This window comes from Zobellia roscoffensis, assembly GCF_015330165.1.
Classification (GTDB): domain Bacteria; phylum Bacteroidota; class Bacteroidia; order Flavobacteriales; family Flavobacteriaceae; genus Zobellia; species Zobellia roscoffensis.
Genome location: NZ_JADDXT010000002.1, coordinates 4,267,697 through 4,325,367, shown reverse-complemented (window position 1 = coordinate 4,325,367; position 57,671 = coordinate 4,267,697). Strand labels below are relative to the sequence as shown.

The window sequence follows — 57,671 nt, the reverse complement described above, 5'->3', positions numbered from 1 at the left end:
AAAAAACTGACTCTTGCTGATAAAAGCAAAATTAAGAAAGTTGCAGTAAAAAGCCTTCAACGTTATTTGACCGCTGAAATAAAAAGAACTAATACTAAGACGTATGATTGGTATTTTTTTAAAGATGACGGTGAACTATTTCATATTGAAGCTTTTAGAAATAGCCTGAACCATAATCGATATTTTATAGTTGATCACGAACAGGTGATGATTGAATCAAAATTTTCACATGGTTCATCTTATGGACAACAACGCATACAGCAGTACGATATTTCAAGTAAAGAAATAGGCGATATCATATCTAGTTCTAAAAAATTATTTGCTGATATGATGAAGATTACCGTAAGTGAAAAAGAAGATGCTAAAATTTGGAGAGCGTTTGACAACGTAGATGAAAAAAAGATTATTTCGGTTACTATAGGATTGCCCTTGGCGATAATAGCAGCAGCAGAAACAGTGCCTCTTATGGTTATGGCGAGTAAGAGTAGTGCGGCTACTTCTTTAAGTTCATCGTTAGGTAAAGCTTTTGCGTTAAATTCAGGAAGAGTCGCCGCGGTTAATGGAGCTTCGGAGTTTGGTGATCAGTACATTAGCAATATTCTAATCAACGACGGGATTGATGCAAAATTTGGATTATCTCATTTAGATTGGGGAGATATTGGTATAGCTACAGTTTTATCCAAGCCTACGGCATCCGCTTTGGGTTCTGTCTTTGATTTTGATTTTGATAATGGTCTTAAAGTCAATTCGTTTGATGATTCTATGCTAAACTATGGTACAAGCAGATTGGGAGGATATACAGGCGAAAAGTTTGGTAACTTAGTTTCAACCCCGATTAAAAAATTCTCTAAACCCATAGGTACCGTGGTAGATAAAACTGGAAATATTCTTATTACTTTGGGTATACGCACTATAAGTTCTAATAATGAAGAGAAAGATAAATAAGAAATATATTCCCATTTTAATTGTTGTCTTATTTTTAATTGCAGCACAAGGCTATGTTAGTTATAAAAAGCATACCATTAATAAACAATTTAAAATTGTTGTTGGTAAAGTCAGCGGTGTCCAAAAATTGATTAAATCTTCTCCAAGTCTTTTTTACGATTATTATGTAGGAGGTAAGTTGTACAGCGGTAGTAAAAAATTCGAAGGTTCTTTTTCGAAATATAAAAACCGATTTTATTCTGTGAAATATTCTAAAGAAAATTCTGGTTGGAGTGAGATTTTATTAGAACAACCCGTTACTGATACCATCATAATTAAAAAAGCGGGATTTTCTTTGCCTAAAAAGAAAAAGAACAGGTTTCAGGAATACTAGGTAGTTCACATGAAACGGAAAAATCTTAAGATATCTTTGTGGTTAATTTCATTATTTCTTTTTACATCGCTTTGTTCGTCTCAAAAGAACCTTGTCAGCGATAAAACAGAAGGAGGTCTAACGTTAATTCCCGGTACGAGAATATACCTTGAACCCCCTTCAGGGTTTCAACTATCAAAAGATTTTATTGGTCTTGAAAACGGTGATAATGAGATTATCCGCTTTTATGATATGTATGGTACAGATTATTATGCGGATTCTAACAAATATTCCAAAAAAGCATATGAGAAAATAGGAGCAATTGTATATGACTTTGAAGAAACGATAATTGATGATTACTATGGAAAAGTGCTCGTTACCAATAGTGACTATGCAAACCGAGCGGTTACCTTAGTTTTTGGCGATGCTTTTTTTTCTGTATTAGCGGTTGCTGTTACGAACAATACTAATAACACTGAAGTTAGTCATATAATAAATTCATTTAAAAGCATAAAATATGACAAAGACCGAGAAATAGGCGCGATGGAAGCAGCATTTTTTTCCGTTGATGTAGAAAAAAGTGGCTTCGAACTATTTTTTCAGGCTAATGAAATATTTCACTTTACTGAAAACGGAGAATACCCTCACAACACAAGTTCTTCATATATTATAAACCAAATGCTCGTTGATCCTGCTAATCCCAATTTAAATTTTATAGTCGACAACGTCATAAACTCTAGTATTGAGAAAGGGTTTAAAGTTACTGGTAGAAAACAAACATCAAAAGATAACATAAATGGTTACCATTGTTTTCAAGAATTGGTTTATGGCGAATCTGAAGGTGTGGAAACCCAGATAGTATTTACTGTTATCCAAGATGGCAGAAGAGCCTTGGCTATAATGGGGAGTGCGAAAGAAAACTTTCAGGAGAATATTGAAAAATTCAATCAATTGACTTCTACGATAAAATTTAAGTAGATTGTTTCCTTCTATAGCGCTCGTTTGCAATGAATGCCTTACAAAGTAAGAACAGGTATGAAATCTATCTGAAATCTTTTGTATTATTAGGTAATAAGATGAAAATGGTAATGTGAGTAGCATAGTCGGCACTCAAGAGATGCGAGCGCTAGCGGGAAAAAAGGTATCTAGTTCATTTGTTTCCACAGTGGGAAAACCTATGGAGCAATTTCCAGGGACTTTGCGGGCCTTATATAATTACGGAGGTCAATTTACTATATAAACGTTGATTTCTACGGCTAAAAAAAATAATGCTAATAAAGATTCCAAAGAATAATAATTTATTTCGGGAATGATTTTGGATAAAAATAAAATTAGAGTTCTTATAGTGGTGGGCTTTTTATTATTGACAACTTATTTTGTTTCTAGGTATATTAAAAATGATATAAATTCAAATGCAGAATATACCATAGGTTTTGTTTATGACTATATGGAAGGTATTACATCAGGAGAATATATTTACTACCGCTATTATGTGTCGGGTCAGGTTTATGAAAATAGTAATTCTTATGATAATGCTCACAACGTAAAAGTCGGTGATTACTATACGGTAAAATACTCTACGAGTAATCCTGAACATTCTGAATTACTGCAAGGGCTTCTGATAACCGATACAATTCAAATAAAAGCTGCAGGGTTTAAATTGCCTAATAGTAAACAAAAATTATCAAGAAATTAAGTTGGTTTATCATAGTTTTTTGAAATGAGAAAACGGTAAAATAAAATGACCATTCACGTAAAGGCAGTGTATTGTTCTACAAATATCAGAATACATCCATATGGTCATAGGGAAGTATAAGATGTATAAAACTAAAATTTAGTTGGGAAAATAAATATTATAGATACAAATAATAATGAGGTACCTTATTGTTTTTATTATGTTGTTATCATTTGTTGCGTCAAGTCAAGAAAGTGAAGTGAATTTATACGGAACTTGGCATTATGAGCGCCGTTCAAAACCGGAAATAGGCTTTACCATGAGAATAGATGGTGAAGATGTTATCGAAGCATCGAATGATGAATCGGAAGACGGGGACGGCATGGATCATTTTTATTTGGTTTTTGAGAGTAAAGGACAATTAATCGAATATAAGGTAGGCATGGGGTTTCGCTCAAAATATAAAATCCTTGACAACACGGTCTACTCAAACGGAGACCCATTATATGAAATCGTGACATTTAGAGATAGTTTAATGGTCATAAAACAACCGAATGAAGTTGATACCGCCACGTATGAACGAGTTGAGGCTGATTTAAGTCATCTGGAAATAATTAATTGATATCTTTAAATAGAGAAGAAAAACAATATTTCCTAGAGCTATATGAATTTCAACAAATCTTATCGAGCAATATTTTTTTTACTTTTAATAAGCTGTCAAGCCCAAGATAAAGATGTTTTGGTTGAAAAACTTTCACAAAAATATTGCAAAGCCATTGAAAACATAGAAATGAATGGGAAATCTCACCAAGTTATTTTAGAAGATATGCTAGTGGCTGCTAAAACGATAAACAGTGAAAACACTGATTTAATTAAAACGGTTAGAAAAGGAATAGCTCAAGAAATAAAATCGACCGACGAAAAGAAAATAGGTTACGCTTTCGCAACAGATTTTGTTACGAATTTGATGGAGAAATGTCCATCTTATTTAAAAATAGCAAGAATTCAGGTTGCAATACCCAAAAAGACCAACGGTACGGTAGAGTATGTTTCTAAAAGGGTAAAAGGGTTTTTGGAGGAATGGAAAGATATGCCGTTGAACCAACTTTACAAACGAGCTAATGACTCCATTATAACTAATATTGACTACTCAAATTCCTATTTCTCAGACTATAAGTCGGAAGACCAGTGGACTAACATAAAACCGATTACTGATATTCACTTAAATCTCTTGAATACATCGGATACTTATTTTAAAGCATTTTTAGTAAATGAACAATCTCGGGCAATGGGTTTGCCAGCAGAAGATTTTCCCCAAGCAAGAGTTATAGAATGGGAATTTCAAGAAATTGATTGAACTAATCTTAAATAGACAGTATCCAAAATTCTGTTTACACAAAATTTTGGATACTGTCTTGAATTTGGCCGGTATTAAAAACTTTAACTTTATCCTCTTTCTCAAACTTAATTCCGTTGTTTAACTATATAGAACCACCTAAAACCAGCAAACTTCTCTGTTCATCGATTATTTGCATTGTTCTCCTGTTAATTCGTATTTTTGTATTTTTCGTTTTACATTCTTATGTAAGATACCTAAACATTGTTGAAAGAAATTAGACCTACTTATGAAGTCGTTCCCTACTTTGTTAATTCTTTTTCTAGGCAGTTTTTTGTTTAATTATTCTACGCTTTGGTCCCAGACTCCAATTGCTGTAAAAACTAATGATTTTGTAACGACCACGATTTTTTTTCCATCTAATATTAAAAAGGTTGTAGAGCCTGCGGCAAATTTTACATTTATTTATGAGAGCGGTTCTAATATAGGGTTGCTTAAAGGTAAGAATGGTAGGCCAAGTAATCTTTTGGTTATTACTGAAGAGGGCTATATTTATTCGTTTGCACTGAGTTATGCAGAGGAAGTACCGGAATTCAGTTTTATTTTAACAAAAGATCAAGCTATAAGTAGAACCATACCAAGTAACAACAATAGTTCGCAAAAACCTGAAGTTGCAGAAAAATCTCCTAATAGTCAGCATCAAATAAGTGATGCAACCTATGAAGAGTCATCACAAAATATTCCAGAAGAGAGCAAACTAGATGATGGAATTAGTCAAATACAGGTCACAGATGTTCCGATACAGCAGAATGGCAGTATGGCTCAAGAATCCAGGTTTGAAAGTAATGCTGAGAGTGGGGAAGAGGATTTATATGATGTAGATCGTGAAGAGTATTATCGTATTTATTGCGAAAATAACTATCTGCAGAAAACCGTTTTTAAAAGAAGTTTTAGACAGAATAAAAAAATTTCCGTGCGCCTTAATAATATTTTGGTGGATCGGAACGAAAAATATTTTGTAGTACAAATAGAGAACAACTCAAAAAAGAAATATGATATTGCAGGGCTAAGCTTCTTTAAAAAATCTAAGGTTGGACAACTTGAGAAAATTATGAATCCATTATATACTTTTAATCTTCAAGAAAGTATAGATCCTGAAGGCATCAATGAAGTTGTATATGTGTTTAAAAATTTTAATATTAGCGCCAGAGAAAAAATCTCTGTAGTTTTAGCCGATGCGAATAGCGATAACATGGTAATACTACCACTCGATTATTTACTAATTAATTCTCCCTCGAATTGAAACATATCACGGTTTTACTTTTATTGCTATGTTTTCCTATAGTAGTTTTTTCTCAAACGTATTCCAATACATTTTCGGTATCCGGTGGTTTATTTGGTGATGGCTATGGAGGAGAGATAACTTACAATACTAACCTGAGTGAAAATACCTACACCCAAATAGCACTAAATGGCACTTCTACAAATTATAAAAGTGGATCTGCAAGTATCCCATATACAAGTGTCACAGCGAGCTATTCTTACTTTCTTACAGTCTGGAACAGGAACAGGAAAATGCAGTCCCTTTCATTGGGTGGTGGAGCCTTAGCTGGTTATGAGTCGGTGAACAATGGTAATGTAGAATTAAATAATATTATTTCAGTTGACGGAGAGAGTAAATTTATTTTCGGAGCAGTAGTTACGGCCGATTTGGACATTATACTTACCGAACACCTTTCCTTATTGGTAAAGACCTCCGAATTTTACCATGTAAACAGCGATTTTGGAAATCTTACGAATTATAGCGGATTGGGAATCAGGTACTATTTTAATTGATTGCAGATTATGCAGTTAAAAAAGTCGTACATATTATTTCCTCTTATCCATAAATCATACGTTTCATCGATAGTTGGGTCCAAAATGGATGTAAGGGTGTATATAATTTAAACCGATTCCATATCTTGTAGGACTTTCTTGTCAAAAAGAGAGTTCTACCGTTTGCGGTGTTTAAAAAAAAGAATAGATAGTCCCTCGGAAAAATGAAGAAGTACCTTAAGGTTTCAGTCTGCTGTTTCAGTCTTTTTTTAATAGCGTTGGCGTGCACCAAGGAGGTGGGCCTTATCACCGAGGTGGAGTTCGAGCTTACCGANACGGTCACCGCAGAAAACGGCGATACCCAGGAGTGGACGGTCAATGTTACGGTATTGCCTCCTTCGGGTAGTGGGGCCAATGCTATAACGGGTTTTGCACTCCCTATCCAGAACAGTGCCGATATCGATACGGCGAACAATACGATAACGGTCAATGTACCGGACGGAACGGACCTTAACGTTGCACCACAACTTTTAGAGGTTTCCCTTGGGGCTACCTTTTCACCGGCAGTCGATGAACTACAGGATTTTGGTTCACAGGTAACCTATACCGTCACCGCGGAAAACGGGACGGAACAGGTATGGACCGTGAACGTGACCGTTTCCGCCCCTACGGGAAGCGACCTGAACGAAATAACCGCCTTTGAACTGAAAGGTCAGACCGATGTGGATATTGACGATACGACCAGTACGATAACGGTTACCGTTCCCGATGGCACCGACTTGAATACGGCCCCATCGGTATTGAATATTTCCCCCAATGCCACGGTGACTCCCGCGATAGGAGATATACAGGATTTTTCGAGCCCCGTTACTTATACCGTTACCGCTGAAAATACTGATGAAAGAGTTTGGACGGTCAACGTTACCGTTACTGAAAACCAAGCACCTATCGCCAATGATGATACAACCGCAGTAGAATTGGGAGAAACCGTACGCATCAATGTCATCGATAACGATTCAGATGTTGATAATCCAAATTCCGACCTGGTTATATCCGGTGTTCTTGGGGTACAACCTGAAAATGCAGGTTCGTTTACAATCGATGGTCAGGAAATCGTATTTACCAGTTCCGGTGATTATACCGGGGATGCCACGTTCGGCTATACCATTAACGACGGTAACCCGGGCAATGACGATTCTGCAACGGTTACTGTAACAATAGCCCCACAAGCGAACGTAGCTCCCGTAGCGGATGCCGGTCCGGACCAGGCCATTACCCTTCCCGCGAGTTCGGTAACGTTGGACGGATCTGGAAGCAGTGATACCGCCCCCGGAACGATCGCCTCGTACGCCTGGACACAGGTCAGCGGTCCAACAACGGCGACGATTGCCGCCCCGGGGAGCGTAAGTACCTCGGTAACAGGCTTGACGGAAGGAAGCTATACGTTCAGGCTGACGGTGACGGACGATGGAACCCCGTCCCTTAGTGATACGGACGATATTGTTATAACGGTGGGCGCCTTGCCCAACGTAGCTCCCGTAGCGGATGCCGGTCCGGACCAGGCCATTACCCTTCCCGCGAGTTCGGTAACGTTGGACGGATCTGGAAGCAGTGATACCGCCCCCGGTACGATCGCCTCGTACGCTTGGACACAGGTCAGCGGTCCCACAACGGCGACGATTGCTGCCCCGGGGAGCGTAAGTACCTCGGTAACAAGCTTGACGGAAGGAAGCTATACGTTCAGGCTGACGGTGACGGACGATGGAACCCCGGCACTCAGTGATACGGACGATATTGTTATAACGGTGGGCGCCTTGCCCAACGTAGCTCCCGTAGCGGATGCCGGTCCGGACCAGGCCATTACCCTTCCCGCGAGTTCGGTAACGTTGGACGGATCTGGAAGCAGTGATACCGCCCCCGGAACGATCGCCTCTTACGCTTGGACACAGGTCAGCGGTCCCACAACGGCGACGATTGCTGCCCCGGGGAGCGTAAGTACCTCGGTAACGGGCTTGACGGAAGGAAGCTATACGTTCAGGCTGACGGTGACGGACGATGGAACCCCGGCACTCAGCGATACGGACGATATTATTATAACGGTGGGCGCCTTGCCCAACGTAGCTCCCGTAGCGGATGCCGGTCCGGACCAGGCCATTACCCTTCCCGCGAGTTCGGTAACGTTGGACGGATCTGGAAGCAGTGATACCGCCCCCGGTACGATTGCTTCGTACGCTTGGACACAGGTCAGCGGTCCCACAACGGCGACGATTGCCGCCCCGGGGAGCGTAAGTACATCGGTAACGGGCTTAGGGGAAGGAAACTATACGTTCAGGCTGACCGTGACCGACGATGGGACCCCGGCACTCAGCGATACGGACGATATCGTTATAACGGTGGGGGCCTTGCCCAACGTAGCTCCCGTAGCGGATGCCGGTCCGGACCAGGCCATTACCCTTCCCGCGAGTTCGGTAACGTTGGCCGGTTCTGGAAGCAGTGATACCGCCCCCGGAACGATTGCCTCGTACGCTTGGACACAGGTCAGCGGTCCCACAACGGCGACGATTGCCGCCCCGGGGAGCGTAAGTACCTCGGTAACGGGCTTAGGGGAAGGAAACTATACGTTCAGGCTGACGGTGACGGACGATGGGACCCCGGCACTCAGTGATACGGACGATATTGTTATAATGGTGGGCGCCTTGCCCAACGTAGCTCCCGTAGCGGATGCCGGTCCCGAACAGTCCATCACCTTGCCTACGAGTTCGGTAACATTGAACGGTTCAGGAAGCAGTGATACCGCCCCCGGAACGATTGCCTCGTACGCTTGGACACAGGTCAGCGGTCCCACAACGGCGACGATTGCCGCCCCGGGGAGCGTAAGTACCTCGGTAACAGGCTTGACGGAAGGAAGCTATACGTTCAGGCTGACGGTGACGGACGATGGAACCCCGGCACTCAGCGATACGGACGATATTATTATAACGGTGGGCGCCTTGCCCAACGTAGCTCCCGTAGCGGATGCCGGTCCGGACCAGGCCATTACCCTTCCCGCGAGTTCGGTAACGTTGGACGGATCTGGAAGCAGTGATACCGCCCCCGGTACGATTGCTTCGTACGCTTGGACACAGGTCAGCGGTCCCACAACGGCGACGATTGCCGCCCCGGGGAGCGTAAGTACCTCGGTAACAAGCTTGACGGAAGGAAGCTATACGTTCAGGCTGACAGTGACGGACGATGGGACCCCGGCACTCAGCGATACGGACGATATCATCGTTACGGTGAACCCTGCACCGAACGACGCCCCTGTAGCAGTTGCAACATTTAGTCAAAGAACAGGTATTCTTGGGTATATTATAGAATTTACGGGTAGCAATTCTACAGATTCAAATTCTGATCCATTAACATATTCTTGGGTGTTCGGAGATGGAAATACTTCAAATATTGCTAATCCAAATCATACATACTCAAGTGCGGGAATTTACAATGCCTCTCTAACAGTTAGTGATGGGGAATTATCTGATACATTTACTTTTACTGTAAACCCTAGAAATTTCGTAATTATAGACCCTAGTTCTTCTGTCAGTTATCCAGGTTCTGCAGGAGGAAGTGAAGTCATGGGCACCATTACAATTACAGGAACTCCTGTAGTTTTTACACTTATAGTTGAATTAATAACCGGTATTGGGGCGAATGCATCTGGAACGCTAGTAATAGATGGAGATATATATAATTCAACAAGTAGTCAATCTGGTGTTCAGGGTATACGTAGCACGAGTTCATATACCTTTGGTGTTTATGACTATTCTTTGGAGGTCAATAACCCAACACAGAATAGTGGCGTAGTTTCGGCACGCGTGGTCACTGACTAATAATAATTGTATTATTTAATATATGTTATAAACTGCACTGTTTTATGCATCACTCACTTTCTTAAATATTGAGCCAAACCATAGGAAATAGTCAACTTATATAATTCCAAATATTTTTATATTTCATAAGTTGAGAATAAGCATGCCTAATGACTAGATTTTCTGGTTTTTCGAGTGCGGGGTCTTCTTTTAAAAGTTGGATAGCATGGTAACGGGCCGTTTTTAAAATATCGTTGTCTTTTACAATATCGGCAATCTTTAGGTTGAGTACGCCGCTCTGTTGTGTGCCCATAATATCTCCGGGTCCACGTAGTTTTAAATCTACTTCTGCTATTTCAAATCCGTCGTTGGTTTGCACCATGGTCTGGAGGCGAGTTTTAGCTTCCGTAGACAATTTGTGACTTGTCATTAATATGCAAAAACTTTGGTCGGCACCGCGACCTACACGACCGCGAAGCTGGTGCAACTGTGATAGTCCAAATCGCTCGGCACTCTCGATGATCATTACTGAAGCATTGGGAACGTTAACCCCAACTTCAATAACCGTTGTGGCAACCATAATTTGTGTTTCGCCTTTTACAAAGCGCTCCATTTCATAATCTTTGTCCGCTGGTTTCATTTTACCGTGGACAATCGAAATTTGATAATCTGGCATTGGAAAGTCACGTGCAATGCTTTCATAACCGTCCATTAAATCTTTATAATCCAGTGCTTCGGATTCTTGAATAAGAGGATATACGATGTAAACTTGGCGCCCTTTTTTTATTTCATCTCGAATAAATTGAAATACTTTTAATCGGTTGCTGTCATATCTATGTACCGTTTTTATGGGTTTTCTACCAGGCGGAAGCTCATCAATAGTCGAAACGTCTAAATCTCCATAAAGGCTCATGGCCAATGTTCGAGGTATAGGTGTAGCTGTCATTACTAAGATATGAGGTGGAATTTCATTTTTATGCCAGAGTTTAGAGCGCTGCGCCACACCAAAACGGTGTTGTTCATCCACTATGGCCAAACCTAAATTTTTAAATTTCACTTTATCCTCAAGGAGAGCATGGGTGCCGATAAGAATCTGTAGTTCTCCGCTTTCCAATTGTTCATGAATAGGGCGACGAGCCGATTTTTTAACGGAACCGGTTAAAAGGGCGCATGTAATACCGGTACCTTCCAGTAATTCCGAAATACCCGTATAATGTTGATTTGCCAAAATTTCTGTGGGTGCCATTAAACAGGCTTGGTAACCGTTATCTATGGCCAAGAGCATGGTCATTACCGCAACTATGGTCTTTCCTGAACCCACATCACCTTGTAGCAAACGGTTCATTTGCGCATTGCTTCCCAAGTCCCCTCTAATTTCTTTGATTACTCTTTTTTGAGCGCCTGTGAGTTCAAAAGGTAAATGGTTTTTGTAGAATTCATTAAAAATTGTCCCTACCTGATCAAAATTAAAGCCTTTTATTTTCTGCTTGTGAAGCATGTTTTTGGCAATCAACTGCATTTGAATATAAAAGAGTTCTTCAAACTTTAGTCGGAATTGTGCTTTGGCTAATAACTCTTGATTTTTTGGAAAATGGATGTTAAATAAAGATTCATTTTTCGGTAGAAGTTTCAGTTCAAATAACAATTTTTCGGAAAGTGTTTCTGTGAACCGACCTTTGGATTCAATAAATATTTGTTGAATAAGTTTACTGATCACTCGGTTGGAAATTCCTCTATTACTCAATTTTTCCGTGGAAGGGTAAACGGGTTGCATGGCTATTTTAAGACCTTGTTCGTGGTCTTTTTGAAGTTCCATTTCCGGATGCGGCATTGAAAATTTACCATTAAACCAGTTGCACTTCCCGAAAATCACATAAGGAGTGTTCAACTTTATGTTTTCCCGAATCCATTTTTGTCCTCTAAACCAGACCAGCTCCATTTCTCCCGTATCATCAACAAAACTGGCTACAAGGCGTTTGCCTTTTTTCTGCTCAACGGTTTTTATATGTACAATCTTACCAATAACCTGAACATCCGCATTGCTACGCTGTAGCTGGCCAATTTTATAATAATGGGTTTTATCAATATACCTATTTGGGAAAAGATTAAGTAAGTCCTGAAATGTATGTATGCCCAATTCAAACTGTAGGGTTTCGGCACGGTTTGGTCCAACACCTTTTAAGTATACAATGGGAGTCTGAAGGGAATTAGCGTTCATGGGACTAAATTAAGTGATAGGTACAATTGCAACAAACTAAAATGCTAAATTTGAGCTACTATTTATTTCTACAACTTCATGAGAAACCTTTTTGCACTTTTATTTTTCAGTTCGATATTTTTCTGTTTTGGTCAACATCAGGATAAAGTCGACTTTATAAAGGGTGATATATATGTTTCACCCGTTCCTTTGGCAAAGGAGATCAAAGGTGGTGTAGTGTATCGTTTTAATGTACTTCAAAATGTAGATTCCGTTTTTCTTGATGCCAAGAATATGACGTTCAGTAAAGTGGAGTTGGATGGCGAAAAAACCAATTTTATTCAAACGGAACATACCATTTCAATTCATAAAAAATTTAAAAAAGGCCAATCTCATAAGCTTGTTATTGAATATCTGGCCAAACCGAAACAGACTGTTTATTTCTTAGGTTGGGAAGATGATATAGATGGGAATGAACAGGTTTGGACGCAAGGTCAAGGTAAGTATACTAGTCATTGGCTGCCAAGCTTTGATGATATGAACGAAAAAGTGGTGTTTGATTTGGCTGTTCAGGCAAGTAAAAAATATAATGTAATGGCCAATGGTAAATTGGTTTTAATTCCGTTAGAATCTGATGATAATCCAGTGTGGCTTTTTAATATGGAAAAGCCTATGAGCAGCTATTTACTAGCTTTTGCCATTGGGAATTATAGTAAGCAAGAATTGGTTTCCTCTAGTGGTATTCCTATTGAGAATTATTATTACGCTCAAGACAGTACTAGGGTAGAACCAACATACCGATATACTAAACAGATTTTTGATTTTTTAGAGGAGGAAATAGGGGTTCCGTACCCATGGAAGAATTACAAGCAGATTCCCGTACGGGATTTTCTATACGCTGGAATGGAGAATACAGGGGCGACTATTTTTTCTGATGGGTACGTTATTGATTCCACTGCTTTTGTAGATAAGAATTATGTGAACGTTAATGCTCATGAGTTGGCACACCAATGGTTCGGGAATCTGGTTACTGAAAAAGACGGGAATCATCATTGGTTACATGAAGGTTTTGCCACGTATTATGCATATTTAGCTGAAAAGGAAATTTTTGGAGAGGACCATTTTTACTGGAAGTTGTTCAGTACGGCCAAAGATCTTTACAAAATATCTCAAGAAGGGCAGGGCCAAGCTTTGATTGACCCAAAGGCGAGTAGTGCTACTTTTTATGAAAAAGGAGCTTGGGCTTTAGTGTTGTTAAAAGAAGAAGTAGGGCAGAGGGCTTTTAAAAAAGGAGTATCGGCCTATTTGAACAAGCATCAATATAAAAACGTAACGATTAATGATTTTTTTACTGAGATTGAAGCGGCTTCTGGTCAGAAATTAGATGTTTTTAGGACAAAGTGGTTGTATTCAAAGGAGTTTCCAAGAGAAGATGTTGAAACCTTTTTAAAAACTAATAATCCCTCTATACGCAAGTTTTCTGAAATCAAGGATGATCAATTAGATTTGAAAAAATGGTTGAATGCAAAGTACCCCGTAGAGTTTAAGGGAGCATTAATAGATGAATTTGAAAAAGAGATACTAGCGCAAGGTTTAACGCCACTATTGATTAAAGATTCGAATTTAAAAATTCGCCAAAAGGGTATTCAACTTATAAATAAGGTAGCCATTACTGATCAGGAAATAGTAGAAAAACTGTTGTATGACGAAAGCTATATAACACAGGAATTGGTGTTGTATAAACTCTGGTCCTCTTTTCCTGAAAGTCAGAAAGCTTATTTAGATGCAACTAAAGGTGTTATTGGGCTTCCAAATAAAAATGTTCGTTTATTATGGTTGTTACTTGCTGTCGCCACTAACGGCTATGAAGGGCAAAACACTACAAAGTACTTTACTGAATTGAGCAGCTATACTTCTCCTGAATACGGTTGGGAAATTCGGATGTCTGCTTTTCAATACTTACGAGAAATAGGTTTTACAGATGAAGGGCTTAATAATCTTATTAGAGGAACAAACCATCATTCATGGCAGTTTAAGAAATTTTCAAGAAATTTAGCCGACCAACTTTTAGAAGATGAAGATTATAAAACTCGTATTCAAAAATTGGCCGAGAAACTAAATAAAGAGGATTCACGTTATATGAATACAAAACTTAAGTAATAATGAGGGCATTGGTTATATCGGGTGGAGGGAGTAAAGGCGCTTTTGCAGGCGGTGTTGCTCAGTACCTTATGGAAGAACTTCATCATGAATACGATTTTTTTCTTGGTACCTCTACAGGGAGTCTACTTATTTCTCACCTCGCACTGGCTAAAATAGAAAAGATAAAAGAGGTATACACGAATGTAAATCAGCATAGTATATTTAGTAACTGCCCTTTTACTATACAAAAAAAGCATGGCGTACATACTATAGGTATAGCCCATTGGAACGTGCTTAGGAATTTTTACAAAGGGAGAAAGACTTTTGGCGAAAGTAGAAACCTTCTTAAGCTTATTAAAAACACCTTAACCGTAGAGGAGTTTGAAAATTTAAAAAACGGACCCAAAGAAATAATAGCAACCGTTTCCAATCTATCCTTAAATCAAGTAGAGTATAAAAGTATTAATGATTGTACATACGAGGAATTTTGTGAGTGGATTTGGATTTCCTGTAACTACACGCCGTTTATGAGTTTAGTACGTAAAAACGGATGTGAATATGCAGACGGTGGCTTAGGGAATATGGTGCCTATAGAAGAGGCTATAAAAAGAGGGGCAACCGAAGTTGATGTAATTGTTTTACAAACAGAAGTAAGTCATTTAAACAGACTGCCTTCGCGTAATGCCTTTTCTCTATTAACGACTATGTTTGAATATATGTTGGATCGCATTGAACATCAGAATATTCGAATAGGTAAATACGTAGCAAAACATAACGATGCTATTATCAATTTTTATTACACACCAACTGTACTTACTACAAATTCTTTAATTTTTGACAAAGAGAAAATGACGGTCTGGTGGGAGAGTGGCTATAACTTCGCAAAGTTTAAAAATACAGAGCTCAATCAAATAGAACCTGAAAAAGGAGAAGTGCTTTAATATGAAAAACCGCACTAACACAAAGGTTGGAGCGGCTTTTTCTAAACTAGTTAGGTTTAATATATTCCAGAGAGTTCTGTTATTGCCAGAGATATCCTATTTCTTTTTTGATATATGATAATGCAGTTGCAGAAGGAGATTGTTTCTCCATAGTTTCTGTAAGTATGTCTTCGCGTAATTTGTCTGCAGAATCTGTTTCGCTCATAGCCGCTTTACGAATCATTTGTACGGTAGCACTTTTAGCAGCCTTAATTACATTCCAACATTCATCTGTCATATAGATTTGTTGAGAAAGATTGTGTTCAAACTCGTTCTCTACACTTTTTATTAAAAGACTTTCGTATGCATTTTTGTCCGTAGACTTTGGAGCAACTCTTACCACTAAACTGGGTATAGCAATGCGTTCAAGAAAAAGGGCCATACGTTCGTATGCTTGTAAACGAACTGGAATGGTGTTTTTCTGAGAATCTTTATGCAACAGAAAACGTCTACGACCGTCCTCATTTTTAGTATGTAATTTAAAAAAATAAAAGGCAACAACCCCTGTAACTACTGCAGGCAATAAAAAGCCGAACATTTGTAAAATTCCTTCTCCAGACATTTTTTTGGTATTTGGTTTATTTGCATAATAGAACGGGAGATTTTACCAAAAAGTATACAAAATTTGGTATAACTTTTAGTTCTTCATTTGCTCTCTGGTCATGAGGTAGAATTTGTTGAAGTCGGGATGTATATTGACCTGAATACCTTCTTTTAAGTTTCCGTCTCTTCCTAGGGCGTTAATTCTTTCGGGAGCTATTGTAAACTTGGTCTGTAGAAGGGTTGCTATAGCCATAGCCTGTTTTGCTGGCGTTTCAAGATCTCCGGTCATACTTAAACCCTCTATGGTTGCAGATGTACTGGGGTTCGCAATTAAGATATTGGCAATTTTCTCTGTCCAAGCTTCTGCAGCAGGTGTGAGCGTAGTTCCGGTATCACTCCCGTATAAGCTAGATAAATCAGAAGAAACAACAACAGCTCCTTCGGAAACACCTATTTTTGCATTCTCTCCCATAGTTTGCTTCACATTTGTCAAAACAACAATTGTGGTGGAGTCGTTTGTAGCAATTGCATTTTTTATTATTTTAATCTGATTTTCTTTCGCCTCAAGATTGGCCATTGCCGTAGTTACCATGCTGGAATTTTTGTTGGAAACTTCAGCAAAGCTGTTTAAGTTTTTCATTAAGGTATTGTTAGCATTTTGAAGCTCCGTTACCTGAACTTCATATGATTCTGCTTTAGCTGTGGCTACCTTTTCATTCTTTCTTGCGTCAAAAACCTCATCATTTACAGAGTCTAGCTGCATTTTTAATTGGGCTATTTCTTCTAAAAGGTCGCTTTTTCTTTGGGCTTGCATAGATAAACATGCAAAAACTAAAAGACTAAAAGTAAGTAGGAGGTGTTTCATAAATAACTCGGATTAAATTTTAATATATGATTTGGAAAAACTAAATAGCTCTAAACAAATGTATATTATTCTTTGGTGTTTTCACAATGCTTTCCTCCCAAGTGGATACAATCGTGTAATTTTTTCATATTTTCAAAAGGCACCTTTGTCTTGTTATAGCCGTAAGAGGACGCTAAACTTCGGTTTAGGTCATTATCATCAACATTAAGTTGAATATCATCCATAGTATACTGACAAGGATGTTCGTAACCAGAAGCATGGGTAATTTCTAAAAGCTCTTTTCTAAATGTCATAAAGTACTGTGCCAAGCGGTCAGATTTTAAAGGAACATCTATACCTTTTTGCAACCACTTATTTTGTGTAGCAACTCCGGCAGGGCAACGGTTGGTATGGCAAACTTGAGCTTGAATACAGCCTATGCTCATCATAGCTTCACGAGCTACGTTAATACAATCTACCCCCATTGCAAAAGCCATAGCGGCCTTAGCGGGGAAACCTAATTTACCACTTCCTATAAAGACTATACGTTCTGTAAGTTTTCTTTTTTGAAAAACTTTGTACAGGCTGGAAAAGCCATATACCCAAGGTAGTGAAACGTGATCGGCAAAAGATGGGGGAGCTGCGCCAGTACCGCCTTCACCACCGTCTACGGTAATAAAATCAGGACCTTTTCCTGTTTTTTCCATTATATCAGCTAGTTCCTCCCATTGGTCCAATTTGCCTATGGCTCCTTTAATTCCTACTGGCAATCCCGTTTCTTCGGCAATGTTTTCAATGAGTTCCAATAGTTCTGTTACATTGTTGAAAGCCTTATGTGTTGCAGGAGAGAGAACGTCTTTTCCTACTTCAACACCACGTATTTCGGCTAGTTCAGGTGTTATTTTTGCGCCGGGCAATACACCGCCTTTTCCTGGTTTGGCCCCTTGCGAGAGTTTAATTTCAATCGCTTTTATCATGGGGTTTTCTTCTGCTAGCTTTTTCATTTTTTCCATGGAAAAATTTCCGTCTGGGGAGCGAACACCGAAATAGCCTGTCCCAAAATGAAAAATAACATCGCCACCTTGCTTGTGGTAAGAAGATAGTCCGCCTTCACCTGTATTATGATAAGCTCCTGCTGTGGCAACCCCTTTATTCATAGCCTCTATGGCAGCAGCAGATAAAGAACCAAAACTCATTGCAGATACATTAATTATAGAGCTAGGACGAAATGGTTTTCGTCTATTATTGTGTAATCCCATAACCTTGGCACAGGGAACAAATGTTTTGTCTGTTGAATTGATATGGTCTTCCGGTACTTTATAAGCCATCATTTGGTTCTTTACGAATATATGTTGATGAGCATAAATATCACGGTCCGTACCAAAACCTTCATAGTTGTTTTCTTTTTTAGCCGAAGCATATATCCACCCTCGCTCAATTCGGTTAAAAGGAAGTTCTTCGCGATTGTTTGCTACAAAATATTGTCGCATTTCTGGACCTATGCTTTCCAACCAATATCTAAAATGACCAACTATGGGGAAGTTGTGTGAGATGGTATGCGAACGCTGAAAAAAGATATCACGAAGGGCAACTACTAAAAGGCCGATTACAACCCATATCCACCACGAAATATTTTGAAAAAACGAAATTATTGGTTCCATAAATATGCTAAAAAGTATTTAAACTAATTGTTAAGGTTATTTTTGTTAAACTCTTATTTATTAAGAAAATCAATACTCATTTCTGTCAATGCTTTAACTCCTAACAACAAACCACTGTCATCAATAATAAAATCTGGTGTATGATGTGGAAATGATTCGGTATTTCCTGGGGTCATTCCTCCTAAAAAGAAGAAGAAACCAGGTATTTCTCTTTGAAAATAAGAGAAATCTTCCGCTCCAGTAACGGCTTTTTGTGTTTGTACATTGTTTACTCCTGCAACTTTGTTTAAGGAGGGTATCATTTGCGTTACAAGGTCGGGGTCATTATAGGTAATATCAGTGGCATCTTTTATTTCAATTGTAGCTTCTCCTCCGTATGCTTTTGCAATAGTAGGCACCATTTCTTCCATTCGCTTATTAATTAGGGCTTTCATGTCGTAGTCTAAGGTGCGAATAGTGCCAATCATTTCTGCACTCTCCGGAATGATATTAAACCGAACACCACTAGTTATTTTTCCCACGGTAATAACAGCAGCTTCGTTGGTTAGTTCGGCTTCACGGCTTATGATTGTCTGCAGGCCATCTATTATTTTTGCACTAATCAAAATTGGGTCTACTCCGGACCAAGGTCGTGCCCCATGACTTTGCTTGCCTATTACATTGATTACGAATTTTTGTGCGGCAGCCATTGTGCCTCTAGATTTATAACGAATAACGTTGGTAGGGGTCTGAGAGTTGATATGTAGTCCAAAAATAGCATCTACATCCGGGTTTTTTAGCACTCCTTCTTTTACCATAAGCAACGCACCACCTTCTTCTCCTTCCGGAGGACCTTCTTCTGCTGGTTGAAAAATGAATTTTACGGTTCCTTTTATTTTGTCGGTATGATTTGAAAGTATTTCGGCCACACCCATAAGAATTGCGGTATGTGTATCATGTCCGCAAGCATGCATAACGGGTACTTCTTCCCCTTTAAAATTAGCCTTTACCGTAGACTTGTAGGGGAGGTCGTTTCTTTCTAGAACTGGTAAGGCATCAATATCGGCACGTAAGGCAATAACTTTACCCGGTTTTTTCCCTTTTAAAATGCCCACAACACCGGTATGGGCCACACCGGTTTGCACTTCTATTCCCAAAGCGGTAAGGTGATTCGCTATTTTTTCCGCAGTCTTGAATTCTCGGTTGGATAGTTCCGGATTTTGATGAATCTCCCTTCTCCATTCAATTACCCTGCTCTCTATGGCTTTGTAATCTTTTTCAAAATTTTGTGCGAGGACAGAAGCAAGATTTCCTGCTAAGAACAATAGGCATACAAGTAGTTTTTTCATTAGGAAAATTTTTTATGGCGTAAATGGGTCAAACTGAAATTGTTTACAACAGCTGTGTTTGTCTCAAAATAGTTTCAAGAATTACGAATTTTACCATTTTATGCTTAAAATGGCATTCAAAAAGGTCAAAATTTGATATTTGAGACGAATATATCAACAATATGAATAAAATCATTGTTAATTACTTTAACAGTTTGGTGTTTCATCTTTTTAATTGTCGTCTTATCTTTAGCGGTACTTTAGTTCCAAACCCCTGATTTATGTCCGATAATTCCAACTATACAGAAGATAACATACGTTCACTCGATTGGAAAGAACACATTCGACTGCGACCCGGTATGTATATCGGTAAGTTGGGTGATGGTTCTTCGGCAGATGACGGTATTTATATTCTACTTAAAGAAACCATAGACAACTGTATTGATGAGTTCGTAATGGGAGCGGGTAAAACCGTCGAAATTTCAATTCATGGCGATAAAGTAATCGTACGTGATTATGGTCGTGGTATTCCTTTGGGCAAAGTGGTAGACGTGGTTTCTAAAATGAATACGGGTGGTAAATATGATTCCCGTGCGTTTAAGAAATCTGTAGGCTTGAATGGGGTTGGTACAAAAGCAGTGAATGCACTTTCTAGTTATTTTCGCGTAGAAAGTACTAGAGACGGTAAATCTAAGTCTGCTGAATTTCAAATTGGGGAACTTCAGAATGAGGAACTTTTAGAAGAAACTACGCGTAGAAGAGGTACAAAAGTTAGTTTTATACCTGATGAAACTATTTTTAAAAAGTTCAAGTTCAGAAACGAGTATGTAGAACGCATGCTTAAGAACTATGTTTATCTGAATCCAGGTTTGACCATTGTTTTTAACGGGGAAAAGTTTTATTCGGAGAACGGATTAAAAGACTTATTGGAAGACAATAACAATACTGAAGATTTTCTTTATCCTGTTATTCATCTAAAGAGTGATGATATTGAAGTAGCTATCACGCACAGCAAGACCCAGTATAGTGAAGAGTATCATTCGTTTGTAAACGGACAGAACACTACACAGGGTGGAACGCACCAAACTGCTTTTCGAGAAGCTTTGGTGAAAACCATTCGTGAGTTCTATGGAAAAAATTATGAGTCTTCGGATATTAGGAAGTCTGTTATCTCAGCTATAGCAATTAAGGTGATGGAGCCAGTTTTTGAAAGTCAAACAAAAACAAAATTGGGTTCAACGGATATGGGTGGTGATTTGCCTACGGTAAGAACATATATTAACGACTTTGTAGGGAAGTATCTTGATAATTATTTACATAAAAATCCTGATACTAGAGAAGCCTTGCAGCGAAAAATATTGCAAGCCGAACGTGAGCGAAAAGAATTATCCGGTATTCGAAAATTGGCGAAAGACCGGGCTAAAAAAGCAAACCTTCACAATAAAAAACTACGTGATTGCCGTATTCACCTGGGCGACACAAAAAAAGATAGAAATTTAGAGAGTACCCTTTTTATTACCGAGGGAGATTCTGCTTCTGGGTCAATTACAAAATCTCGCGATGTAAATACCCAAGCAGTTTTTAGTCTGAAAGGGAAACCTTTGAACTCTTATGGGCTGTCCAAAAAAATAGTATACGAGAATGAAGAGTTCAATTTATTGCAAGCGGCATTGAATATTGAGGAGTCTATGGAGGACTTGCGTTACAATAATATTGTAATCGCGACAGATGCCGATGTTGATGGTATGCACATTCGCTTGTTGTTGATTACGTTCTTTCTCCAGTTTTTTCCTGAATTGATAAAAGAGAATCATTTATATATTTTACAGACTCCGTTATTCCGTGTGCGGAATAAGAAGGAAACTATTTATTGCTATAGTGAAGATGAAAGGAGAAATGCAATTGGCAAACTTTCTGGTAAACCAGAAATTACTCGCTTTAAAGGTTTGGGTGAGATTTCTCCAGATGAGTTTCAGCATTTCATTGGTGAAGATATAAGACTTGAACCGGTGATGCTTGATAAAGCAATGTCTATAGAGCAACTACTAAGTTTCTATATGGGCAAGAATACGCCTGACCGACAAAAATTTATTATAAACAACCTTAAAGTAGAGGTTGACCTTGTAGAATAAAATCAATTATAAACCAAAGAAATACGATTTTTTCTGAATGGAGGAAAATGACGAACTGAACGAAGCTGAAAATCAAAATTCACCAGAGGACCAATCTGGTCAATCTACCGAAGGACAAGAAGACCAAATTGATAATTCGGAAGCGGTAGGTGATGAAGAACAAGGGCAGGATGATGCCCTTACCCGTGTAACGGGTATGTATAAAGATTGGTTTTTGGATTATGCATCCTATGTAATCTTAGAGCGTGCGGTACCGGCAATAGAAGATGGTTTTAAACCAGTGCAACGCCGTATTATGCATTCGCTCAAAGACCTTGATGATGGTCGTTATAATAAAGTGGCCAACGTGGTTGGACACACCATGCAATATCACCCTCATGGCGATGCGAGTATTGCAGATGCCATGGTACAAATCGGTCAAAAAGATTTATTAATAGACACCCAAGGTAACTGGGGAAATATATTGACGGGTGACCGTGCAGCGGCTTCGAGATATATTGAAGCACGGCTTTCAAAATTTGCTCTTGAAGTAGTTTTTAGTCCAAAAATAACGGAGTGGCAGCAATCGTATGATGGCCGTAAGAAAGAGCCAGTAAACCTTCCTGTGAAGTTTCCATTGCTTTTGGCGCAAGGAGCAGAAGGTATTGCGGTAGGTCTTTCTACCAAGATAATGCCTCATAACTTTATAGAACTTATTGATGCATCTATTAAACATCTAAAAGGGCAGCGATTTAAGTTGTTTCCTGATTTTCCGACCTCGGGCATTATCGATGTTTCAAATTATAATGACGGGCTTCGTGGGGGTAAAATAAGAGTGCGAGCAAAAATAGCACAGCATTCAAAATCTACACTGATTATAAGTGAGATACCGTATGGTACTAACACCTCTTCTTTAATTGATTCTATCCTTAAAGCAAATGATAAAGGAAAGATAAAAATTAAAAAAATTGAAGATAATACCGCTGCAGATGTTGAAATTCTTGTGCATTTGCCAACGGGTATCTCTCCTGATAAAACTATTGATGCGTTATACGCATTTACAGCTTGCGAGTCTTCGATTTCGCCACTGGGTTGTATAATAGAAGATAATAAGCCGCTATTTATTGGGGTTACTGAAATGTTGAAACGTTCTACCGATGCTACAGTAGAATTATTGAAGCAGGAGTTGGAAATTCAACTTTCTGAACTTGAAGAGCAATGGCATTTTGCGTCTTTGGAGAGAATATTCATAGAAAATCGAATCTATCGAGATATTGAAGAAGAAGAAACCTGGGAAGGTGTAATTGCTGCCATTGATAAAGGTTTGACTCCTTTTACGAAACATTTGAGGCGTGCTGTAACAGAAGAAGATATCGTTCGTCTTACTGAAATTCGCATCAAACGTATATCAAAGTTTGATTTAGATAAAGCACAACAACACCTTGATAATCTGGAAGAAAGAATATCAGAGGTAAAGCATCATCTGGAGCATCTGGTGGATTATGCTATTGCTTATTTTCAGAAGTTAAAAGATACGTATGGAGAAGGGCGTGAGCGAAAATCCGAAATACGACTTTTTGATGATATAGAGGCCACCAAGGTGGTGATTAGAAATACGAAACTATATGTAAACCGCGAGGAAGGCTTTGTTGGAACATCGTTAAGACGAGATGAATACGTTACAGACTGTAGTGATATTGATGATATCATAGCTTTTACCCAAGACGGTAAAATGATGGTCTTTAAAGTAGATTCAAAAACTTTTGTTGGTAAAGGTATTATCTATGTAGCTGTCTTTAAGAAAAAAGACAAACGTACCGTTTATAACATGATTTATAGAGACGGTAAGGGTGGTGCAACATATATAAAACGATTCAATGTAACCAGTATTACCCGAGACAAACATTATGAGATGGGTGGTAGTGGAAAAGCGGGAACCTTTGTTCATTATTTCTCAGGAAATCCAAATGGGGAAGCGGAAGTTGTGACCGTGAACCTTCGTCATGTGGGAAGTATTAAAAAATTGAAGTGGGATATCGACTTTGCGAAGATCATGATCAAAGGGCGAGCTTCCAAAGGGAATATTGTTACTAAATATTCTGTAAAACGTATTGAATTAAAGGAGAAAGGATTATCTACGTTAAAACCTAGGAAATTATGGTTTGATGAGACGGTACAACGTTTAAATATTGACGATAGAGGTGAGTTTCTGGGTGAGTTTACCAGTGAAGACCGTCTGCTTATAGCAAACCAAACCGGACAGGTAAAAACGGTCATTCCCGAGCTTACACTTCATTTTGACGAAGATGTGGTGGTCCTTGAGAAGTGGAATCCTAAGAAACCACTTTCCGTGGTGTATTGGGAAGGTGAAAAAGAATTGTACTATGTTAAACGATTCTTGATCGACCATCCTGATAAAGAAGAAAATGTCCTTACCGATCATCCTAAGTCGCATCTTGAAATAATTAGTACGGATTACAGGCCTATCATAGAAATTGTTTTCGCCAAGAAAAGAGGGCAAGAACGAAAAGAGAATTTAGAGGTAAATCTTGAAGAGTTTATCTCTGTTAAGGGGATAGGGGCAATGGGTAATCAGTTAACTAAGGATAAGGTTTTGGAAATTAATATGTTGGAGCCATTACCTTATGAAGAACCTGAACCACAAAAAACAGAGGACGTAGAGATTGTTGATGAGGGAAATGTTGATAAAGGAGCTGGTTCTGGCGATACAGAAGTTAGGAAAACGACACAGGGAGATAGATCCGATAAGGGTGAAGATGGTGATGATGTCCAAACCTCTTTGTTCGAGTAAAGTACAAGGTCTGCTATGAAAAACTTTATACAAGAGTTTAAGAATTTTGCCATTAAGGGTAATATGATTGATATGGCTATCGGTATTATTATCGGTACGGCTTTTAACAACGTGATTAATACATTGGTCAAAAAAATTATTATGCCGCCATTGTCATTAATGACTGACGATGTTAATCTTAGTAGTAAAAAATACATTCTTCGAGAGGCAGTTGGTGAGGTGCAAGAGGTAGCTATCGGATATGGTGAAATGTTAGAAGTCTTAATTGATTTCTTGATAATTGCGTTAACCATATTTGTGGTAATAAAAGGGTTTCATCGCTTTAAATCAAAGGCAGAAGACCCTGATAATAAAACAGTTGAAACGCCAAAGAATATTGAGTTGTTAGCTAGTTTGGAGAAGTTAATGCAGGAGCAGAATGCATTACTCCGAAATAAGAAAAATTGATTTACCACAAAATTTAGCATGTGTATTGACTATGTTGCAATAGTCTTAAATAATGACCTTAATGAGGATTAGGTCTTATTAATGCTATCTTTGCAAAAAAAATTGTTTGAATATGGACTTGACGAACCCCCTAATTTATGGCGTACCCTGCTTTATAGCATTTATATTGCTGGAAATCTCTTATAGCCACACCCATGGAGATAAAGACCTTTATGTGTGGAAAGATTTCATGGCAAGTGGTGCAATGGGTATTGGTTCTGCAATATTAGGTCCGCTTATTAAAATCACGGTTTTGATCACGGTTTTTACGTATACCTATGAGTTTTTTAACCCTATTGTAGATGGTGTGAGAACAAATATTATGGGATACGAGTCTTTTGGTTATGCTTGGTATGTATTTGTGTTATGTCAATTGGCAGATGATTTTACATATTATTGGTTTCACAGGGCTAATCATGAAGTGAGGTTGCTTTGGGCAGCACATATTGTACATCATTCTTCGGATCATTTTAATTTGGGTACCGCTATACGTAACGGTTGGTTTACGCTTTTGTATAAGCCTTTCTTTTATATGTGGATGCCAGCAATAGGCTTTCCTGTGGAAGTGGTGATTTTTGCATTAGCTATTGAGTCTTTTTGGCAATTTCAGTTGCATTCACAGTATGTTCCTAAAATGGGATGGGTGGAGAAGATTTTTAACACCCATACGATGCACCAAGTTCACCATGCGCAGAATGTGGAGTATTTAGATAAGAACCACGGAGGTTTCTTGAATATTTTTGATAAGATATTTGGAACATGGAAAGAGCTAGATGATGATGTGGAGGTTAAGTTTGGGGTGATTCACGCTCCTAAATCCTATAATCCAATAGTTATATTAACGCACGAATTCAAGGATATTTGGGCCGATGTTAAAAAGGCTAAAAAGTTTTCACATAAGCTAATGTATATTTTTGGACCTCCAGGATGGAGTCCAGATGGTAGTACGCTAACTGTAAAGCAACAACAACGCCTTTCTAGAGAACACAAGGAAACGAGCCCTGAAGTTGCCTATAGTAGGCCTAATTAAGGATATTTGCATTTATAAAATTAGAACCGACTTCTTAAGTCGGTTTTTTTACGTCTTGTTATGTTGTTTAGCGGTATAAGGATTTATGTCGCTACTTATTTGGGGGATGGGATAGATGGTTGAAAGGATTGCTGCGACGTCTTAAAACGCTTGTAAGCCCTTGTTTTTTTTATTCTTTTGAACTCTTCCTTGTAAAAAAAATGTCGATTTTAAAATGTAAGGTAAGCGGAATAATCTGTTGAGGGTTTTGTGTTCTTATTCGGTCCTTGTTGCAGTTCCTCGGGAATGTTTACTTTCTCCTACGATATTGTATTGAAATATATAGGAGTCGTCAGTAGTGGAAAGGATTTTCATGTGTACGGACTGTTCTTCGGATTTGTTCTTGGGATTGAGTTTTTTTACGATATACTCGCAGTCATTTATCCATCTTACGGAAGCTGAATCCGCTTTTCCATCAAAATAATCGATTTCCAAATCTCCATTTCTATGGAAAATAGTGGTTTTTTCTTCACCATCTATTGTGGTGGTGAAAGCAAATTTTCCGTCTTTAAAATCAGTGCAGTTCCTATCCGGATTGTAGCAAGAGGTCATTAAAACTAAAGCGAGGACTATGGGGATTGTTTTCTGTATCATCTCCGCAAAAATAATGAATTTTAAGCCTACTAATTGGCATAAGATTCAAAACTTCCATCAGAATAAAAAATAATAATTTTCTCAATGTTTTTTCCAGGTTTGGAGCTGGCTTTGGCTGGTAAGTCTATTGTGGGTGTTTTTTGTTTCGTTGATGGAGTGGGCTGTAAAATTTCTTTTTTTGCTTCTGAAGGGAAAGACCCTTTCCCATTCAGAAGCCAATATAAATTAACCTCGGGAAAGACATTGATGACTTTAAGTACAAAGTCTAAACTTGGTTTGTTTCGTCCAGATAGAAGATGTGAAATGCTTGAGCGTTGCACGTTAACTTTATCTGCAAAACTAGAGGCGGAAAGGCTGTAATAGCGCAATAATTCATTAAGTCGGTCTATAAAATCCGTTGTGTTTACCATTGTAACTTATGTGTGTTCAAAAATAGTAAAATGAAATATTAAATGGTCTAAAATTAACGAAAATCATCAATGTTATTAAATTTATATGTTTATATAATTGTATTTAAATATCTGATTTATAACATGTTGAATATTGTTTTTATTGTCCGGAGAAAAAAGCTGGTTTTAAGAATTACAATTGTAACAACTAATGCTAATCTCATTACATTTTTAGTTTACAAATGTATATTTTTATGATTACAATTGTAAATTATTATGGAGTTACTTTTGTAACATCAAACAATTATAAAAATGAGTATTTCACAGGTTGAGTATTATTCTATTAAGGAAAAATCCGTCAGTGGTCGGTATGTTGTTAATGGTCAAGTTCTAGACTTTATGGAAAAAAACAGAGATTCATTGTCCATAAAAACTATCGGAAAATCTGTTCAAGGACGAGAAATAAAAAGCATACAATTAGGAAGTGGACCGTATAAAATTTTAATGTGGTCTCAAATGCATGGGAATGAATCTACAACTACCAAAGCGGTTTTAGATTTTGTGAATTTTTTACATGGAGGTTCATCCATGGCAAAACGTATTTTGCAAAGCTGTACACTTTTGATTATTCCTATGCTGAATCCGGATGGGGCAGAAGCTTACACCCGAATAAATGCAAATGAAATAGATTTGAATAGAGATGCTCAAAATAGAACTCAGCCAGAAAGTATGATTCTAAGAAATGTTTTTGACTCCTTTCAACCGGATTATTGCTTTAATCTTCATGATCAACGTACTATTTTTAATGTTGGTGAAACATCTAGGCCGGCAACAGTGTCATTTTTAGCACCTGCCCATGATGCGGAAAGGAGTATTTCTAAAACACGAGGAGTAAGTATGCAGTTGATTGTAGCTATGAATAATCTGTTGCAAGAGATGATTCCTGGTCAGGTTGGTAGGTATGATGATGCTTTTAATGCGAATTGTGTAGGTGATAGTTTTCAGATGCTTAATGTGCCTACTATATTATTTGAGTCTGGTCATTACCCGGAAGACTATGAAAGAGAGCGAACAAGAGAGTATATTTTTCATGCGATATTTAAGGCTGTAGTTACTATTGCTGAAAATAACATAGATACATTTGAGCAAGATAACTATTTTGAGATTCCTGAAAACGGAAAACTCTTTTTTGATGTATTGATAAAGAATGCTCAAATTATAGATTTAGAATTGACTAACGGAGATAGTATAGGTGTGTTGTACGCGGAAGTGTTGAAAGGTAATAAGGTAGCTTTTGAGCCAAGAATTGAGAAAAAGGGGAGTCTTGAGGGGTATTATGGTCATAAAACCTATAATTGTCTAAATGAAGATGATTTAAAAGAACTAAGGCAACAGTCTTTTTATCAGCTTGTTAAAGCCTAATTTTTTTGAGCATTATTTTTTAAAACCATTGAATCTTTACGTTTTTGTTAAAAAAATGCAAGTTTTAATGCGTATTATTCCTTAATTTTTTATTTTTGCCAAAAACACAACCATAATGGGAAAAGTAAAATTAGACGAAATTGATCACCAGATTCTGGATATGTTAATAGATAACACCAGAACTCCATTTACAGATATAGCTAAGAAGCTCTTGATTTCTGCCGGCACGGTTCACGTACGTGTTAAGAAAATGGAGGAAGCGGGTATTATAAAAGGGTCGTCTCTTACATTGGATTATGTAAAATTAGGCTATGCTTTTATTGCTTATGTTGGTATATTTTTAGAGAAAACACATCAGACAAAATTCGTTTTGGAGCGTTTAGAGCAAATTCCAAATGTTACGGTAGCACATATTACAACAGGAAAATTTAATATTTTCTGTAAAATAAGAGCTAAGGATACTAATCATGCTAAGAATATTATTTTTAGAATTGATGATATTGACGGTATCAGCCGTACAGAAACCATGATTTCTTTGGAAGAAAGTATAAATGACAAGAAGAGGTTAATGCATACAATTTTCAATGAATTGTAATTGCCTTTGGAAACAGTAATTGAAATTCCTGGGTGGTTCTGCTGCCTGGGAATTTTTATTTTATAAACATATGAGAACTTCAGAACTTAAAATTGCACCACCAATTCCTTTTTACAAGACTTATATAGATGTGCTAGGTGACGTAGATTTGTTGGAAATGTTAGAACGTCAGTTAAAGAATTTTCCAAAATTTATTGAGAATATCCCTGACGGTAAATTATCTTATGCCTATGGACCTGAAAAGTGGACTATAGCTCAAGTGCTTCTGCATATTATTGACTCTGAGCGTGTTTTTCAATACCGCTCACTTCGGTTCTCTCGAGGGGATAGTACCGCTTTACCTGGGTTTGAGCAAGATTTATACGCTCCTAATTCACGTGCTGAAACACGCTCTAAAGAAAGTCTTATAGAGGAATATATTGCGGTTAGGCAATCTACCATTACACTCTATAGAAGTTTTGATGCTAAAACCTTAAGTAAGCAAGGTGTTGCTAGTAATTTACCATGGAATGTGGCTACTTTAGGTTTTGTTATTTGTGGTCACCAAAAGTACCATCGCAATATATTGCGAGAGCGTTACCTAAGTTAAGTTTTCAGTTGTAGAATTAATCTACATCATCAGAGTCAAACTCAGCTTCATTATCCATTTCATAGTTAGAGGTTTCTGTTTCCTCTAGAATGGGTTGTGATTTACTGTTGTCAAGCTCCTTTTCAATATTTTCTTCAAAATTTGCGATGAAATTAGAAAGGCTCTTACTGATTTTTACAAGGTAAATTGTATCGTTAGTTTTTAATTCAACAGCTTCAATAGTTTCACCTTTTAGATTTTTGAAAACTATAATATCATCATCACCGTAACCATCGGAATAGGTTTCGATTAATAATGCGGCTAGTTCGTGGTCTAATTTTTTGTAATCGACTAATTTACGTAACATAGTAGGTTGGTTTTAACCTGATTGATTTCAGGTAGGTTATTGATTTGGGTTATAAATCTGTACCTAAACTATGTATTTTTTACGGTGAATTCGTTAAAGAGTTGTCAAACTAGAGGGATTAGTATATGTAACTATTGTTCAGCGTAGTATGCAAAAGCATTTTCATACAATTCATCGGGAATTCTAATGTCTATATCTGGTTTTCCTATGGCGGAAATAAGCACAAAATTTATATTACCGTGCGAATTCTTCTTATCAAATTTTAATAAAGATAGTATGGTTGTGATATCCTCTTTATTGAAAACGACTTTTTCATAATGAGAAAGGAAAGTTTCTTTTATATCAGTTAATTCTATATCTGTAAGACCAAGAAGTTCTTTGGAAAGATAGGCTTCTAGGATCATTCCTATTCCAATAGCTTCACCGTGCAACAAGGTTTTGTGTGTTTTGCTTTCTAGGAAATAGGATTCAATTGCGTGTCCTAAAGTATGTCCGTAATTTAATATTTTTCGTAAATGTTGCTCTGTTGGGTCTTGAAGCACAACCTCGTTTTTAATAACAACAGAATCGTAGATTAAGTCATCAATATTTAGGAAGTCTGTAACTTTTTTGAGCGCCTCCCAATATGCTTGGCTTTGGATTAGACCGTGTTTAAGCATTTCTGCAAAACCACTTCGCAATTGTCTTTCTTCCAATGTTTTTAAGAAACTCGTTATCACAAGGACCATTTCGGGTTGGTTAATAACACCAATTTGGTTTTTCAGAGGCCCAAGGTCTACGCCAGTTTTTCCGCCTACAGATGCGTCCACCATGGATAATAGTGTGGTTGGTACATTTATAAAGTCAATACCTCTTTTAAATGTTGAGGCTACAAACCCACCTAAATCCGTAAGAACACCACCACCCAAGTTTATGACAAGGCTTTTTCGGTCACCATCTAATTCGGACAATGCGCTCCAAACCCCTGTACAGGTGTCTATATTTTTGTTTTCTTCACCAGACTCAATCTCAATAATTTCAAAATCATAATCTCCTTGAATTTGAGCCATAAATGCAGGAAGGCAATGTTCGTGGGTATTCTCGTCTACGATGATGTAAATTTTAGAATATGCCTTGCCAGATAAGTGAACGTTTAAAGCGTCATAAGCTCGTTGGTTGAAATGTACGGCGTAAGAAGAGGTTGTTATGGATTGCATTAATAGGTGATTTTTGTTCCGTACATGTACGGATATTTTTTAACGACTATTGCGCAAAATAAAGCATATTTTTTATCTAAAGAATAGAATTTCTGTCTTTATATTTGATGCTACTACAAATCACATTAAATGAAACAAATTTTTGAAGATACCGCAACAGCTTTTGCTTTGAAAACCGACTCTGAACTTGAGCGTGCTTATTTTTTGTTCAGGATGATTGCTAACGAGCCCCTCGTCCGAATTGGAACAGCAATGACTAATTTTGCTATTAAAGCTCATCTTCCTGTTGAGGGATTGATTAGAGCTACAGTGTTTGATCATTTTTGTGGTGGTGTTAATGAGAAAGATTGTATGTCTGTAGTGGATAGGATGTATACCAAAAATGTATGTTCAGTTTTGGACTACTCGGTTGAGGGAAAAGATACGGAGGATCCTTTTGATGATGCTGTGGCCATGATTTTAAAGGTACTAGACTTTGTTAAGGAAAAAGATGCTATCCCTTTTGCTGTTTTTAAACCTACTGGATATGGTAGATTTGCTCTTTTTCAAAAGATTAGCGAAGGTAAATCTTTGACTGACAAAGAGGAAGCGGAATGGCAAAGAGTGGTTGTCCGTTTTGATAGGACTTGTAAAAAAGCATATGATTTAGATGTTTCTCTGCTTATTGATGCGGAAGAAAGTTGGATGCAGCAAGCAGCTGATCAGCTTGTAGAAGAAATGATGCGGAAATATAATAAGAAGAAGGCGGTGGTCTTCAATACTTTGCAAATGTACCGATGGGACAGGTTAGATTATCTAAAGCAGCTACAACAACGTGCCAACGAAAGCGACTTTAGAATTGGAATAAAAGTGGTGCGTGGTGCTTATATGGAAAAGGAGAATGATAGGGCCGAGGAAAAAGTCTATAAGTCGCCCATTTGTAGTTCAAAACGAGAAACCGATGAAAATTTTGATAATGCCGTTGCTTACATAATGAATCACTTGGATACGGTTTCAATATTTGCGGGTACCCACAATGAAAATAGTTCGTATAAGATGATGAATATTATGGCTGAAAAAGGAATAGCCAATAATGACGATCGCGTATGGTTTGGGCAATTGTTTGGGATGAGTGATCATATTTCCTTTAATCTGTCCGATAAAGGGTATAATGTTGCTAAATATTTGCCTTTTGGTCCGGTGAGGGATGTAATGCCTTATTTAATTCGTCGTGCAGAAGAAAATACTTCGGTAGCCGGCCAGACTTCAAGGGAGTTGTCCTTGTTGAAAAAAGAAAGAAAACGAAGGAAGATTTAATTTTACCCAGCGTCCAAAACCAACATTTTGGACGCTTTGCTTAGTAAGTTATAGATTCTAAAAGGGCTTTTTCTTGACAATTTCTGACCTTTAATATGGCCTCTTTGTCTTTTATGGAGCCTTCTATAATATAGGTTTTGCATGGTGATGTCTTGGTTTCGCTGTTTGAAAAATCTACTTCCCCATTTCTTAAGATGTTCACAATGTCCAAGGTGTCTAGTTGCTTTTTAGAAAACAATCTGCTTACATCTTCGGAATAGGACATTGGTTTAGATCGGATGTTCTTAAGTGTTCTGCAGTTAGGGAAATAACAGAACGAAACCCCCGTTTCTTCTGATTTTTTCTTGAAAAAAAATGTCAAAAAAATGATTCCTATAGAAAGCCCGATAAGATAAAAACCTAAACGTTTTAAAAAATCCATTACCTATACTGCTGAAATTAATGATTTGTGCTTTTCGCTTTTTAGCGTTGTATCAAGAATGATAATTGTTCCCTCGTTTAAAGCGATGGCAAAAATAGCAATAAACCGCTTATGTAGACCGGTTAAGTAAAAATGATATTTGAAAAACCCTTAGAAAATAAGGAAATTAATGTCACTGTACTGTAAATCAAACCATTCGCCCACAGATTTGTTGGTTAAAATTCCGTGATACATGTAGAGTCCGTTTCTTAATCCTTTATCAAAACGAAGTGAATTTTCTAATCCGCCATTTTCTCCTAACTCCAGTAAATAAGGAGTGAAAATATTACTAATGGAAAGTGTTGCGGTCTTAGGGTAGCGAGAAGGGATGTTCGGAACACCGTAATGAATTACTCCAAACTTCTCAATAGTGGGTTTGTTATGCGTAGTTACTGTGCTTGTTTCAAAACACCCGCCCATATCTATGCTTACATCAATAATGACAGCTCCTTTTTTCATGTGTTCTACCATGCTACTTGTAACTACTACAGGAGATCGGTCTTTGCCGCGTGTTGCTCCAATAGCTACATCGCAACGTTTTAGTGATTTTAATAGGTTTTTAGGTTGAATAGTAGAGGTATAGACCGTTTGTCTAAGATTGGATTGTATGTTGCGTAGTTTAGAAAGTGAATTATCAAAAATCTTAACGTTAGCTCCAAGCCCTAAAGCGGAGCGAGCTGCAAATTCACCAACTGTTCCTGCGCCTATAATAACTACTTCAACAGGTGGTACACCGCTAATATTTCCAAACATGAGGCCGTTACCATCATTGGTGGCAGCCATAATTTCAGAAGCAATAAGAACAGAAGATATTCCTGCAATTTCACTCAAAGAACGAACTGCTGGGTATTTACCATCTTCATCCCGTATGTATTCAAAAGCGATGGCGGTAATTCGCTTTTTTGCCATTTTTTCAAAATACGCCTTGCTTTGAGTTTTTATCTGTAAAGCAGAAATAATGGTCGTTTGCGGATTCATCATTTCAATTTCGGAAAGCGTGGGAGGTTCAACCTTGAGTAATAAAGGACAAGAATAGACCTTCTTGGTGTCTCGCGTTATCTCTCCTCCGGCATTGGTGTAATCTAGGTCGGTATAATTGGCGCCTTCTCCAGCACCTGATTCAATTAAAACTCTGTGACCATTGGAAGTTATGGCATTTACAGCATCCGGAGTAAGACATACTCGTTGTTCTTGGTATTGATTTTCTTTTGGGATGCCAATAAAAAGTTCGCCTTTTTGGCGAAGAATTTCCAGAGTTTCCTCTTGTGGAAGCAATTGTTGTTTGCTAAAAGGAGAAGAAGGTTGATTCATAGTTTTTACATCTAATCGTGTGACACGCGATTAACAGTAAAAATACGACATTTAGTTGAATTTAGTGTGAGATTACAGGATGTGATATGTGAAAATACGCCGTCATAATTAGAATTTAAGATGTAACCAGTTGTTTAGTTTACTCTGTACTTGCTTGAAATTAGATTCAATATTATTTGTGGACAGTTGAGTGTTTATTTTTTCGGACATGGATTGGTATCCTGTAGAGCTGTTTTTAGGAGTTTCAGAAGAAATAAATTTATCCAGTTTGGTATTGCCAGACCGTGCGGCTTGTTTTTTCTTTAAGGCAGTTAATTCAGCTTCCATAGCTTCTAGGTCTATGCCGTGAACGTATTTGTCATAAAGTTTTATTCGAATAAAGTACACTAATGGAATAACCACCATACAGACAGGAAGCAGCCATAAAACATTTCTTGTGTCAATGTATAGGTCGTCTGTGTAAAATACTTCAAAAATTTGGAAGGCATACATCAATAATGGAATTAAAATGATGTGATACCACCAATGTTTACAGGTTAAAAACCAAATAAATAATAAGGTTAAGGGAACCGCTTTTCCTAGTAGGAACCAGACATAAGTATTTAAATTGGCAAAACCGTTCCGATCTATAATATATCCAAAAATATTTATAGTGGCTTCAGGATCTCGAGGAAAATATTCGTGTAATTTGAAAATAAATGGGGATGCAACAATAAAGAAAACAACTATGGATTCAACAACGAATCTAGTCTTTACTTTTCTTTGATTTTTGGGGACTTGTTTCATTAATACATGGCTTCCTATAAAGGAGGTAACGAAAAAAAGGGTAATTTATTGATTACCCTTTTAAAAAAAAACATTTTTTATTGAAAACCTCTAATTTCTCCTGTTGGAGGTGGTTATTTTACTTCTATCTACCGATTGTTTGTTAGAGGTAGTTATTTTACTTCGGTCAACACCTTCTTCTGTGTAAAGAGAATCATCAGATGCTACATCACTTGATTCACAAGAAACAGCTAAAAGAGCTACACATGCCAAAAGGCCAAATACTAATTTTTTCATTTTCAGGGGTTTTAAATTATTAAAGATTAATTAGTTATAGGTCAAAAGTAGGAAAAAAAATATCCTAAAGTACGTTTTTAAATGTTAAATGAAAACCATTTATCCGAAAAAACGTACACATTGACTAATTTAACAAGTTTCGTACAATAAATCTTTACCTTAAACGATGTTTTCGACGATCGGTAACTAAGTTTATGATATTGTAATACGTCGCGTTGTCATATCAATAACTTCAATATATATATTGGTGCTTTTTTCTGGCAAGAAAGATTCAATTTTATTTGGCCATTCAATGAAAACCCACACATTTTTATTAAGATAATCTTCAAAGCCCATGTCCAAGGCTTCCATTTCATCATTTAAACGATAAAAGTCAAAATGATAAGCCAATAGATGGCTGCTTTTATTTTCATATTCGTTTACAATTCCAAAGGTGGGGCTGTTTCCGGCATCGACAACGCCAAGATGTTTAGCTATGGCTTTAATCAATGTGGTCTTGCCTGCTCCCATAGGTGCGTGAAAAAGGAGAACCTTGTTCGTGGACTTCTCAATAACCATCTTGGCAACTTGGTCAATTTCCTTTTCGGTATATGTGATGTTCATTATATAAATACTTCTATTTTGGTGATAAAACTACGAATGGAATGATCATCTCTTCTAAAGAAATTCCTCCATGTTGGTAGGTATTCCGATAATAGCTAACGTAATGATTGTAGTTGTTGGGGTAGGCAAAAAACAAGTCGTTTTTAGCAAAAATAAAAGAACTACTCATGTTTATACGTGGTAAATGAATGTGAGCTGGGTCTTGAGCCGCTAGCACATCTTTGTCCTCGTAAGTTAGGCTACGGCCTGTTTTATAGCGTAGGTTGAGGCTGGTTTCTTTATCGCCAATGACCTTGGAGGGTTGTTTAACGTTGATCGTGCCATGGTCTGTGGTGATGATCAGTTTCATTCCCATTTGTTGTGCCTGCTGAATTATCTCTAATAAAGGAGAGTTCTTAAACCAACTTTGAGTTAACGATCTATAGGCTTTGTCATTGCTTGCTAATTCCTTAATAACTTCCATTTCTGTTTTTGAATGGGAAATCATATCTACAAAGTTGTACACGAGTACGGTTAAGTCGTTGTCTTTTTGAGATTTAAAGTTTTGACATAGATTTTTGCCTTGTTTAAGGGTGCTAATTTTGTGGTACTCCCATTTTAGATTGAGCCCTAAACGTTTTATTTGCTCACCTAAAAAATCGGATTCATGAAGATTTTTTCCACCTTCATCTGTATCGTTCTTCCACCATTGCGGATGTTTTTTCTCCATAGCCATAGGGGTGAGGCCTGAAAAAATAGCATTTCGTGCATATTGCGTAGCTGAGGGTAGGATACTGAAATATGATTCTTCTTTATTTTTCTTGTAAAATGAACTTACGGTATCTTCAAATGCGTACCATTGGTCATACCGTAGATTGTCAATAACAAGAAGCAGAGTGCGAGAGTCTTTTAGTTCAGGTTTAACGAGTTCTTTAAATAAGGTGTGAGAAAGTACGGGGCCATCTCCGTTAAACCAACTTTGGTAGTTTCGCTCTACGAATTTTCCAAAATGATTGTTTGCTTCGGATTTTTGAGATTCAAGAATTTCAAACATACTACTGTCTTCAATATCTTCTAGTCTTAATTCCCAGTATATTAAGCGCTTGTATAGATCTACCCATTCTTCAACTGAATTCACCATAGATAAATCCATGGCAATTTTTCTAAATTCTTGTTGGTAGTTAGATGTTGTTTTTTCTGAAACTAAACGGGAATGGTCTAAATTTTTCTTTAGGGATAGTAGAATTTGATTAGGGTTTACCGGTTTAATAAGGTAATCGGCAATTTTGGAGCCAATAGCCTCTTCCATGATAAACTCTTCCTCGCTTTTGGTTATCATGACCACCGGAATAGATGAGTCTAGTACTTTTATTTCTGCCAGGGTTTCTAATCCTGATATGCCGGGCATATTCTCATCAAGGAAAATAATATCAACCCTAGATTGCTGTAATTCTTCTAGTGCCTCTTGCCCACTTTGGCAGGTAATAACATCATAGCCTTTACCTTGTAGAAAAATAATATGTGGTTTCAGTAGATCAATTTCATCGTCTACCCATAATATGCTGATTTTATTCATTTAATAGTAGTGTTACTTCGATTATAAAACGGTCTAAAATAACATTGAAAACTTAAAGAGTAGCCAAAATATTCATTTACCGAGTTTATTACTTTGTCTTTTACCTAACTTTACCCCGTGAACATTGCAAAGCAACCCTCATTTTGATAAACTCAAGAAAACTTAAAATTTTTAATGATCCAATTTACGGATTTATTACTATTCCGAATGGACTAATATTCGAGTTGATTAACCACTCGTATTTTCAACGTTTACGTAGAATATCTCAAATGGGGTTGTCATATTTGGTCTATCCTGGGGCGCATCACACTAGATTTCATCATGCATTAGGTTCAATGCATTTAATGCAAAAAGCTTTGCAAGTCCTGAAGTATAAGGGTGTGGAGATAAATGAGCAGGAAGAAGAGGGGTTGTGTATCGCCATTCTTTTGCACGATATTGGTCATGGGCCTTTCTCGCACGCTATGGAGCATAGTATTGTAGAGAGTACCGATCATGAGTATATTTCGTTGCAATTCATGGAGGCTTTGAACACTATCTTTAACGGAAGATTAACGCTTGCCATTTCAATTTTTAAAGGACAGTATGGCAAGCGGTTTTTAAATCAGTTAGTATCTAGTCAATTAGATATGGATCGCCTTGATTATTTAAAAAGGGATAGTTTCTATACGGGCGTTGCTGAAGGTAATATCAATTCAGAACGATTGATTACTATGCTTAATGTAGTTGATGGGAATCTGGTGGTTGAAGAAAAGGGAGTGTATTCTGTTGAAAAATTCCTAATGGCCAGAAGGTTTATGTACTGGCAGGTATATCTACATAAAACAGGAATTGTTGCTGAGCAGCTATTGATAAAAATTCTACAAAGGGCCAAGGAAATCATGAATGATGGTCAGGTTATAGTTTGTAGTGATGCACTCCGGTTTTTTATGGAGAACCGTATTGAGAAGCAAAATTTCAATCAGGAGATATTAACCATATTCTCAAAATTGGATGATGTAGATGTTTTGGCCGCTATAAAATTGTGGCAAGATCATCCGGATTTTATTTTGTCTAAACTTTGCGGGATGCTTATAAACCGCCGGTTTTTAAAAGTAAAACTTAAGAATAGTCCTATTGATAACGCAGTTTTTCAAAAACATAGAACGCGGGTTAAAGAAAAATATAAACTTAAGGATCACGAAACAGTATATTTTGTGTTTGAAGGTAAGATAGAGAACAAGGCGTATGATCGTCATCATCAGAACATCAATATATTAAAGAAGAATAAAAGATTAATTGATGTAGCAAAAGCTTCGGATCAATTTAATCTAAAAGCGTTATCAAAAACCGTTACAAAATATTATATCTGTTATCCCAAAGATTCTGTTTAACTATTTTTCTTACTTTTGTGCTCATGGTATTTACAGCAGGTCAAATTGCAGGTATTTTAGAAGGTGAACTACAAGGAAATCCAGAGGTTACCGTTCACAAATTGGCCAAGATAGAGGAGGGCGAGAAAGGTGCTTTGACTTTTTTGGCTAATCCTAAGTATACTTCCCACATCTATTCTACAAAGGCATCTATAACAATAGTTAATAAAGATTTTGTTCCTGAGCATGAGCTTGAGACTATTCTTATTAAGGTAGAAGATGCTTACGAAGCATTTTCAAAAATATTGGAATTCTATAATCAGGTAAAGAATAACAAGACAGGTATTGAGGAGCCCGTGTTTAAATCGGAAACGGTTACATATGGAGACAATTTTTATTTGGGGGCTTTTTCTTATCTAGGTAACAATGTTAGAATAGGAGATAATGTTAAAATTCATCCTAACGTGTATGTTGGAGACAACGTGTCCATTGGCAATAATGTAAGTATTTTTGCAGGAGCTAAAGTATATTCGGAAACCGTTATAGGAAATAATTGTGTCATTAATAGTGGGGTAGTTATTGGGGCGGACGGATTTGGTTTTAGCCCGGATAAAAATGGTGAATATCAAAAAGTTCCACAAACAGGTAATGTTATTCTTGAGGATAATGTAGACGTAGGAGCTGGAACTACAATAGATAGAGCTACTTTAGGTTCTACCATTTTGAGAAAAGGAGTAAAGTTGGATAATCAGATTCAGATTGCTCATAATGTTGAAATTGGGGAACACACCGTAATTGCGGCTCAAACGGGTATTGCAGGGTCTACCAAGATAGGGAGGCGATGTATGATTGGTGGACAAGTTGGTATTGTAGGCCATATTACTATTGGTGATAATGTAAAGATACAGGCACAGTCTGGTATTGGTCGTAACATAAAGAGTAATGAAGTGTTACAAGGCTCACCTGCTTTAAACTATGGTGATTACAATAAATCATACGTTTACTTTAAGAATTTACCGAAGATTTTAAATAGAATTGACGAACTGGAAAAAAACTACAGCGATCAATATAAGAATGAAACAGAGAACCATTAAAAAAGAGGTTATTCTAAAGGGCGTTGGTCTTCATACCGGAGCCGAAGTAACCATGAAATTTGTTCCCGCACCGGAAAACCACGGGTACGCATTTAAGAGAGTAGACCTAGAAGGAGAACCAATTATTGAGGCAGATGCCAATTATGTAATCAACACTCAGCGTGGAACCAACTTAGAGAAAAGAGGGGTAAAAATTCAAACCTCAGAGCATGTTTTGGCTGCTTTTGTAGGGATGGAAATAGACAATGTTCTTATTGAACTAGATGCTCCTGAACCACCAATTATGGATGGTTCCTCAAAATATTTTGTTGAGGCTTTAGAAACCGTTGGTGTTGTAGAGCAGAATGCAGAACGAGAAGAGTATATTGTAAAAGATGTTATTTCGTTTAGGGACGATGCAACGGGTAGCGAAATTACTGTAATTCCTTCTGAGCACTATCAGGTGACAACCATGGTAGATTTTGGCACTAAGGTTTTGGGAACGCAAAATGCCACGTTGGAGCGCTTGTCTGACTTTAAAGATGAAATATCGGAAGCTCGTACATTTAGTTTTCTTCATGAACTAGAAATGCTTTTGGAAAACGGACTCATTAAAGGAGGCGACCTTAATAATGCTATTGTATATGTAGATAAGGAGATTTCTGAAGAAACCATGAGAAAGTTAGAAAGTGCTTTCGATAAGAAAAAACTTTCTGTGAAGCCTAATGGTATTTTAGATAACCTTACTTTGCATCAGCCAAATGAGGCCGCACGTCATAAGTTATTGGATGTAATAGGAGATGTAGCTTTAGCAGGCACCCGTATTAAGGGTAAAATAATAGCCAATAAGCCAGGTCATTATGTGAATACACAGTTTGCGAAAAAACTGTCAAAAATTATAAAACTAGAGAAACGTAATAAAGTTCCTCAATACGATTTAAATCAACCACCTTTGATGGATATCCATCAGATTATGGAAGTGCTGCCTCATAGACCTCCATTTTTGTTGATAGATCGTATCTTAGAATTATCTGATACTCATGTAGTGGGAATGAAAAATGTAACAATGAATGAAAATTTCTTTGTTGGCCATTTCCCGGGAGCACCAGTTATGCCAGGGGTATTACAAGTTGAGGCAATGGCTCAAACAGGAGGAATCTTAGTTTTGAGTACAGTGCCAGACCCAGAAAATTATTTAACGTTCTTCATGAAAATGGATAATGTTAAGTTCAAACAAAAAGTACTTCCAGGTGATACGTTAACATTTCACTGTAGCCTTATTACGCCAATAAGAAGAGGTATTTGTCACATGCAAGCTTATGCTTACGCAAATAATAAGTTGGTATGTGAAGCAGAATTAATGGCGCAAATAGCTAAAAAGAAATAGAATGAATCAACCCCTTGCCTATATTCACCCGGGCGCAAAGATTGCTAAAAATGTTGTTGTAGAGCCTTTTACTACAATTCATAACAACGTAACGATTGGTGATGGCACTTGGATCGGTTCTAACGTGACCATAATGGAAGGTGCTCGTATCGGTAAAAATTGTAATATTTTTCCTGGTGCCGTAATTTCCGCTCCGCCGCAGGATTTAAAGTATAATGGAGAAGATACCATTGTAACTATTGGTAACAATACCACTATTCGTGAATGTGCTACTATTCATAAGGGTACTTCAGATAGAAATAAAACTGTTATTGGCGAGAATTGTTTGATTATGGCGTATTGCCATATTGCGCATGATTGTATTGTTGGAGACAACTGTATTTTTTCTAACAACTCTACGCTTGCAGGACATGTTACTATTGGAGACAACGTAATCCTAGCAGGTTTGGTGGCTGTGCATCAATTTGTATCAGTTGGTCAACATGCTTTTGTCACAGGTGGGTCGTTAGTCAGAAAAGATGTTCCTCCTTTTGTAAAAGCTGCGCGTGAGCCACTTTCATACGTTGGTATCAATTCGGTAGGTTTGCGTAGACGTGGTTTCCAATCAGAAAAGATTCGTGAAATACAGAACATCTATCGTATTCTTTACCAAAGACATTATAATAATTCACAAGCAACGCAAATTATAGAAGCTGAAATGGAAGCTACTCCTGAACGGGATGAGATTCTTCAATTTATTAGGGATTCCCAACGTGGAATTATGAAAGGATATTTCAGCAATAATTAATTTATAGATATTTAATGAACAAGCTTTAATCGTCAGAAAGAAGCATTCATTTAAAAAGGTATTCAACAAAACAGTAAACTAGAAATGGCATCAACATCAGATATTAGAAAAGGACTTTGTATTCGCTACAACAATGATATTTACAAAATTATTGAATTTTTACACGTAAAACCGGGTAAAGGTCCAGCCTTTGTGCGTACGAAGTTGAGAAGTGTTTCCACTGGAAAAGTATTGGACAATACATTTTCTGCCGGTCATAAAATAGAAGATGTCCGTGTTGAAACGCGTTCGTACCAGTTTTTGTATCCTGAAGGAGAAACTTTTCACTTTATGAATACAGATGATTATAACCAAATTACGCTTCAGGAAAGTTCGTTAGATTCTCCTGGTTTGTTAAAAGAAGGAGAGATTGTAAAAATTCTTTTTAATACGGAAGATAGTATGCCTTTATCAGTAGAGATGCCGGCTAGTGTTGTCTTGGAAGTTACTTATACAGAGCCTGGTGTAAAAGGAAATACAGCTACTAATGCAACAAAACCTGCGAAAGTAGAAACAGGGGCAGAGGTAAATGTTCCTTTGTTCATTAATGAAGGCGATAAAATTAAGGTAGAAACGGAAAAAGGAACATACATGGAACGTGTTAAGGAGTAAGTATTATTCTTAACTAATTTTAAAACACTTTTTCAAAAGTAATAACCGTTTATTCTGTTCCATTGAAATTTCCACAACCACAAGAGTTAAAGACTATTGCTGAATTGATCAAATGTGATTATGTTGGCGCTGATGATTTTCTGGTTTTGGGTATGAACGAGATTCATGTGGTTCAGAATGGTGATATTGTTTTTGTAGATCATCCCAAATATTATGATAAGGCATTGGCCTCAAAGGCAACCATTGTACTTATCAATAAAAAAGTAGATTGCCCTGAGGGAAAAGCACTTTTAATTTCAGACGACCCTTTCAGGGATTTTAATAAGCTTTCACTTCACTTTAAACCATTTGAAAGAGCAACGAGAACAGTTGCTGTTTCCGCTGATATAGGAGAGGGAACTATTATTCAACCTAATGCTTTTGTTGGAAATCATGTAAAAATTGGAAAGAACTGTTTGATTCATGCAAACGTCTGTTTATATGATAATTGCGTGATTGGAGATAACGTTATTATTCACTCAGGTTCTGTTCTAGGTGGAGATGCATTTTATTACAAAAACAGACCAGAAGGCTTTGATAAGCTTATTTCTTGTGGCCGTGTCGTAATTGAGAATAATGTTGAAATTGGCGCTCTTTGCACTATAGATAAAGGTGTTACTGGTGATACGACCATAAAAAAAGGTACAAAGTTAGATAATCAAGTGCATGTTGGGCATGACACCGTAATTGGTGAAAAGTGCTTGATAGCCTCGCAAACCGGCATTGCGGGTTGTGTAATTATTGAAGATGAAGTAACGCTATGGGGCCAAGTAGGAACCAATAGTGGAATTACAATAGGAAAGAAAGCGGTTATAATGGGGCAGACAGGAGTGACCAAATCTGTTGCGGGCGGCAAGAGTTATTTTGGTACGCCTATTGAAGAATCACGTGAAAAGCTGAAACAATTGGCTTATGTGAAGAAAATTCCGTCTATTCTTAAAAAATTAGAAGAATAATATGCAGTCTGAGTTCAGATTTCATTTGTAAACCTATATTTTTGTCACATTAAAATAAACTAGAGAGTATATGAGCGTTTTAGTCAATAAAGATTCCAAGATAATAGTTCAGGGCTTTACAGGTAGTGAAGGTACTTTTCACGCAGAGCAAATGATTGAGTACGGCACCAATGTTGTTGGTGGTGTAACTCCTGGTAAAGGAGGTCAAGAGCATTTGGGAAGACCTGTATTTAATACGGTTGAAGAAGCTGTTGAAAAGGTTGGTGCGGATACTACCATAATTTTCGTGCCGCCAGCATTTGCTGCTGATGCTATTATGGAAGCTGCCAGTGCAGGTATAAAAGTGATTATTACTATTACTGAAGGTATTCCTGTTGCCGATATGGTAAAAGCATCAAATTATATAGCGAATATGGACTGCCGTTTGGTAGGTCCTAACTGTCCAGGTGTAATCACTCCAGGAGAGGCTAAAGTAGGTATCATGCCTGGTTTTGTATTTAAAAAAGGAAATGTAGGTATCGTTTCTAAATCGGGTACTTTAACCTATGAAGCTGCGGATCAGGTAGTTCGTCAAGGTTTAGGTATTACTACAGCAATTGGTATTGGTGGTGATCCAATTATTGGGACAACAACAAAAGAAGCGGTTGAGCTTTTAATCAATGATCCGGAGACTGAGTGTGTTGTTATGATCGGTGAGATTGGTGGTCAATTAGAAGCGGATGCTGCTAAGTGGTATAAAGAAAGTGGAAGTAAAAAACCAGTTGTTGGTTTTATTGCTGGTGAAACTGCTCCTGCAGGTAGAACTATGGGCCACGCCGGAGCTATTGTTGGCGGAAGCGATGATACGGCTCAAGCTAAAAAGAAAATTATGAGAGACCACGGAATTCACGTGGTTGATTCTCCAGCTGAAATTGGCTTAAAAGTAAAAGAAGTTATGGGTTAATTCCCCTACGGATATATGAATCCCGTTTTCGACTTATCGGAAACGGGATTTTTTTATAGTCGTTTTATGAAACAAAACTTATATTTGAAGTAGAACAGAGCAAATCTATTTAGAACATGAAATTGTTAGAAGGAAAAAATGCGATTATTACTGGAGCCAGTAGAGGAATAGGAACAGGAATTGCACGAGTTTTTGCTGAAAATGGAGCCAATGTAGCTTTTACTTATAGCTCTAGTGAAGCTCCGGCATTGGAACTTGAGAAGGAGCTAACGGCATTAGGGGTAAAAGCCAAAGCGTATAAAAGTAATGCAGCGAGCTTTGAAGCAGCTGAAAAATTGGTGGCTGACGTTCTTGAGGATTTTGGAGGTGTAGACATCCTAATTAACAATGCGGGTATAACCAAGGATAACTTGCTTATGCGTATGTCAGAAGCTGATTTTGATAGCGTTATAGAGATAAACTTAAAGTCGGTTTTCAATATGACCAAAGCAGTTCAACGTACCATGTTGAAACAAAGAAAAGGTAGTATTGTAAACATGAGTAGTGTAGTTGGTGTTAAGGGTAATGCCGGACAGACCAATTATGCAGCTTCAAAAGCAGGTATGATCGGGTTTACAAAATCTGTAGCTTTGGAGTTAGGTTCTAGAAATATAAGGTGTAATGCCGTTGCACCAGGTTTTATTGAAACCGAAATGACCGGTAAACTAGACGAAAAAGTAGTACAAAGTTGGAGAGATGGTATTCCGCTTAAAAGAGGTGGTTCTCCAGAAGATATTGCAAATGCTTGTCTTTACTTTGCTTCAGACTTATCTGCCTATGTTACGGGGCAGGTACTGAACGTAGATGGCGGCATGCTTACATAAGGTATATATTCCCGGAAGGTGCGTTGATGCTTTTCCGGGTGGTATAGCTTTAAAAGAAACTTCCTTAATGAACACCCAAACGATTCTCTTTATAATCTTAGCCGCAATTGTTTCGCTGGCGTTGGTGTTATTTCAATATTTTTATAAAAATAAAAGAAAAGGTAGGCTTAGTGTAGCTTTAGCCTTTCTGCGTTTCGTTACTTTTTTCAGTGGGTTTCTTCTCCTTATAAACCCAAAATTCACCAAAAATAAATATATCACGGAGAAGGCCAATTTAATTGTTCTATCTGATAATTCTTCTTCTGTAGCGTCATACAAATCAACTATACAACAAGTAATAGAGGGTTTAGAGAAAAGTGATGAACTAAATAACCGATTTTCAATACAGGAATATAATTTTGGAGCTACATTAAAAGATAATGACAGCTTAGATTTTGAAGAGAAAAACACTAATATTTCAAAAGCCCTATCGGTATTAAAAGAAGTGTATTCCGCTACGAATTCTGCTATTGTCTTAATTACAGATGGTAATCAGACTATAGGAAGGGATTATGATTTTCAAAATGAACAACAGCAATTTCCTGTTTATCCCATTGCGGTGGGAGATACCACACGTTATGAAGATGTGGCTATTTCTCAGGTAAATACAAATAGGTATGCTTTTCTCAAGAATAAATACCCAATAGAGATTTATGTTTCTTATACGGGAAACGAAAAGATAAATGTTCCCGTACAAGTTTCGCTAAATGGTAAGACGGTGTTTAAACAAAATGTTTCATTCTCCAAAACCAATACTAGTGAGGTAATAAATACCTTATTGAATGCAACTTCTATAGGAGTTAAAAATCTTCAAATTTCTGTTGGGGAGCTTAAAAATGAACGAAACGCAGCTAACAATAAAAGAACCGTAGTTGTAGAGGTTATAGATGAAAAAACAAATATAGCCTTGGTTTCTAGTTTGTTGCATCCGGATATAGGGGCGATAAAGAAATCAATAGAAAGTAATGGTCAGCGTTCGGTAACGATTATGAAACCCAATGCGGGAGCCAAGGAATTGGAAGAGGTAGACCTTTTTATTTTATACCAACCTAACGCTTCATTCAAAAATTTGATTGCCTATATAGAGAAAAAACAGGCAAATACGTTTACAATTACCGGTCCTCACACGGATTGGAATTTCTTGAACAGATCGCAAAAAGCATTTACAAAAAATAGCTACAATCAAGAGGAAGAGGTTTTTGCCGTTTTAAATTCGGGTTTCGGTCTTTTTAGTAGTGGAGAATTTACTGTAGATGATTTTCCTCCACTTCAAAGTAGTTTAGGAGATATCATTTTGCATGATCAGAATGATGTTTTGTTGACACAGCGAATAAAGGGTGTTGATTTAAATCAGCCTTTATTAGCTGTGTTCGAAGGAAGCGATAAAAGAGATGCAGTGTTATTTGGGGAGAATATCTGGAAATGGCGCGTGCATACCTATAGAAATACACAGAATTTTAAAAAATTTGATGACCTCGTAGGAAAGGTTGTGTTGTACCTAGCTACCAATAAATCTAAACAAAGACTAACCTTAGATTATGAAAATATCTACGCAGGGAGTAACGAAGCAAGAATTTCAGCGACTTATTTTGACAAAGCGTTCGTTTTTGATGAAAATGCTCAAATAACATTGAAATTAAAAAAATCAAAAACAAATGCAGTTATTGAGATGCCTATGTTGTTGAAAGGTAATTACTATGAGGCGGACTTAAGTAATTTAGAAGCTGGGACCTATGATTTTTCTGCAACCGTAGAAAAAGACAATTTATCCAAATCAGGAAGTTTTACTATTTTGGATTTTGATGTCGAAAAACAGTTTTTAGCTACGAATGATGATAAGCTAAATCGCCTAGCGGAAAATACTGGTGGACGCTTGTTTTATCCCAATCAGAACACGGATTTAATTCAGGTACTTTCAAATGATAATCGCTATTTGCCTACCCAGAAAAACAAGCAAAATGTCGTATCTTTGATAGATTTCAGGCTATTGTTGGGGCTAATGGTTATTGCCCTTGCAGCGGAATGGTTTTTAAGAAAATATAACGGATTAATATAAATTAAAATAAATGGACAAATTACCCAAAATTGCATTACCAGTAATATTCGCTTTTATAGTGGTTATCATCTTAATTTCAAAATCTGCGGTCACCATAGGGTCCGGTGAGGCAGGTGTGCTGTACAAAACTTTTGGAGGTGGTGTGGTAACTGATGAATCACCATTAGGTGAAGGTTTTCATATTGTTGCGCCCTGGAACAAGGTTTTTGTTTATGAAGTAAGACAGCAAGAAGTACTTGAGAAAATGAACGTTTTATCAAGTAATGGTTTGGATATTAAATTGGAGGCATCGGCTTGGTTTGAGCCGATACGTGGTGATTTAGGAAAGTTACATCAAGAAAAAGGAGAGGCATATGTGCAAAGAGTTTTGTTACCAACTATTAGGTCGGCCGCTCGTTCAGTTGTTGGACGTTATACTCCAGAACAATTGTATTCAAGTAAGAGAGATGCAATTCAGCAAGAAATTTTTGATGAGACTCAAAAAATTGTGTCGGGGCAGTATATTCAATTGAACGAAATATTGGTTAGGGATGTTACTTTGCCACCAACTATCAAAGACGCTATTGAGCGTAAATTGAAACAAGAACAAGAATCTTTAGAATATGAATTTAGGCTGGTTACTGCTAAAAAGGAAGCGGAGAAAGTAACGATAGAAGCTCAGGGTAAAGCCGATGCGAATAAAATCTTAAGCGCATCACTTACAGATAAGATTTTGCAAGATAAAGGTATTGATGCAACTTTGAAGTTAGCGCAATCCGCAAATGCCAAAGTTGTGGTAGTAGGTAGTGGAGAATCTGGTTTACCTCTAATCTTAGGAAATAACTAATCTGTTTTAGTTAAAAGGAGTTGTAGAGTTTTTGTTTATTTTACAACTATTCTTTTGAGAAATGAAAAATAGATTTTACATTTACTGCATAATGAAGAATAGAACTACACATCATCATTTCCATATTCACGCTCAGGCGAGGTAGGAATGTATTGTAGTAGTACAACATATTTAAAAACCCGTTTGAGCAATCAAGCGGGTTTTACTTTTAGAGCTCTTTTGATTGCTTGAATATAACCAAAGAAGAAAATGACAAAAATTAGAATTGCTATTCAGAAATCGGGAAGATTAAATGAGGACTCCCTTCAAATCTTAAAGGATTGTGGAATTTCTATTGATAATGGAAAGGACCAACTCAAAGCATCTTCTAGAAACTTTCCAATGGAGGTTTTCTATCTTAGAAATGGAGATATACCGCAATATTTAAGAGATGGTGTGGTAGATATTGCAATTATAGGAGAGAATGTTTTAATTGAAAAAGGAGAAGATATTTCAATTGCAGAAAAACTTGGCTTTTCTAAGTGTAAAGTTTCTCTAGCGGTACCTAAATCTTTCAAATACAATTCTGTAAAGGATTTTGAAGGTAAGCGAATAGCAACTTCATACCCAAATACAGTAATTAATTACCTAAAAGATAAAGGCGTAAATGCCGATTTACATATTATCAGTGGTTCTGTTGAGATTGCTCCAAATATTGGTTTAGCAGATGCTATTTGTGATATTGTTTCTAGTGGTAGCACGTTGTTTAAGAACAATTTAAAGGAAGTTGAAGTAATGCTCACTAGTGAAGCTGTGTTAGCAGTTTCACCAAAAATTTCTGAGGAAAGAAGAGAGCTACTAAAGAAATTACAGTTTCGTATTCAATCTGTATTACGAGCCAGAGGTTCTAAATACGTATTGTTGAATGCTCCCAATGACAAACTTGATATGGTATTGAAGTTGTTGCCAGGAATGAGAAGTCCTACTGTTTTGCCATTGGCAGAAGAAGGTTGGAGCTCTGTTCACACGGTAATCAACAAAGACAAATTCTGGGATGTTATAGATGAGCTCAAACAAGCTGGTGCAGAAGGTATTTTGGTTTGTCCTATTGAGAAAATGGTACTTTAATTTTCAGTGATGGAGGGTGAATTGATACTGGAACTGATTCCTTATGAAAAAATGGAGTCGATTCTACCTTTGGTCTATGATTTAAATGAAGGTAAGCTTTCAGAAGAGGTATTGAAAACCCGGTTGGAATCAATGAAGGCTATGGGCGGTTATGTATGTCTCGGGGTATATGATAATGAAAACCTAATTGCTTGTTGTGGTGTTTGGTTTTTACATAAGCTATATAAAGGCAAGCATATAGAATTGGATAATGTGTTTGTAAATGTGGAATACAGAAGTAGAGGCGTAGGTAAGCTCATGATGGATTGGCTCGTAGCCTATGGAAAAAGTAAAAATTGTAATAGTCTTGAACTTAATGCTTATGTAGCGAATCAAAAAGGAGTCAAGTTTTGGGAACGTCATGGTTTTGAACCATTGGGTTATCACATGATTAAGAACTTAGAGTAAAAAAAATGAACAAAATTTATAATCCTGATAAGGGGGAGTGGAGCAGTGTTTTAATGCGTCCCACACAGACCGTGGCGGACATTGAACAAACGGTAGAAGGTATTTTTCAAGAGGTTCAAGAAAATGGTGATGCTACTTTAAAGAAGTATACTGAGCAATTTGATGGTGTTTCACTTGAAAACTTAATAGTATCTGAGCAAGAAATTGAAGAGGCAAGCAACTTGGTTTCTCCGGAACTGAAGGATGCCATTCAATTAGCGAAAAATAATATCGAGGTTTTTCATAAAGCGCAGAAAACGGAGAAAGTTACTGTGGAAACCACGAATGGTGTTCAATGCTGGCAAGAAAAAAGACCAATACAAAAAGTGGGGCTTTACATTCCTGGTGGTACGGCACCTTTGTTTTCAACCATTTTAATGCTTGCTGTGCCCGCTACCATTGCAGGTTGTGAAGAATTGGTATTGTGTTCGCCTCCAAATAAAGAAGGTAAAATCAATTCTGCTATTTTGTATACCGCAAATTTATGTGGTGTTAAAAAGATTTTTAAGGTTGGTGGCATTCAGGCTATTGCTTCCATGACTTTCGGTACGAAAACCATTCCAGCAGTTTACAAGATTTTTGGACCTGGCAACCAGTTTGTAACGGTGGCCAAACAGATAGCAACTAAATATGGTATTTCAATAGATATGCCAGCTGGCCCTAGTGAGTTATTAGTACTTGCTGATGATTCGGCTAATGCCGCTTTTGTAGCTTCGGATTTATTAAGTCAAGCGGAACATGGTGTTGATAGTCAGGTGATTTTGGTTTCCACATCTAAAGCTATGATTGATGCAGTGGAGATAGAAGTTGAAAAACAGCTCCCGGAACTACCTAGAAAAGAAATTGCGGAGAAGGCCATTGCCAATAGTAAGTTGATTTATGTTGATAATGATCAAACGGCAAATGATTTAATCAACGCTTACGGACCAGAGCATTACATCGTTTGCGTGAAAAACGAAGCATTTTTCGTGAACAATATTAAAAATGCCGGATCGGTATTCATAGGTAATTATACGCCTGAAAGTGCAGGTGACTATGCTTCAGGTACGAATCATACTCTACCTACCAATGGCTATGCAAAGCAGTATAGCGGTGTAAATTTGGATAGTTTTATGAAGAGTATGACGTTTCAGAAAATCAGTGAAACAGGTATACAGGAAATTGGCAATGCCATTGAAATTATGGCGGAAGCCGAAGGACTTCAAGCACACAAGAACGCGGTAACGCTAAGACTCAATAGCTTAAAGAATGACTAAAGAATTCAATATACAAAACCTGATAAGGGAAAATGTAAAAGGCTTGAGTCCGTACAGCTCCGCTCGGGATGAATACGTTTCCGACGGCTCGGAAATGGTATTTTTAGATGCGAATGAAAATCCGTACGAAAATGGAGTGAACCGATATCCAGACCCGCAACAAAGAGGTTTAAAGGCGGTTTTAGCAGAACAGAAAGATATTTCAGTGGAAAATATTCTTTTAGGTAATGGAAGTGACGAAGTACTAGATTTAATATTCAGGACCTTCTGTGAACCGAAAGTTGACAATATTATTTCCTTGCCTCCAACATACGGCATGTACAAAGTGCTTTCGGGCATTAATATGGTGGAAAATAGAGAAGTGCTTCTAACCGAAGATTTTCAGCCAGATGTTGAAGCGATTTTAAAAGCTGTGGATGAGCATTCAAAACTCTTGTTTTTGTGTTCGCCTAATAATCCTACCGGAAATATTTTTAGTGAAGAAAGTATGATGAGGTTGTTGAATAAGTTCAATGGTTTGGTGGTTATTGATGAGGCCTATATAGATTTTGCAGAAAGCGAAAGCTGGGTCTCCAGATTGTCTGATTTTCCAAATTTGGTCGTAACTCAAACGCTTTCCAAAGCTTACGGAATGGCGGGGATTCGGTTGGGTATTTGTATTGCATCCAAAGAAGTAATAGCGGCACTCAATAAAATCAAACCACCGTATAACGTCAATGAACTCACGCAGCAAAAGGCTTTAAAACGGGTTCTTGATGTACAGTCTGTAAAAGAGGAAATCTCTAATATATTGAATGAAAGAGAGCGTCTACTTAAAGTACTGCGTGAAGTTTCGTTTGTAGAGAGTATATATACCTCAGACGCCAATTTTGTGTTAGCCAAAGTGGATGATGCTACCAATAGATACAATCAATTATTGGCAGAAGGAATTGTAGTGCGCAACCGAACAACACAGCCCCTTTGTAAGAACACCTTGCGTTTTACGGTGGGTACAACAGAAGAGAATAAAAAATTAATAGAAGTACTAAATAAGCTAACCTAAAACAGAAGCTTAACAGACCAATACTATGGCAAAGAAAGTTTTATTTATAGATAGAGACGGTACCATAATCAAAGAAACTGTTGACGAGCAAATCGATGCTTTCGATAAAATGGTCTTTTATCCAAAAGCATTTATGTTTTTGGGGAAAATAGCCAAAGAACTGGATTACGAGTTGGTTATGATTACCAATCAAGACGGATTAGGTACGGACGTTTTTCCTGAAGATACATTTTGGCCCGTCCATAATTTTATTTTGAAGTCTTTTGAGAATGAAGGCGTTGTTTTTGACAAGGTTTTTCTAGACCGTACGTTTCCCCATGAAAATGCAAATACCAGAAAACCAGGTACAGGTTTGTTGACTGAATATTTTTCGGAGGAGTATGATTTAAAAAATTCGTTCGTAATCGGTGACCGCTTAACGGACATTGAATTAGCAAAAAATCTAGGTTCAAAAGGCATCTTTATTAACGATGAAACCAATTTGGGTACTGGAGAAATCACAGTAAAAAGAGGCGAGTTGGATTCCGTTATCGCTTTAGAAAGCAACGACTGGGAGAAAATCTATGAATTTCTAAAGTTGGAGAACAGAGTGTCGGAAACGCACAGAAAAACCAATGAAACGGATATATACATCAACCTAAACCTAGACGGGACGGGCAAAAGCAATATCAAAACAGGACTGTCTTTCTTTGACCATATGCTAGATCAATTGGCTCGCCATGGACAAATGGATTTGGAGATAAAAGTAGATGGTGATCTAGAAGTAGACGAGCACCATACTATCGAAGATACAGCTATTGCTTTAGGGGAGGTGTTTCACACGGCACTAGGTTCTAAAATGGGGATTGAACGCTACGGTTTCTGCCTTCCTATGGACGACTGTTTGGCACAAGTGGCCATAGATTTTGGTGGTCGTAATTGGTTGGTTTGGGATGCGGAGTTCAATCGGGAGATGGTCGGAGATATGCCAACGGAAATGTTCTATCATTTCTTTAAATCTTTTACAGATGGTGCCAAAGCCAACCTAAATGTAAAAGCGGAAGGTCAAAACGAACATCACAAGATAGAAGCCATATTCAAGGCTTTCGCAAAGGCAATTAAAATGGCCGTGAAACGTGATGTAGAAAAAATGGTACTGCCAAGTACAAAGGGAATGCTTTAAATAGTAGTGAGTATTGAGTACAAAGTATTAAGATTTTAAAATTTGCTTTGTACTCATTACTTGATACTCAATACTAAATAAATGAAAATAGTTATTATAAATTACGGCGCAGGGAATATTCAGAGTATCAAATTCGCTATCAAGCGATTGGGGTACGATGCCGTTTTGAGTAGTGATGCAGAAGAAATTAAAGCTGCGGACAAGGTTATTTTTCCAGGTGTAGGTGAGGCAAGTAGTGCCATGAAAATGCTTTTGAACAGCGGGCTGGACAAAATTATACCTACGCTAAAACAACCCGTACTGGGTATTTGTTTGGGAATGCAGCTTATGTGTCACTCTTCCGAAGAAGGAAACACAGAAGGTCTTGGTATTTTTGATGTGGACGTAGTCAAATTCAACAATGAGGTTAAAGTCCCACAAATTGGATGGAACCAGATAGCGAATTTAAAATCGGACTTGTTCAATGGCATAGCCGATAAAGAGCATATTTATTTGGTACACAGTTTTTATGCACCATTGTGCAAAGAAACCATCGCGGAATCTGAATACGGACTAAAATACAGCGCAGCTTTGGCGAAAGACAATTTTTATGGCACCCAATTCCACCCTGAGAAAAGTAGTGACGTAGGAGAGAAGATTCTTGGGAATTTTTTGAAGAATATATAGCGGAATTAGTACTGAGAAATGAATATTGGATTTGAAACTTTTACGGTAACACTGATTTTTTTAACTTCTACTAACTACTAACTAATGAGAATAATACCCGCAATAGATATCATAGATGGTAAATGCGTTCGCCTTTCAAAAGGGGACTATGATACTAAAAAAATATACAATGAGAACCCGTTAGAGGTAGCGAAGGAGTTTGAAGCGCATGGTATTCAATATTTGCATTTGGTGGATTTGGATGGCGCTAAGAGCAAACATATCGTAAATCATAAGATTTTAGAGCAAATTGCTTGTGGCACTACGTTGAACATTGATTTCGGCGGCGGATTGAAAACGGATGATGATCTAAGAATAGCTTTTGAAAGCGGAGCTAACCAAATTACTGGTGGAAGTATTGCGGTAAAAGATAAGGAGACGTTTTCCAGCTGGATTCAAACTTACGGTGCCGAGAAAATTATTTTAGGTGCGGATGCCAAAGATGAAAAAGTAGCCGTTTCGGGTTGGCAGGAGGAATCTACTGAAGAATTGATTCCGTTTATTTCATCATATCAAGAAAAAGGAATTGCCTATGTCATCTGTACCGATATTTCTAAAGACGGCATGCTAGAAGGACCTTCATTCGATTTATATAAAAAGATTTTAGAGCAGTGCAAAGTTGATATGAAGGGAGTTGAGGGAAAGGTAACCCAGCGACTAAAATTGATTGCCAGCGGTGGTATTTCAACCTTTGATGAATTGCCTAAACTTGCAGAAATGGGCTGTGAAGGCACAATAATCGGAAAAGCCATCTATGAAAATAGAATTAGCTTAAAACAGCTAGAGGATTTTATATTGGAAATGGGAGGGCGATAAGTAATTTAAGCAATAAAGAACATTGTAATATGCTAGCAAAGAGAATAATACCCTGTTTGGATATAAAGGATGGAAGAACGGTAAAAGGTGTAAATTTTGTTGATTTACGTGATGCGGGGGACCCAGTGGAATTGGCTGAAATTTATAGTAAGGAAGGAGCGGACGAGCTGGTTTTTCTAGATATTTCGGCAACGGAACAGAAGCGAAAAACTTTAGCGGAGCTAGTTTACCACGTAGCGGAAAAAGTAAGTATTCCGTTTACGGTAGGAGGGGGAATTTCGTCTGTGGAAGACGTTGATGTTCTGTTGCAAAACGGAGCGGATAAGGTTTCCATTAATTCATCCGCAGTAAAGAATCCACAGTTAATAAACGATTTGGTGGCCAAATTCGGTTCGCAGTGTATTGTGGTAGCCATAGATGCCAAACAGATAGATGGAGAGTGGATCGTTCATTTGGTAGGAGGTAAAGTGCCTACGGAACGTAAACTGTTTGAATGGGCCAAAGAAGTAGAAGAACGTGGTGCAGGAGAAATTCTTTTTACCTCAATGGATCATGATGGTACTAAAGATGGTTTTGCCAATGAAGCGCTGAGCAAACTAAGCACGGAATTGAACATTCCCATAATTGCATCGGGTGGTGCAGGAAATATGCAACATTTTACGGATACCTTTGTTGATGGAAAAGCCGATGCAGCGCTTGCAGCCAGTGTTTTTCATTTTAAAGAAATTGGTATTAAAGATTTGAAAGAAGAGTTAAAAGATAAAGGAATTCCCGTACGATTATAAGTTCGATTTGGACTCTAACCGATAAATAAGAGATAATGAAAAAAATAGGTCTAATAGGAGGCATCACTTGGCAATCAACACAGTTGTATTATCAGTTGTTGAACACAAAAGTAGCTGAAACTTTAGGAGGTTCTAGTTCCTGTGAGTGTCTTATTGAGTCTGTTAACTTTGCAGAGATTTCGGAAAAACAGGGCAAAGGAGATTGGGATTCCTTGCATGAGAAGATGGCGGACATTGCCTTGCGTTTACAAAATGCCGGTGCGGAAGTTATTCTCATTTGTGCGAACACCATGCATTTAAGTGTTCCCGCAATCGAAGAAAAAATAGATGTTCCCGTATTGCATATAGCGGAGGTTGCCGGAGAGGCGGTTAAAGCCAAAGGATGCCAAAAAATATTGTTGTTGGGTACGAAGTATACTATGGAGTTGGATTTCTATAAGGACATCCTTAAAAATCAGTTTCAAATAGAGGTATTGATTCCTTCTAAAGAAGATAGAGAGGTGGTTCATGACGTAATATATCATGAACTTTCCAAAGGAATCATTAATGAAGAATCAAAAAATAAATATTTAGATATCATTAGCAAGGCTGAAAAAGAAGGTGCGCAAGGTGTTATTTTGGGTTGTACCGAAATTCCGTTGCTCATTCAACAAAAAGATTGCAGTATAGCGGTAATAGATACAACAAAGGAACACGCTTACGCCGCAGTTAAATTCGCACTTGCTTAAAATAAAAAATAATGAAAATAGATTTCAATAAAAACGGAGACGGACTCGTGCCGGCAATTATTCAGGACGCAGTTACAAAAAACGTTTTGATGTTGGGGTACATGAACCAAGAGGCTTTTGACAAAACTGAAGAGACCAAAAAAGTAACGTTTTATAGTCGCACCAAAAAAAGATTGTGGACCAAAGGCGAGGAGAGCGGAAACTTCTTGGAGCTGATAGATATTAAAAACGATTGTGACAATGATACACTTCTAGTTTTTGTAAAACCCGTAGGTCCTACTTGTCATAAAGGAACCGGTACTTGTTGGAACGAAGAGAACAACCCTAATTTCGGTTTCTTTTCGCAACTGGAAGATGTCATCAAGCAGCGCCGTGAAGCTTCGGATTCTAGTAAATCATATGTTGCCTCTTTATTTGAAAAGGGCATAAACAAAATAGCCCAAAAGGTTGGGGAGGAAGCCGTGGAAACGGTAATAGAGGCCATGGATGATAACGATGACCTCTTTTTATATGAAAGTGCCGATTTACTTTTTCATTACCTAATGTTGCTTCAGGCAAAAGGATTCACCTTAAAAGATATAGAAGCGGAACTAGTAAAACGACATAAATAGTCGTTTTACTAGTTCCTATTTTTTAGCTGTGAAGCTCCTTTTATCCGTTCATGATTGATAACTGCAGTACCCTTGTAGTTTAGCGTGCTCGCTCCCGTTGCCTCTACATCTATTGATTCCGTGGCAGTAAGGAAAGCTTCACTGGCTCCTGAAAGATCAATGTTCAAACGCTCTATTTGTAAATCGTAATTTCTAAAGTCACTGCTTCCGGAAAGGTTGGCATGTACGGATTTTACTTCCCCGTAAATATCGGCTTCAGATGCACCGTTAAGGTCAACATTAAGATAATCTGCAAAGACTTCACCGGTAAGGTCAGACGCTCCGGAAAGCTCAATTTTGCCACGTTCGGTATTCCAAGGACTTTCTAAGGTTACGCTTGCTGCTCCAGAGAGGTCAAATTCAGAAATGTCTTTGGTGGTTATAAAAGCCTTTAATGTAGGATTGCCACTTACTGTTGTGTATC

Annotated in this window: 55 protein-coding genes (2 of these 55 running past the window's edge); 39 read left to right on the top strand and 16 right to left on the bottom strand. The window is 37.6% G+C overall.

Annotated features, from left to right (window positions below; genetic code table 11):
* The 9 genes from IWC72_RS17605 to IWC72_RS17565 all read left to right on the top strand — a co-directional run.
* Window positions 1-945 carry the 3' portion of a hypothetical protein gene (locus IWC72_RS17605; RefSeq protein ID WP_194530691.1) on the top strand. The gene continues 87 nt to the left of window position 1, outside the view, so only the last 945 of its 1,032 coding nucleotides appear in the window; its start codon lies beyond the left edge, outside the window; the stop codon is at window positions 943-945.
* On the top strand, window positions 926-1,318 hold the full coding sequence (locus tag IWC72_RS17600; RefSeq protein ID WP_194530690.1) for a hypothetical protein: 393 nt from the start codon (window positions 926-928) through the stop codon (window positions 1,316-1,318). The genes IWC72_RS17605 and IWC72_RS17600 overlap by 20 nt, the downstream gene beginning before the upstream one ends.
* Window positions 1,319-1,327: 9 nt before the next feature.
* On the top strand, window positions 1,328-2,275 hold the full coding sequence (locus IWC72_RS17595; RefSeq protein WP_194530689.1) for a hypothetical protein: 948 nt from the start codon (window positions 1,328-1,330) through the stop codon (window positions 2,273-2,275).
* 331 nt (window positions 2,276-2,606) lie between these two features.
* A complete protein-coding gene (locus IWC72_RS17590; protein WP_194530688.1) occupies window positions 2,607-2,993 on the top strand; it encodes a hypothetical protein in 387 nt (128 codons plus the stop codon).
* A gap of 175 nt (window positions 2,994-3,168) precedes the next feature.
* Entirely contained in the window at window positions 3,169-3,594 is a 426-nt protein-coding gene (locus IWC72_RS17585) for a hypothetical protein (protein ID WP_194530687.1), read from the top strand.
* Between the two features lie 168 nt (window positions 3,595-3,762).
* The gene (locus IWC72_RS17580) at window positions 3,763-4,329 is read left to right on the top strand and encodes a hypothetical protein (RefSeq protein ID WP_194530686.1); all 567 of its coding nucleotides are present in this window, start codon (window positions 3,763-3,765) and stop codon (window positions 4,327-4,329) included.
* Window positions 4,330-4,597: 268 nt separating this feature from the next.
* A complete protein-coding gene (locus IWC72_RS17575) occupies window positions 4,598-5,611 on the top strand; it encodes a DUF4138 domain-containing protein (RefSeq protein ID WP_194530685.1) in 1,014 nt (337 codons plus the stop codon).
* Window positions 5,608-6,144, top strand: coding sequence for a conjugal transfer protein TraO (locus tag IWC72_RS17570; protein WP_194530684.1), 537 nt, complete (start codon window positions 5,608-5,610; stop codon window positions 6,142-6,144). The genes IWC72_RS17575 and IWC72_RS17570 overlap by 4 nt, the downstream gene beginning before the upstream one ends.
* Before the next feature lie 203 nt (window positions 6,145-6,347).
* Entirely contained in the window at window positions 6,348-9,989 is a 3,642-nt protein-coding gene (locus IWC72_RS17565; protein WP_194530683.1) for a PKD domain-containing protein, read from the top strand.
* 91 nt (window positions 9,990-10,080) lie between these two features.
* Here IWC72_RS17565 and recG read toward each other — a convergent pair whose 3' ends face one another.
* The gene (recG, locus tag IWC72_RS17560) at window positions 10,081-12,186 is read right to left on the bottom strand and encodes an ATP-dependent DNA helicase RecG (RefSeq protein ID WP_194530682.1); all 2,106 of its coding nucleotides are present in this window, start codon (window positions 12,184-12,186) and stop codon (window positions 10,081-10,083) included.
* A gap of 78 nt (window positions 12,187-12,264) precedes the next feature.
* Between recG and IWC72_RS17555 the strand changes: the two genes are divergently transcribed.
* Both IWC72_RS17555 and IWC72_RS17550 read left to right on the top strand, forming a co-directional pair.
* Window positions 12,265-14,325 (top strand): M1 family metallopeptidase, encoded by a 2,061-nt coding sequence (locus tag IWC72_RS17555; protein WP_194530681.1) that lies wholly within the window; start codon window positions 12,265-12,267, stop codon window positions 14,323-14,325.
* 2 nt (window positions 14,326-14,327) lie between these two features.
* A complete protein-coding gene (locus tag IWC72_RS17550; protein WP_194530680.1) occupies window positions 14,328-15,248 on the top strand; it encodes a patatin-like phospholipase family protein in 921 nt (306 codons plus the stop codon).
* 79 nt (window positions 15,249-15,327) lie between these two features.
* Here IWC72_RS17550 and IWC72_RS17545 read toward each other — a convergent pair whose 3' ends face one another.
* The 4 genes from IWC72_RS17545 to IWC72_RS17530 form a co-directional block, all read right to left on the bottom strand.
* The gene (locus IWC72_RS17545; protein ID WP_194527479.1) at window positions 15,328-15,849 is read right to left on the bottom strand and encodes a DUF7935 family protein; all 522 of its coding nucleotides are present in this window, start codon (window positions 15,847-15,849) and stop codon (window positions 15,328-15,330) included.
* Window positions 15,850-15,924: 75 nt separating this feature from the next.
* Entirely contained in the window at window positions 15,925-16,695 is a 771-nt protein-coding gene (locus tag IWC72_RS17540; RefSeq protein ID WP_194527478.1) for a hypothetical protein, read from the bottom strand.
* Between the two features lie 65 nt (window positions 16,696-16,760).
* Window positions 16,761-18,335 (bottom strand): FMN-binding glutamate synthase family protein, encoded by a 1,575-nt coding sequence (locus IWC72_RS17535; protein ID WP_194530679.1) that lies wholly within the window; start codon window positions 18,333-18,335, stop codon window positions 16,761-16,763.
* A gap of 53 nt (window positions 18,336-18,388) precedes the next feature.
* A complete protein-coding gene (locus tag IWC72_RS17530) occupies window positions 18,389-19,663 on the bottom strand; it encodes an amidohydrolase (RefSeq protein WP_194530678.1) in 1,275 nt (424 codons plus the stop codon).
* Window positions 19,664-19,923: 260 nt separating this feature from the next.
* Here IWC72_RS17530 and IWC72_RS17525 point away from each other — a divergent pair, with 260 nt between their 5' ends.
* From IWC72_RS17525 to IWC72_RS17510, 4 genes are all read left to right on the top strand, one after another.
* Window positions 19,924-21,774 (top strand): DNA topoisomerase IV subunit B, encoded by a 1,851-nt coding sequence (locus IWC72_RS17525; RefSeq protein WP_194530677.1) that lies wholly within the window; start codon window positions 19,924-19,926, stop codon window positions 21,772-21,774.
* 37 nt (window positions 21,775-21,811) lie between these two features.
* Entirely contained in the window at window positions 21,812-24,565 is a 2,754-nt protein-coding gene (locus tag IWC72_RS17520) for a DNA gyrase/topoisomerase IV subunit A (RefSeq protein ID WP_194530676.1), read from the top strand.
* A 15-nt stretch (window positions 24,566-24,580) separates the two neighbouring features.
* Window positions 24,581-25,012 carry a large conductance mechanosensitive channel protein MscL gene (gene mscL / locus IWC72_RS17515; protein ID WP_194530675.1) on the top strand — a complete coding sequence of 144 codons (432 nt, stop codon included), beginning with the start codon at window positions 24,581-24,583 and terminating at the stop codon, window positions 25,010-25,012.
* A gap of 112 nt (window positions 25,013-25,124) precedes the next feature.
* Window positions 25,125-26,081, top strand: a complete 957-nt coding sequence (locus tag IWC72_RS17510) for a sterol desaturase family protein (RefSeq protein WP_194527472.1) — start codon at window positions 25,125-25,127, stop codon at window positions 26,079-26,081.
* 255 nt (window positions 26,082-26,336) lie between these two features.
* Here the strand turns inward: IWC72_RS17510 and IWC72_RS17505 are convergent, their stop codons facing one another.
* Entirely contained in the window at window positions 26,337-26,714 is a 378-nt protein-coding gene (locus tag IWC72_RS17505; RefSeq protein ID WP_194527471.1) for a DNA topoisomerase IV, read from the bottom strand.
* Between the two features lie 29 nt (window positions 26,715-26,743).
* A complete protein-coding gene (locus IWC72_RS17500) occupies window positions 26,744-27,124 on the bottom strand; it encodes a helix-turn-helix domain-containing protein (protein ID WP_194530674.1) in 381 nt (126 codons plus the stop codon).
* A gap of 291 nt (window positions 27,125-27,415) precedes the next feature.
* Between IWC72_RS17500 and IWC72_RS17495 the strand changes: the two genes are divergently transcribed.
* The 3 genes from IWC72_RS17495 (at window position 27,416) to IWC72_RS17485 (ending at window position 29,709) form a co-directional block, all read left to right on the top strand.
* On the top strand, window positions 27,416-28,525 hold the full coding sequence (locus tag IWC72_RS17495) for a M14 family metallopeptidase (protein WP_194530673.1): 1,110 nt from the start codon (window positions 27,416-27,418) through the stop codon (window positions 28,523-28,525).
* 115 nt (window positions 28,526-28,640) lie between these two features.
* Window positions 28,641-29,120 (top strand): Lrp/AsnC family transcriptional regulator, encoded by a 480-nt coding sequence (locus IWC72_RS17490; protein WP_013995861.1) that lies wholly within the window; start codon window positions 28,641-28,643, stop codon window positions 29,118-29,120.
* A gap of 70 nt (window positions 29,121-29,190) precedes the next feature.
* Window positions 29,191-29,709 (top strand): DinB family protein, encoded by a 519-nt coding sequence (locus IWC72_RS17485; protein ID WP_194527468.1) that lies wholly within the window; start codon window positions 29,191-29,193, stop codon window positions 29,707-29,709.
* A 16-nt stretch (window positions 29,710-29,725) separates the two neighbouring features.
* On the opposite strand, the gene IWC72_RS17480 is transcribed toward IWC72_RS17485, so the two are convergent.
* Both IWC72_RS17480 and aroB read right to left on the bottom strand, forming a co-directional pair.
* The gene (locus IWC72_RS17480) at window positions 29,726-30,055 is read right to left on the bottom strand and encodes a hypothetical protein (RefSeq protein ID WP_194527467.1); all 330 of its coding nucleotides are present in this window, start codon (window positions 30,053-30,055) and stop codon (window positions 29,726-29,728) included.
* Window positions 30,056-30,186: 131 nt separating this feature from the next.
* Window positions 30,187-31,251, bottom strand: a complete 1,065-nt coding sequence (gene aroB / locus IWC72_RS17475; RefSeq protein ID WP_194527466.1) for a 3-dehydroquinate synthase — start codon at window positions 31,249-31,251, stop codon at window positions 30,187-30,189.
* Window positions 31,252-31,380: 129 nt separating this feature from the next.
* Here aroB and IWC72_RS17470 point away from each other — a divergent pair, with 129 nt between their 5' ends.
* Entirely contained in the window at window positions 31,381-32,547 is a 1,167-nt protein-coding gene (locus IWC72_RS17470) for a proline dehydrogenase family protein (protein ID WP_194530672.1), read from the top strand.
* Window positions 32,548-32,587: 40 nt separating this feature from the next.
* On the opposite strand, the gene IWC72_RS17465 is transcribed toward IWC72_RS17470, so the two are convergent.
* The 6 genes from IWC72_RS17465 to porX all read right to left on the bottom strand — a co-directional run bounded on the left by IWC72_RS17465 (window position 32,588) and on the right by porX (window position 37,538).
* Window positions 32,588-32,968, bottom strand: coding sequence for a DUF4258 domain-containing protein (locus IWC72_RS17465; protein ID WP_194527464.1), 381 nt, complete (start codon window positions 32,966-32,968; stop codon window positions 32,588-32,590).
* Window positions 32,969-33,118: 150 nt separating this feature from the next.
* Window positions 33,119-34,318 (bottom strand): alanine dehydrogenase, encoded by a 1,200-nt coding sequence (locus IWC72_RS17460; RefSeq protein ID WP_194530671.1) that lies wholly within the window; start codon window positions 34,316-34,318, stop codon window positions 33,119-33,121.
* 108 nt (window positions 34,319-34,426) lie between these two features.
* Window positions 34,427-35,104, bottom strand: coding sequence for a hypothetical protein (locus IWC72_RS17455; RefSeq protein WP_194530670.1), 678 nt, complete (start codon window positions 35,102-35,104; stop codon window positions 34,427-34,429).
* 90 nt (window positions 35,105-35,194) lie between these two features.
* Complete coding sequence (locus tag IWC72_RS17450) at window positions 35,195-35,380, bottom strand: hypothetical protein (protein ID WP_194530669.1); 186 nt, start codon at window positions 35,378-35,380, stop codon at window positions 35,195-35,197.
* 192 nt (window positions 35,381-35,572) lie between these two features.
* The gene (gene tsaE / locus IWC72_RS17445; protein ID WP_194530668.1) at window positions 35,573-35,983 is read right to left on the bottom strand and encodes a tRNA (adenosine(37)-N6)-threonylcarbamoyltransferase complex ATPase subunit type 1 TsaE; all 411 of its coding nucleotides are present in this window, start codon (window positions 35,981-35,983) and stop codon (window positions 35,573-35,575) included.
* Between the two features lie 13 nt (window positions 35,984-35,996).
* Complete coding sequence (gene porX / locus IWC72_RS17440) at window positions 35,997-37,538, bottom strand: T9SS response regulator signal transducer PorX (RefSeq protein ID WP_194530667.1); 1,542 nt, start codon at window positions 37,536-37,538, stop codon at window positions 35,997-35,999.
* Between the two features lie 143 nt (window positions 37,539-37,681).
* Here porX and IWC72_RS17435 point away from each other — a divergent pair, with 143 nt between their 5' ends.
* The 20 genes from IWC72_RS17435 (at window position 37,682) to hisIE (ending at window position 57,208) form a co-directional block, all read left to right on the top strand.
* The gene (locus IWC72_RS17435) at window positions 37,682-38,911 is read left to right on the top strand and encodes an HD domain-containing protein (RefSeq protein ID WP_194527458.1); all 1,230 of its coding nucleotides are present in this window, start codon (window positions 37,682-37,684) and stop codon (window positions 38,909-38,911) included.
* A 23-nt stretch (window positions 38,912-38,934) separates the two neighbouring features.
* Window positions 38,935-39,984, top strand: a complete 1,050-nt coding sequence (lpxD, locus tag IWC72_RS17430) for a UDP-3-O-(3-hydroxymyristoyl)glucosamine N-acyltransferase (protein WP_194527457.1) — start codon at window positions 38,935-38,937, stop codon at window positions 39,982-39,984.
* Window positions 39,965-41,350 (top strand): bifunctional UDP-3-O-[3-hydroxymyristoyl] N-acetylglucosamine deacetylase/3-hydroxyacyl-ACP dehydratase, encoded by a 1,386-nt coding sequence (locus IWC72_RS17425; RefSeq protein ID WP_194530666.1) that lies wholly within the window; start codon window positions 39,965-39,967, stop codon window positions 41,348-41,350. Before lpxD ends, IWC72_RS17425 begins: the two co-directional genes overlap by 20 nt.
* 1 nt (window position 41,351) lies before the next feature.
* Window positions 41,352-42,137, top strand: coding sequence for an acyl-ACP--UDP-N-acetylglucosamine O-acyltransferase (gene lpxA, locus IWC72_RS17420; protein WP_194527455.1), 786 nt, complete (start codon window positions 41,352-41,354; stop codon window positions 42,135-42,137).
* An 84-nt stretch (window positions 42,138-42,221) separates the two neighbouring features.
* A complete protein-coding gene (gene efp / locus IWC72_RS17415; RefSeq protein WP_194527454.1) occupies window positions 42,222-42,788 on the top strand; it encodes an elongation factor P in 567 nt (188 codons plus the stop codon).
* Window positions 42,789-42,850: 62 nt separating this feature from the next.
* Window positions 42,851-43,783, top strand: a complete 933-nt coding sequence (locus IWC72_RS17410) for a UDP-3-O-(3-hydroxymyristoyl)glucosamine N-acyltransferase (protein WP_194530665.1) — start codon at window positions 42,851-42,853, stop codon at window positions 43,781-43,783.
* A 70-nt stretch (window positions 43,784-43,853) separates the two neighbouring features.
* Entirely contained in the window at window positions 43,854-44,726 is an 873-nt protein-coding gene (sucD, locus tag IWC72_RS17405; RefSeq protein ID WP_194527452.1) for a succinate--CoA ligase subunit alpha, read from the top strand.
* A 116-nt stretch (window positions 44,727-44,842) separates the two neighbouring features.
* Window positions 44,843-45,589 carry a 3-oxoacyl-[acyl-carrier-protein] reductase gene (fabG, locus tag IWC72_RS17400; RefSeq protein ID WP_194527451.1) on the top strand — a complete coding sequence of 249 codons (747 nt, stop codon included), beginning with the start codon at window positions 44,843-44,845 and terminating at the stop codon, window positions 45,587-45,589.
* Window positions 45,570-47,684: a VWA domain-containing protein gene (locus IWC72_RS17395; RefSeq protein ID WP_226979618.1), complete on the top strand. Its 2,115-nt coding sequence runs from the start codon at window positions 45,570-45,572 to the stop codon at window positions 47,682-47,684. The genes fabG and IWC72_RS17395 overlap by 20 nt, the downstream gene beginning before the upstream one ends.
* 10 nt (window positions 47,685-47,694) lie before the next feature.
* On the top strand, window positions 47,695-48,510 hold the full coding sequence (locus tag IWC72_RS17390; RefSeq protein WP_194527450.1) for a prohibitin family protein: 816 nt from the start codon (window positions 47,695-47,697) through the stop codon (window positions 48,508-48,510).
* A 249-nt stretch (window positions 48,511-48,759) separates the two neighbouring features.
* Window positions 48,760-49,617 (top strand): ATP phosphoribosyltransferase, encoded by an 858-nt coding sequence (hisG, locus tag IWC72_RS17385; protein WP_194527449.1) that lies wholly within the window; start codon window positions 48,760-48,762, stop codon window positions 49,615-49,617.
* A 9-nt stretch (window positions 49,618-49,626) separates the two neighbouring features.
* Window positions 49,627-50,064: a GNAT family N-acetyltransferase gene (locus IWC72_RS17380; protein ID WP_194530664.1), complete on the top strand. Its 438-nt coding sequence runs from the start codon at window positions 49,627-49,629 to the stop codon at window positions 50,062-50,064.
* A gap of 5 nt (window positions 50,065-50,069) precedes the next feature.
* Window positions 50,070-51,359, top strand: coding sequence for a histidinol dehydrogenase (hisD, locus tag IWC72_RS17375; RefSeq protein ID WP_194530663.1), 1,290 nt, complete (start codon window positions 50,070-50,072; stop codon window positions 51,357-51,359).
* Complete coding sequence (hisC, locus tag IWC72_RS17370) at window positions 51,352-52,401, top strand: histidinol-phosphate transaminase (RefSeq protein WP_194530662.1); 1,050 nt, start codon at window positions 51,352-51,354, stop codon at window positions 52,399-52,401. The genes hisD and hisC overlap by 8 nt, the downstream gene beginning before the upstream one ends.
* 25 nt (window positions 52,402-52,426) lie before the next feature.
* The gene (hisB, locus tag IWC72_RS17365; RefSeq protein WP_194530661.1) at window positions 52,427-53,563 is read left to right on the top strand and encodes a bifunctional histidinol-phosphatase/imidazoleglycerol-phosphate dehydratase HisB; all 1,137 of its coding nucleotides are present in this window, start codon (window positions 52,427-52,429) and stop codon (window positions 53,561-53,563) included.
* A gap of 81 nt (window positions 53,564-53,644) precedes the next feature.
* The gene (gene hisH / locus IWC72_RS17360; protein ID WP_194527444.1) at window positions 53,645-54,229 is read left to right on the top strand and encodes an imidazole glycerol phosphate synthase subunit HisH; all 585 of its coding nucleotides are present in this window, start codon (window positions 53,645-53,647) and stop codon (window positions 54,227-54,229) included.
* A gap of 84 nt (window positions 54,230-54,313) precedes the next feature.
* A complete protein-coding gene (gene hisA / locus IWC72_RS17355; protein ID WP_194530660.1) occupies window positions 54,314-55,084 on the top strand; it encodes a 1-(5-phosphoribosyl)-5-[(5-phosphoribosylamino)methylideneamino]imidazole-4-carboxamide isomerase in 771 nt (256 codons plus the stop codon).
* A gap of 29 nt (window positions 55,085-55,113) precedes the next feature.
* Window positions 55,114-55,869: an imidazole glycerol phosphate synthase subunit HisF gene (gene hisF / locus IWC72_RS17350; protein ID WP_194530659.1), complete on the top strand. Its 756-nt coding sequence runs from the start codon at window positions 55,114-55,116 to the stop codon at window positions 55,867-55,869.
* 35 nt (window positions 55,870-55,904) lie between these two features.
* Window positions 55,905-56,597, top strand: a complete 693-nt coding sequence (locus IWC72_RS17345; protein WP_194530658.1) for an aspartate/glutamate racemase family protein — start codon at window positions 55,905-55,907, stop codon at window positions 56,595-56,597.
* An 11-nt stretch (window positions 56,598-56,608) separates the two neighbouring features.
* Complete coding sequence (gene hisIE, locus IWC72_RS17340) at window positions 56,609-57,208, top strand: bifunctional phosphoribosyl-AMP cyclohydrolase/phosphoribosyl-ATP diphosphatase HisIE (RefSeq protein WP_194530657.1); 600 nt, start codon at window positions 56,609-56,611, stop codon at window positions 57,206-57,208.
* An 8-nt stretch (window positions 57,209-57,216) separates the two neighbouring features.
* Here the strand turns inward: hisIE and IWC72_RS17335 are convergent, their stop codons facing one another.
* A protein-coding gene (locus tag IWC72_RS17335; protein WP_194530656.1) for a head GIN domain-containing protein crosses the window boundary here: on the bottom strand, window positions 57,217-57,671 show its 3' portion. The gene runs 268 nt beyond the window's last position; 455 of the gene's 723 nt are visible here — the last part of the coding sequence; its start codon lies beyond the right edge, outside the window — the gene reads right to left on this strand; its stop codon occupies window positions 57,217-57,219.

Excerpts from the sequence above, each read along its gene's own strand:
- IWC72_RS17600 (WP_194530690.1), top strand. The coding sequence starts at position 926 with ATGAAGAGAAAGATAAATAAGAAATATATTCCCATTTTAATTGTTGTC.
- IWC72_RS17595 (WP_194530689.1), top strand. The coding sequence starts at position 1,328 with ATGAAACGGAAAAATCTTAAGATATCTTTGTGGTTAATTTCATTATTT.
- IWC72_RS17590 (WP_194530688.1), top strand. The coding sequence starts at position 2,607 with ATGATTTTGGATAAAAATAAAATTAGAGTTCTTATAGTGGTGGGCTTT.
- IWC72_RS17585 (WP_194530687.1), top strand. The coding sequence starts at position 3,169 with ATGAGGTACCTTATTGTTTTTATTATGTTGTTATCATTTGTTGCGTCA.
- IWC72_RS17580 (WP_194530686.1), top strand. The coding sequence starts at position 3,763 with ATGAATGGGAAATCTCACCAAGTTATTTTAGAAGATATGCTAGTGGCT.
- IWC72_RS17575 (WP_194530685.1), top strand. The coding sequence starts at position 4,598 with ATGAAGTCGTTCCCTACTTTGTTAATTCTTTTTCTAGGCAGTTTTTTG.
- recG (WP_194530682.1), bottom strand. The coding sequence starts at position 12,186 with ATGAACGCTAATTCCCTTCAGACTCCCATTGTATACTTAAAAGGTGTT.
- IWC72_RS17555 (WP_194530681.1), top strand. The coding sequence starts at position 12,265 with ATGAGAAACCTTTTTGCACTTTTATTTTTCAGTTCGATATTTTTCTGT.
- IWC72_RS17550 (WP_194530680.1), top strand. The coding sequence starts at position 14,328 with ATGAGGGCATTGGTTATATCGGGTGGAGGGAGTAAAGGCGCTTTTGCA.
- IWC72_RS17545 (WP_194527479.1), bottom strand. The coding sequence starts at position 15,849 with ATGTCTGGAGAAGGAATTTTACAAATGTTCGGCTTTTTATTGCCTGCA.
- IWC72_RS17540 (WP_194527478.1), bottom strand. The coding sequence starts at position 16,695 with ATGAAACACCTCCTACTTACTTTTAGTCTTTTAGTTTTTGCATGTTTA.
- IWC72_RS17535 (WP_194530679.1), bottom strand. The coding sequence starts at position 18,335 with ATGGAACCAATAATTTCGTTTTTTCAAAATATTTCGTGGTGGATATGG.
- IWC72_RS17530 (WP_194530678.1), bottom strand. The coding sequence starts at position 19,663 with ATGAAAAAACTACTTGTATGCCTATTGTTCTTAGCAGGAAATCTTGCT.
- IWC72_RS17525 (WP_194530677.1), top strand. The coding sequence starts at position 19,924 with ATGTCCGATAATTCCAACTATACAGAAGATAACATACGTTCACTCGAT.
- IWC72_RS17520 (WP_194530676.1), top strand. The coding sequence starts at position 21,812 with ATGGAGGAAAATGACGAACTGAACGAAGCTGAAAATCAAAATTCACCA.
- mscL (WP_194530675.1), top strand. The coding sequence starts at position 24,581 with ATGAAAAACTTTATACAAGAGTTTAAGAATTTTGCCATTAAGGGTAAT.
- IWC72_RS17510 (WP_194527472.1), top strand. The coding sequence starts at position 25,125 with ATGGACTTGACGAACCCCCTAATTTATGGCGTACCCTGCTTTATAGCA.
- IWC72_RS17505 (WP_194527471.1), bottom strand. The coding sequence starts at position 26,714 with ATGATACAGAAAACAATCCCCATAGTCCTCGCTTTAGTTTTAATGACC.
- IWC72_RS17500 (WP_194530674.1), bottom strand. The coding sequence starts at position 27,124 with ATGGTAAACACAACGGATTTTATAGACCGACTTAATGAATTATTGCGC.
- IWC72_RS17495 (WP_194530673.1), top strand. The coding sequence starts at position 27,416 with ATGAGTATTTCACAGGTTGAGTATTATTCTATTAAGGAAAAATCCGTC.
- IWC72_RS17490 (WP_013995861.1), top strand. The coding sequence starts at position 28,641 with ATGGGAAAAGTAAAATTAGACGAAATTGATCACCAGATTCTGGATATG.
- IWC72_RS17485 (WP_194527468.1), top strand. The coding sequence starts at position 29,191 with ATGAGAACTTCAGAACTTAAAATTGCACCACCAATTCCTTTTTACAAG.
- IWC72_RS17480 (WP_194527467.1), bottom strand. The coding sequence starts at position 30,055 with ATGTTACGTAAATTAGTCGATTACAAAAAATTAGACCACGAACTAGCC.
- aroB (WP_194527466.1), bottom strand. The coding sequence starts at position 31,251 with ATGCAATCCATAACAACCTCTTCTTACGCCGTACATTTCAACCAACGA.
- IWC72_RS17470 (WP_194530672.1), top strand. The coding sequence starts at position 31,381 with ATGAAACAAATTTTTGAAGATACCGCAACAGCTTTTGCTTTGAAAACC.
- IWC72_RS17465 (WP_194527464.1), bottom strand. The coding sequence starts at position 32,968 with ATGGATTTTTTAAAACGTTTAGGTTTTTATCTTATCGGGCTTTCTATA.
- IWC72_RS17460 (WP_194530671.1), bottom strand. The coding sequence starts at position 34,318 with ATGAATCAACCTTCTTCTCCTTTTAGCAAACAACAATTGCTTCCACAA.
- IWC72_RS17455 (WP_194530670.1), bottom strand. The coding sequence starts at position 35,104 with ATGAAACAAGTCCCCAAAAATCAAAGAAAAGTAAAGACTAGATTCGTT.
- IWC72_RS17450 (WP_194530669.1), bottom strand. The coding sequence starts at position 35,380 with ATGAAAAAATTAGTATTTGGCCTTTTGGCATGTGTAGCTCTTTTAGCT.
- tsaE (WP_194530668.1), bottom strand. The coding sequence starts at position 35,983 with ATGAACATCACATATACCGAAAAGGAAATTGACCAAGTTGCCAAGATG.
- porX (WP_194530667.1), bottom strand. The coding sequence starts at position 37,538 with ATGAATAAAATCAGCATATTATGGGTAGACGATGAAATTGATCTACTG.
- lpxD (WP_194527457.1), top strand. The coding sequence starts at position 38,935 with ATGGTATTTACAGCAGGTCAAATTGCAGGTATTTTAGAAGGTGAACTA.
- IWC72_RS17425 (WP_194530666.1), top strand. The coding sequence starts at position 39,965 with ATGAAACAGAGAACCATTAAAAAAGAGGTTATTCTAAAGGGCGTTGGT.
- lpxA (WP_194527455.1), top strand. The coding sequence starts at position 41,352 with ATGAATCAACCCCTTGCCTATATTCACCCGGGCGCAAAGATTGCTAAA.
- efp (WP_194527454.1), top strand. The coding sequence starts at position 42,222 with ATGGCATCAACATCAGATATTAGAAAAGGACTTTGTATTCGCTACAAC.
- sucD (WP_194527452.1), top strand. The coding sequence starts at position 43,854 with ATGAGCGTTTTAGTCAATAAAGATTCCAAGATAATAGTTCAGGGCTTT.
- fabG (WP_194527451.1), top strand. The coding sequence starts at position 44,843 with ATGAAATTGTTAGAAGGAAAAAATGCGATTATTACTGGAGCCAGTAGA.
- IWC72_RS17395 (WP_226979618.1), top strand. The coding sequence starts at position 45,570 with ATGGCGGCATGCTTACATAAGGTATATATTCCCGGAAGGTGCGTTGAT.
- IWC72_RS17390 (WP_194527450.1), top strand. The coding sequence starts at position 47,695 with ATGGACAAATTACCCAAAATTGCATTACCAGTAATATTCGCTTTTATA.
- hisG (WP_194527449.1), top strand. The coding sequence starts at position 48,760 with ATGACAAAAATTAGAATTGCTATTCAGAAATCGGGAAGATTAAATGAG.
- IWC72_RS17380 (WP_194530664.1), top strand. The coding sequence starts at position 49,627 with ATGGAGGGTGAATTGATACTGGAACTGATTCCTTATGAAAAAATGGAG.
- hisD (WP_194530663.1), top strand. The coding sequence starts at position 50,070 with ATGAACAAAATTTATAATCCTGATAAGGGGGAGTGGAGCAGTGTTTTA.
- hisC (WP_194530662.1), top strand. The coding sequence starts at position 51,352 with ATGACTAAAGAATTCAATATACAAAACCTGATAAGGGAAAATGTAAAA.
- hisB (WP_194530661.1), top strand. The coding sequence starts at position 52,427 with ATGGCAAAGAAAGTTTTATTTATAGATAGAGACGGTACCATAATCAAA.
- hisH (WP_194527444.1), top strand. The coding sequence starts at position 53,645 with ATGAAAATAGTTATTATAAATTACGGCGCAGGGAATATTCAGAGTATC.
- hisA (WP_194530660.1), top strand. The coding sequence starts at position 54,314 with ATGAGAATAATACCCGCAATAGATATCATAGATGGTAAATGCGTTCGC.
- hisF (WP_194530659.1), top strand. The coding sequence starts at position 55,114 with ATGCTAGCAAAGAGAATAATACCCTGTTTGGATATAAAGGATGGAAGA.
- IWC72_RS17345 (WP_194530658.1), top strand. The coding sequence starts at position 55,905 with ATGAAAAAAATAGGTCTAATAGGAGGCATCACTTGGCAATCAACACAG.
- hisIE (WP_194530657.1), top strand. The coding sequence starts at position 56,609 with ATGAAAATAGATTTCAATAAAAACGGAGACGGACTCGTGCCGGCAATT.